A 57,671-nucleotide genomic window follows, 5' to 3' on the forward strand; every position below is an offset into this window, starting at 1 on the left:
GGTGCAAGAGGATCCAGATACTCTGTTAGAAACCCTAGTTTCGCCGGAAAACGTCACTCCGGTGAGTCAACGTTACTCGCTTCTTTCCGACCTTCTTTTTTAGCCTTCTTTTTGCCAATCCACCCCTTCGGAAGGACGTGGCCTACGAAGGAAGTGTACCCGCAAGGCAAGGAATTGCCAATAGCTAACCTCAATAAAGTTTGCTTTTGATTCTTTTTGTGCCGATTTGCATGGCGTTAACGTCGCGATCCAGCTTGGCGACTTGCCATTGCTGGCGTCTGCCACGCCGGACCAACCTTGTAGACTCGCTCATAGAACATGGCAAGAGATCTCAGAGCATGTCCTTTGGGACCAATCTCCCAGTCGTGATCTCGTTCGTTCCACATCGCCGATAGCAGAAAGCGAACGCCGTTGACGAGACGAGGATCTTGCAGTTCGGAATCAGGCGTATGCGTCAACAACCATTCGATGATATGGCCTGTGGTTTGGATCTTACGATCCAAATCACCATTGTCTTGACGGCCTGCAAACCAGTTCGTGCTCATCGAGCCATCGCGGTTCTGCAGCGTGTAGGCATACTTCACAAAGTCATCCGTGAAAGCTGCTGCTCGTGACCATTGGCCGGTGATCGGTTTACCCTCGATGCGTCGTTTTCGTAACGCATGATCGTAGGCCATCAAGCGGTGCGTTCCCCCGCAGGTTTGACCAACGATGGGTTGCGACAACTCTTCGCGAATCAATCGCTCGAAATCCCATTCGCGTCGGTCGGCCCCGATCCAAGTTTGATCGGTGTCCAAGTAGTGTGCCAGACCGATGAGATTGAAAGTAAGCTCATCCCCACTTTCGCAATCTGCCATTTCGGCTTTGACCACATCGAGAACACTAAATCGCGTTCGCCCGACATAAAGCGGGTAGTCGATCGGCACTTTCGCCAATGCACAAACGGTCAAGAACTGAGCTTGATGGCCTTGCAGCCCAATCCCACTCTTGACTTCGATGCCACCTTGAGGGTTGAGCCCTAGCAATTTTTGACCGCGGCACGCATTGTTCCCGGCGATCCAAGCAATCGCACTGTAGTCGCGACGATTGGCGATAATCTTTGTATCGATCCCCCACACCATCATGGCGTGCATCATGCCCCAATTGCTTCGCCCGTTGGCAACTTCGGTTTGCTTGTAGTAGTACTGCAAACAATTCTGAATGGAGCCCTGCATACGCTGGACCGTCGGCGTCAAGCGGATCGCTTCCGCTGGACGTCCCGTGTAATCCAACCGGATAACCGGTGCCGGTTTGGCGTCCGCCCGTGGGCTAGCCGATTGCGGGCCGTTCGGCTCGATTATGACCTCTTCGAACTGGTCGCCAACGCGAAATTGGTCACCGACCGATTGGCGTGGCACGGATCGAGCAGCACTCTCGCTCGGCTTCGTAACTTTTTTTCGTGGAACCGCTCGCACCTCTTTGGACTCAACACTCACTTCACGATCGGCGCGGCTCAGACTTCGAATTTCAATTGCGTCCTCTGCGAGTCCGTCTTCAATACGCTGCAAGGACGGCGACGGGCTACGGTTGCCATTGAGAGAACGTGGCGTTCCGTCACGATCAATGCGAAGTCGGCGAATCGCAACAGGCGACTCCTCTACCGATGGCTCATCCGACAAGGACTCCTCCGTCTCAGGCGTTACCTGCGGTTCCTCACCGACCGCCACATCCCTCATTCGCTCCGCTTGCGTGGGCCTAGCAGGAACCGATACCACGGGTTCGAACAACTCGAGTTGTTCGCTCGATTCTCGCCGAGGTGGATTGATCTTGGTGTTGGCTTTTTGTTCAGGCAACGCTTGCTCTTCGGGACGAACCGCTTGCCGCTCCCTAGCAACGGGCTGAGCGAGCTGAATCGGCCGTGGATCGCTTAGCGGTTGCTTACTGCCGATCGCATCACGAGCAACCCAGCCGTCATTGATAGCATTCGCGGTCGTTCGCGAAGAACCAATCGGGGCTGCCTGTGAGGGAGGAAGTTGCGGCAGGACCTGTTGCATCCGAGGTGGTAGCGACGGCGGGTCAGCTGGCTTCGGTCGACGTTCAAAACCTCGTGCCTTGTCGACCGCCTCAACAGACGACGCTTCGGGCGTTTTAGCCAAGCGATTTAGCTCTTCTGGAGATTTGATCAAAATATCGACCAGCTTGGGTCGGCGAGCAACCCGCACCTCTTCCACGGCATCTTCCGAAGCGGGCGTCAGCTTTAGCTCGAGCGCGGAACTTACCGTCGACGCCTCCTCTGCCCACCCGGATGGTACAGCGGTAAATGAAGAACACGAAAGGGCTAGCAGTAAGGTCAGGTAAGATCGCTTGCCGAAGCGATTAGTATTGTAGATCACGTTTGACTCCGAGAGACGAAGGGGCATACGTGAAGCTATCGGACAATTCAGTCTTCGAATTAACTCGGAAATTCGCTTCAATCGCGGTACCAAGACTTTCGTGACAAAACGGCACAACTGCACTCAATTTGTGACAATTTAGAAAAACTTGGTAGGGCTCGATACGAATAATTAAAGTGACGGGGCGCCAATTTCTTGACGACACGCGTTGGCCGAATGCCGCCAAAACACGGGGGGAAAGCGCCGTATCACCCAGGCTGGACTGCAACCACACCGCGTTTTGGATGATGTAGAATGGCCGCTATGAACGCACCCTGTTTCACCGAGCTGCCGAACCTACCACGCAAGTGGTTCTTCCTATTGGCCGTCGCCTTAGCGATGCCAGGAATCCAATTAGCGGGATACCGAACAAACGACTGCTGGGCCGAATTCCCCGCCCTGTTCAATACTGAAAAGCAAGCCGACAAACCAGTCATGTCCGCAACGGTCGCGGCGGCGTCCATCGAACTTCCGGAGCGGTTTCACGCGTCGGCCTTTGCGGCGGAACCCGAGGTGATGAATCCAATCGCAATGGCATGGGATGGACGCGGACGACTTTGGGTTGCCGAGAACTTCACCTATGCCGAGCGCAGCCAACGATTTCAATTGGATCTGCGCGATCGTGTTCTCATCTTCGATAATACATCGGCTGACCACTTTGCAACTCGCCGCGTCTTCACCGATGACATTCAAATGCTGACGGGATTGGAAATCGGTTATGGTGGCGTTTGGCTAATGTGTCCTCCGAGGTTGTTGTTCCTAGCCGACAAAGATCAAGACGATACGCCGGATGGGCCCGCCACCGTCGTTTTGGATGGGTTTACCGTGGCCCAACAAAACTATCACAACTTTGCCAATGGACTACGATTCGGTCCCGATGGCTGGCTGTACGGTCGATGTGGTGGATCATGCCCAGGCAAAATCGGCACCCCTGAGACCCCGGACTCGAATCGACCTGCGCTGACCGGCGGCGTATGGCGATACCACCCGCTAAGCAAAGCGGTGGAGGTTTTGAACGCAGGAACGACGAACCCTTGGGGGCATGACTGGAACGATGTCGGCGAGATGTTCTTTTGCAATACCGTCAACGGACACCTTTGGCACACGATCGCGGGTGCTCATCATCCACGCCCCTTCACACTCGATCCCAATCGGCGTACTTACGAACCAATCGATTTCCATGCCGATCATTGGCACTTTGATACAGGAAAAAAGTGGATGGAATCACGCGATGGATCCGCTAACGATTACGGCGGCGGCCACGCCCATTCGGGAACACTCGTCTATCAAGGTGGACGATGGCCCAAACAATATGATGGCGCATTGTTCACATTGAACTTTCATGGAAGACGTGCAAATCGTGAACGGATCGAAGCGGACGGCAGCGGGTACACGATTAAACATGGCAGCGACTTTTTTTTAGCGGCTGACCCTTGGTTTCGTGGTATCGACTTGTCTACGGGTCCAGACGGAAATGTGTTTGTCTTGGATTGGTCCGATACAGGAGAATGCCATGAACACACCGGCGTTCACCGTGAAAGTGGTCGGATCTACAAAATCAGCTATGATCCACAGCAAAGTGAATCCAATGTGCCGAGTCGCAAAATCGCGGAGGTCGATTTCGCAGCAGGCAAAAGCAATGATTTGCATGATTGGCCGGCGAGCGAATTGGTGCTGGCTCATCGTGCCAGCAATCGCTGGTATCTGCGTCAAGCACGACTCGAACTCATCCGTCGGACACGACTCAACGTCGAACATGACGATCCACAAACGATGGACGCAGCGATCGCAGAACTGCGGAAAAACCTACTGGTGGACAAAAGCAATTCGCCAGCCGTTACCGTTCAATCCCTGTTGACACTTCACGCTTGCAGCAAGTTGGATCAAGATGAAGTTGTCCGCCTGATGACGACCCATCCGTACCCATCCGTCAGACGTACAGCGGTTCGGATTGCCACCGAGGCGTGGCCGATCGATGACGTGATGGGACCTTCTTGGAAAGCAAACTTTTCGGCAACGGTAAACCAAGACAATTCGCTCGACAAGCTTGTGGAGACCTTCGCTAACATGGCAAGGAACGAGTCGAACGCCAGTGTTCGTTTGGCCCTAGCATCGACGCTGCAAAGATTGCCGATCGACCGCCGAAAAACGTTGGCGATTGAGTTGGTCGCTCATGCCGAAGATGCTGGCGACCATAATATTCCGCTAATGATTTGGTATGGATTGATACCGCTAGGCAGCCGGGATGCAGGCGAGCTAGTCGAGATTGCTGGTAGGTGCCGGATTCCCACAACTCTAAAATGGATCGCGCGTTGTGTTGCCGAAGAGATGCGTCGACAACCGCAAGCGTTCGACGCATTACTGGTCGAGATTTGCAATCGGTCATCCATCGGGGAACAGGAGACAATGATGAGTGGAATCTGTGACGGGCTGCGTGGATGGAAGCGAGCCGACCGACCCGAAGCATGGAATCAAATTGCGGCGCTCCGTGCAAAGCCGCTGGAACGCTATGTTCGAGAACTTGGCGTGTTGTTTGGTGATGGCCGAGCTTTGCAAGAACTAAAACAAACAGCCCTTGGGAAGAATAGCGAGTCCGTGTCCTACGAATCGCGTCTATCCGCTTTGGAAACATTGATCCAAGTTGGCGACGATGATTTGCGAGCCATTTGCGAAAGCTTGCTTCCAGATGCTCGGATGAATGTTCTTGCGGCGGAGGGCTTGGCGAAATTCGACGATCCGTCGATCGCCCGCCAGTTGATTCGCCGCTACTTCGCGTTTCGTAGCCCCGATCGACCAAAAATTATCTCCTTGTTGGTTAGCCGGAAATCGTTTGCGAATGAATTATTGAAGGCAATCCAAGAGGAAAAAATCCATCGATCCGATTTATCTGCGTTTCAAGCGAGACAAATCCAAAGTCATCACGATCAATCGCTCAACCGTACCCTTGCCAACGTGTGGGGCCAAGTTCACGACACCCCTGCGGCAAGACTAGAACAAATCGACAAGCTCAAGCAAGCATTGTCGACGGAAACCATCGCAGCGTCAGATAAATCAAACGGGCGAACTTTGTTTAACAAACACTGCAGCACATGTCACCGCCTTTATGGCGAAGGGGCAACGTTTGGCCCCGACCTTTCTGGTGCAAACCGGAGTGATCTCGATTATTTACTCTCGAACATCGTCGACCCTAGCGGCGTGGTCGACAAGGACTACCAAATGACGGTCGTGCTGCTCGACGACGGACGCATTGTCAATGGATTGGTTGTCGACCAATCGGACGAAACAATGACCCTGAAAACGAGCACGGAGACGATCGTTATTCGCACCGAAGAGATCGAAGATCAAAAACGGACGAACCAATCGTCGATGCCCGAAGGTCTGCTCGAGACTCTATCGGATCAAGAAACCCAAGATTTAATCGGCTACCTGATGCACCCCAGTCAGGTGGATTAGGCTGTTGCACGTAATTCACGCTCCTGCGAAGTCAGGGAGGTACACCAAGCACCCATCGGAAATCCGCTAGCGGCGACGGCGGAAAAACCATACTGCCGTTCCACCTAGACTCAGGATTGCAAAGCTCGATGGCTCGGGGACCGCTTGGATCGTCAAATTGTCGATCGCAAAATAACTGGGCGTGTTCATCCCCCAGTTGCCATTGTCGTTCGAAGCAAGGTTGAAATGCAAACTCGATGCGCCCGCGAGGGGTGTTAAATCCAACAGGGTCCATGCATCGATGATGTAGTCATCTTCAGAGCGGTAATCGGCTAAATGGAATTCAATTTCGTTCGACAAAACTTCATCATTCGCATCGATGCCGTATACGGAAAGCTTGAAGAAGTCCGTATCGCCAAATGCCCTTGCTCCTTCGCCACCGTTTGCCATCGTCAATGCGGCATACGTCGTATTGGTGACAAACGCAGAAATCGCTTCTGTGTCTTGTGGCAAGTAGATGCTGGGCAAACCGCGAAGGTGCGCCAAATTGTTGCGATCAAAAGCCTCGTTGCCGGTGAAGTTGCCAACCAGGTCATGGTAGCCAGAAGCCACGCCGTAATTAGACGATTCGTTTGCGCCCGAACCGGGGAACGCGCTGAATTGATTGTTGAAATCTCCGGTCGTCGTATCGGTTCGATTGGAAACCGCGAATCCTCCCCAACTATTGTAGAAATTCTCATAGCTGTTTGAGAAACCGACTCCTTGAATGTCAAGGTTGCCTGTGAACCTTGTACCTCCATACGGCCCGGGACTTTCATCGGCGCCCGGAACCGGCCCCTGAAAGAAGTCCTCAACTCCAAGGGGATGGCTTTCGAAATCGATGACCGTCGCGGCGTTAACAGTTGACAGTCGTGTCGACAACATGGTTGAGACGACAACGAGGCAGCACAAGATGCGAATCATGGTTGGTCTTTCTTTGTGGTAAGGTGAAACGATTTTAAAGTTAAAAGTCGGCAACAATTTCGCCGCCGCGCCGCGACAACAATGCCGCGAAGGTTTTGAGATCAATGTCATCCGTGACCGTGCGGACCGATCCATCGACCATCAAGAACAGCGAACCACCAACGTGATAGCTATGGAATTCTTGCCCAAGGTCACAAAAGTTCCCTTCGCGACTGTTGAGACCTGGCGAACACGAAACCCAATCGGTTCCTGGAAGGACGTGAGCACTGATGGGAGCACTTTGGTCGAACAGGTTTTTGTGACCGATCCAGATGGAATGTAGCCCCTCGGGTGCTTCGCCGACGATGATCGTGTGGGACGTACCGTCAAGGATGGCATTGATTCCAAGTTGGCCATCCTTCCCAAACAACAAAACACCTCGACCAACGCCATCGGTAATGCCGATATCGGAATAGTTGTTCGGGCAATTTTTCAGCGGAGCACAGCGTAGCCCCCGCTCGCCATAGTTGCCGCCGTAATCGGTTCGCCCAAAAAGAACCGTCGAACTGAGGTTGTCACCGTTGGGGCGAAGTAACGTCGACTTTGGTGCCGAGGGGCAAAGGTAAGTGGGGACAATTTCGGCCCCTGCATCGTGGTTGGCGGGGTCGAGATAAGACACATCCATATCGAGCTTTTCATAGATCCCTGGTTGCTCGATGAAAGGCAATAAAGACGTTCCCCAGCTTGGCCTCCAAAGTTTTTTAATGAAGGCGTTCGTGGCACTCGCCGCGCCCGCACCGCCAACCGGGAATTTCCGATAGGCTGCATGGTAGTTGTGAAACCCAAGCCCCATCTGCTTCAAATTATTAGAGCACTGGATTCGACGTGCCGCTTCACGTGCCGCTTGGACCGCTGGTAGCAGCAGTCCCACCAAAACGCCAATGATCGCAATCACGACGAGCAACTCAACAAGCGTGAATGCCTGCTTCCGTCTGAGATTTTTGTGGTCGGAGTTCTGAGATAGGTTCATCATCGTTCCGGCTCGTGAAAAGCCGCGACCATTCAGCCACAACTTGCGGTGGTATCCGTGAAGAAACATGCGCCGAAAACACAACGGTTTTCGCAATATCCGCCCCAATCCGAGAGGGCACAAAGACATCTGTTTCGTGGTAGGTCTTCTGACTTACTGCCAATCTACGCTCACAGCCTTCTCGCTCGGTTGCCCAAGCAATGGCTCTTCATTTAAGAAGGAAAGTAGACCTGATTGTTTTGGAGGCTTTCCAAACAAACACGGCAGTTCACAGCGGCTGGACCGTCCCGGAATTTCACCGGATGTTCCCTGTTCACTCGCTTCGAAGCATCGAAACGGGTCACCACGAACACGTCCAAGTCTATCCGCAGGATGATGGCCGTCAAGGGCCGGGATTCCCTAAAATTCGACCCTCTCCCCCCGTTGGTCGATCGCGAAGCGGCTACATTGCCAAAAGCAAACCGATCAGCGAACATAACCCGAATGCAATCGCAACGATCACATCGCCACTCGCATCCCCCGTTCGAATTCGACGATCGCCGCTCCTGCATGGAAGCAAGACTTGTCCTCGAATCGGCCGGGATCGGCTCGCACGCTTACCAACAACACCACCGTTGGTGGCTGGCGGTCGCGGACGAAAACGAATCGGCCGCGGCGGCGGAACTCAATGCTTATGAGCTCGAGAAAGCTGAATCGCCGGCGGTAAATAAGCCGAAACGAACCGAGTTGTTCGGCGGCGCGATGGCGGGCGTCTTTGCCTACGCTGTGATCCTCATTTCGTTTTTCCTGCTCGCAGACGTTTCTGCCTATCAGATCAATTGGTCTCTTCTCGGACAAATGCAAGCAGACAAGGTGACCGGCGGCCAATGGTGGCGATGCGTGACCGCTTTGACGCTGCATGTCGATGGCTCTCACCTGATATCGAACTTGGGGTTCGGAGCCGTGTTCGGACTGTTGGCAGGGCGAATTCTCGGCGGTGGTGTCGCTTGGCTGACGATCGTGTTGGCGGGTACGCTCGGCAATGCGATCAACGCGTTTGTGCGAGACCCCGAGCATGTCTCGATCGGAGCCTCCACCGCCGTCTTTGCCGCATTGGGAATCATGGTCGCCCATGCGCTTCGGCCCCCGGCGTTGGATGCATCCTCAGCAGCTGCCGAGAAGTGGCAAAAGCGCTGGAGCCCGTTGATCGGAGGTGTTCTCTTGTTGGCGATGCTAGGAATCGGTGGCGAGCGAACCGACGTGGTCGCTCATGTGACCGGGTTCCTATCAGGCGTTTTGATCGGATGGTTCGGTTGCCGATTGCCGACCCGAGTTCTGGCGAGTTCAACCATCCAGTGCTGTGCTGCAATGGCGGCAATGGCGTTGATTGCTTTTGCATGGAGCCTGAGTATCACTTCGCCAGTGGATCGGTAGACTCTAGCCCGGATCGATCGAACGTCAGACTTTTCGCGATCCGATGGATGAGATCGCTTGCCGTAGGTCCGCTTGACGAGTTCGCTGCCAATCAACGATCAAACTGACGACTGGCTCGCCTTCTTCAATATTGGATCCTTGTGCAGGAATGTCACGAATTCGCATCGCGGCCGTCAGGTACTGACGGGTTCGGTTTGTGCAAAACGCCACTCGGCGCGATGCATAGACGATCTTCTTGAGCCTGGGCCGAAAACGGGATTTGGACTTCGTTGCTTCCGCGATTCGTTGCTGCATCGCTCCAAAGCCAGGGGATGCCGTCACCCAGCCCAACGAAGTGTGAAGTGCTGTAGCGAACAGCGATTCACCTGTCCGCAGAATCCCTTGGTCGATCATCGCGGCTTCAACCAATTCACTCGAAGCCGTCCAACGCAGATTGATTTCGAGGAGCCATACTCCGTTATCGCGATCCACGATGACATCGGCGTTAAACAGACCTGCATACGCGCTCTGCTGCACGAACGCTTGCCCCAAGTCGTTGGCAATTTGAAGCTGGGATGGCAAAAGGTCGATGGGCCCGAATGAACCGCCATAGACAAACGGTAATCCTGCTTTGCGAGTGTGCAGCGACCGGCATACCCCAAGGCAGACCGCAGCGACTCCATCAGATAGATAGGTAATCCCCCAACGGCGTCCGGCAATCCAACGTTGCCGTATTGTTTTGCTTGCGTTTGGTTTCGAGCTTGGCGAGGCTGAAGGACCTGACGTTTGCCGATCGAACCATCGAACCCCCAGTCCTCCGGTACGGATGAGCGATTTTTCCAGCCATCGTCCATTCGAAACAAGAGCTGTTGAGGACGTTGTTTCAGGAAACCGGATATTGGCCTTGTCAGCGACGAGACGAAGCACTTCGGGTTGGCGACAATCAACGTGGCGGCCGCTGCCCAATACTTGTGAGAGAAAATTGTCGTCTTGAAAGCCACCCACCAAAATGAAGGGGCTATTGGGAAACCGGCGGCTAAGTGTTGCAATGAGTTCTTGTCGGGAAACGCCTGATTTAGGCAGTGCATGAAATTCTTCGGCTGCGCTACGGCAATCGACATCTCCGAATGAATCGACGCCGATGACTCGTAGGCCGCCACGAATCGCCGACTCGGCTGCCGAGCGGACACTCGCACCGATGAGAATTATGGGTTGCTGCAATGCGTTTTCTTCGAAGTGCAAGGGTGAGATTCACTTACAACCGTGGAATGGTCATTCCGCCGTCGACCATGACGACCTGTCCGGTCGAGTAACCAAAATCGCCGCAGGCCATTGCCGCGACGATCTTTCCTGTATCTTCGGGTTGTCCCCACCGTGATTGTGGAATCAATCCTTCCGCGATCAGTCGATCATACTTTTCTTTGACGGCCGAGGTCATATCGGTTGCCGTGATTCCAGGTCGCACTTCGAATACAGGAATCCCGTATTCGGCTAAGCGGACGGCCCATAAACGGGTCGCCATACTGACGCCTGCTTTCGAGATGCAGTACTCCCCGCGGCTTGGCGAAGCCACCGTCGCCGAGATCGACGAAACGTTGATGATCGTTCGCGTCTGCGAGGGAACGCCGTTATCCGACTCGGATTTGCCTTGCCTGACAAACCAATTGGAAACTTGCTGAGTCAGGAAATAGGGTCCTTGCAAATTTGTTTTGAGAACCCATTCAAAATCCTCTTCGGTCGCTTCCATCATATCAAGTCGCCTCTTCGGGGCGACACCCGCGTTATTGACGAGAACGTCAAGACGGCCGAAGTGAGATTCGATTTGATCAAGCATCGCCTGGCGGGCTTCGGTTACTGCGACATCACATCGGCAATAGAGAACATCGACACCAAGCTTTTTGATTGCTTCAATACTCTCGCCGACTTGATCGGCTTCGCGAACACCGCAGACCACCAAGTCGAACGATTCGCGGTTCGATGCGGGGTCGCCCGCTAGGCATTTGGCGATTCCAAGTCCGATACCTCGTGTGCCGCCGGTCACCAAGGCCACTCGTCGCTTTTTCATGATCAACAACTCTGTTAGTGAAATGGGGCGTGCCTAAGTTTCCAGGTTACGGTTTTCTCTTTGACGGCAAGCTACAAGCTTACCCCCTTCTTTGCCACCCTTACGACAGATAAAACTTGTAGTATGGCTTCCCCGTCGCCATGCGTAGAACATACAAAGCAACTTCACGGGCATGGTAATCGCCCCACATCGAACTTTCACCACAAGGCACACTTTGTCCTTCGGGAATATGATCCCATCCATTAGGACGATGGTAGACCGAATGCAAAATCAGACCTTGATGAGAAGGGCTCGTGCTCAGATAGGGCTCGTGCAATAGCGTCCTCAAGACGGTCAAACCAGCTTGGCGATAGCGAGTGGCTGCATCCGAGTCCCCTTTCGCCTCCAAATAATGTCCAAGCCGAATCAGGCCTTGCGAAGCGATCGCAGCAGCAGAGCTATCAACGGGCTCAAATTGGTTGAAGGGATCCGCAGGACGACTTAGATAGTCGTCTCCGAGTTTGTACAACTCGGGTGCCCCGGTATCCCAATAGGGGATGCCATCGGCAGCCGAGTTCTCGATGTAGAATTCACAACTCGCACGAGCGGCCTTGAGCATAAACGTCTCTACCGATTCACGACCTCCAAATACTTCGAACTCCTCATCGGGTCGGGTAGCAAGGAATTCCAATTGTTCAGGATAGCCTGCGATAATCCAGGCCAATCCCCGAGTCCAAGTGGTAAACGGCGAAAAGCCTTGTTGTGAATTGGGACAGCGATAATTTCCATCGTTAAGATTGAAGAGACTCTCATGGGCCGTTCGTCCGCGAACGTCGTAGGCATCGCGTCCTTCACCGTAATACACCGCATAGTCGGCTGTCGTTTTCGCGTGCTCGACCAATCGCCCTAGCAGACTTATGGATCGATCGTTTTCATCCATCAAAGCGTGCCCGAGTTGGTGCGATACTGCCAAAGCCCGAAGCGAGCGAATGGTATCGGCAAACAATGAATGCGGACCATTAAATGAGTAGATGTATCCGCCGACTGGTAACGATGTCCAACGCTTCGCCTGGACTGCCCCCGATGCCATTAAAGCGAGTTCGTAATAGTTTTTCTCCCAATGGTTGGCTTCGATCACGCCTTCTTGCATTAACCGCAGCAGGTTTCCATAGGTACTGACGTTATTAAACCCGTGGTCATGAACCCCAAAGTGGGTGATGTGGGGAGCCATTCTTGCAAGTGTGTTTTGGCGGCCCAGTTCTAACATTGAGCCGTCACCAGAGGCATCAAACTGCAGGATTTCGCTACCGTACTGAAAGCCTTGCGTCCACTCGGTCCAACCTCGCGTCGTGTAGAGTCCGCCGATGGTGAAGACCGGCGACCCTTGGCTGGAGTCATAGTCACGGTTTATCGAGGTAATCTTCTGCCCCGAAATCTCCCAGAATACTTGCAGGCTTGGAAGCAAACTTTCAGGAGTGATTGACGTATCAATTATCATGTTAGGTTTTTGTTAGTATCCTTCGGTGGTGTCAGCACCGCTAAGCCTACCCGTTGGGCGTTTGTTTGTTGAGACGGGGCCCACGCAGCGGCGTCTCTCGGAACAAGCAATCATGGGTGGCACAGGCTTCTAGCCTGTGGTCGGGCCATCACAGGTTGGAAGCCTGTGGCCAGGCCATCACAGGCTAGAAGCCTGTGCCACTTGGTTGGGCGATCACAGGTTGGAAGCCTGCGGTCGGGCCATCACAAGCTAGAAGCCTGTGCCACTTGGTCGGGCCATCACAGGCTAGAAGCCTGTGCCACTTGGTTGGGCGATCACAGGTTGGAAGCCTGTGGTCGGGCCATCACAGGCTAGAAGCCTGTGCCACTTGGTTGGGCGATCACAGGCTGGAAGCCTGCGGTCGGGCCATCACAGGCTAGAAGCCTGTGCCACTTGGTTGGGATGCGGCCCAATTCGTTGCCTTGGCTCAGCTGCTGTCTGACGGGTTGGGACAATTTTTGCGGGCCGTTGCTTGAAAATCGGGGAGTCCCCGTCCCCCACCAATTGGCTGGCGTTATCGCCAGCGTTTTGGGTTTGCTGGTGACGGGGCGATCGCGGGTGCAGTCGGCCATCGTCCCGATTGGCATTCGGCTGAGGAGCCAAGTGAATGGGTTCCGGCGGTGGCGATTGCTAACGAACCTGCGATTATGCCATGACCGCGCCCCTGACGTGAGTCGGTTTGGGCCTTAGGATAGGTGTTAGCTGCACTACTACTTAGAGCCCAAAAGGATCAATTTGTGAGTCAAAAGAACGCCAAACTGTTATGGATTGCCGTTCATACAGCTCCCGTGATGTTCTGGCTTGCGCTAATCTTTCTGGTTTGCCAAGCCGTCTTGATCGTGATCTGGGTTGACGTTCCAAATTTGCGAGAGAATCTTTCCGCAAACGTTAGTGAGCCGGTGATCTCGAGCGGTGCGGGCATGGTGACAATCGAGTCATTCGCGATTCGCTTGATGCAATTGATTTGGCCAATCGTGATCGCCGAATCGATTTTCCACTGGCTCACCCGGCCTTGGAACCGCCAAACGCGGTCGTTCCATTTCTTCAGTCTTCTGATTGCGATTTGCCCCTCGCTGCGAATGTGCGCAAAAAGTCTGCAGATGGGCGAACGCATTTGGCTTCCGAGCTTGGGATGGCGAAAAGCAGACGCGAGAATGCGCCGCCGCTTGGAACGGCGATTTAGTATGCCAATGATTGGCATTGCCTTGCTAATCATGCCAGTACTGATCGTCGAATGGTTCATGAAAACGCAGGTTGCGGATTACCGCTGGCTACGTTTCGCGTTGCATTTTTCCACCGGAATGATCTGGTTCTGTTTTGCGGCCGAGTTCATTTTGATGGTGTCGTTAGCAGAAAAGAAATTTCAGTATTGCCGAAAGCACTGGATCGATTTGGCAATCATCATCTTGCCGCTATTTTCTTTTTTGCGGTCGTTGAGGCTATTGCGGGCAACGGGTATCACCAAATTGGTTCGCCTCTCGCAACTGAATCAAGTCGCACGTATGTATCGACTGCGAGGCACGGCGATGCGAGTTGCCCGGGCGATGGTTCTGCTCGATCTGATCGAACGAATGCTCCATACATCACCAGAAAAGTCTCTGATTAAACTGCGGAGACAACATGATGAGCTAGAGAATCAAGTGAAATTGATTCGACGCAAGATCCGTCGTCTCGAACGGGAAATTGAATTGAGCCAGTTGACAGCGAGCGAAGAAGCGGAGAACGCCTGAAGACGTTACCAGGTACGTTTCATTTGTTGCCCGCAACGAAAAGGGCTGATTGCAGCATTCGCGGCCAGCGATCATACTTTTGGCATCGGAGGTTCGCGAACGGTCCCGGATCGATACCATTTCTATAGTCGGAACATCAAGCAATGTGTGGGATTACCGGAGCGGTTTGGACGGAGCCTCGCCAAGCGATCTCACCTTCGGTCTTGATGCAAATGACCGATGCGGTCGCTCACCGCGGCCCAGATGACTCGCAAACCTGGATCGACCATGATCATCACGATGCGTACGGAAACCGCTTGGGGATAGGTTTAGGTTTTCGCCGGCTTAGCATCATCGACGTCGAGGGGGCCCGCCAACCGATGGCGAATGAAGACGGTAAGATCCGCATGGTCTTTAATGGTGAAATCTACAATTTTAAAACGCTACGCCGAAGACTTGAAGCATCCGGCCACTCGTTTGCAACCGCTGGCGATGGCGAAGCGATTTTGCATCTCTACGAAGACTTGGGCACCGATTGTTTTTCACAACTCAACGGCATGTTCGCCATCGCTATCTGGGACGCAAACCGAAACCGCCTCGTACTCGCTCGCGATCGAATCGGCCAAAAGCCACTCTACTACGCTGTCAAAGATAACCGCTTGGTATTCGGTAGCGAACTGAAATGCTTAGCAGTCGTTGAAGGCGTTTGTGAAGAGGTCGACCCGGCGGCAATCGATGAGTTCCTGACATACCAATACATCCCGCCACCGGGAACAATCTGGAAAGGTGTCCACAAGTTAGCTCCAGGCCATTTTGCCATTTTTGAAAATGGCAAAATACGAGTCGAAAGGTATTGGGATTATGACCCTAGTGTCGAGATTCCAATGCGGCGAGAGGACGCCGTGGAGAAACTTCGCGAATTGCTTACCGATTCGGTACGACTGAGGATGCAATCCGATGTTCCGCTTGGAACTTTCTTGTCCGGTGGAATCGATTCGTCATTGATCACTGCCATCGCGCAATCATTGTCGACCGATCCGGTGCAAACATTTAGCATCGGTTTTCCAATATCCGATTTCGACGAAACCGTTTATGCCGCTCAAGTCGCCGAGCATTTGGGGACGCAGCACCAACGCTTTGAGGTCTCACCAAGCGGCGTCGAGATTATCGACAAGTTGGTATGGCACTACGATGAACCGTTCGGCGATTCCTCGGCAGTGCCGACTTGGTACTTATCCGAACTAACGCGCCGCCAGGTCACCGTTGCACTCTCGGGCGATGGCGGTGACGAATTGTTCGCGGGCTATGAACGCTACCGAGCTTTATGGCTAAGCAATAAACTACAAAAATTGTTTCCCATTCACCGCATCCCAGGAATCGGATTGATCCAGCGCTTGCCGGATTCGCAAAAACAGCGATCGTTGCTGCGGAGAATCAAGCGGTTTACCGAAGCGCTCGGGCGTCCTGCCGCTCGGCGCTACCTGGAATGGCTACAGATTTTCCCTGAGTCGATGCGAGCGAGTTTGTACACGGACGACTTCGTCGCCCAGTTACCTGGTGACGATCCCTTCGAGTTTTTGGCGTCTGCCTGGAATCGGTCGAAGGGACGGGATGTCGTTAGCTGTGCATCGGCCGCTGATGTGCTGACCTATTTGCCTTGCGATTTGTGTACGAAAGTTGACATCGCTTCGATGGGTAACAGCCTGGAGGTGCGACAACCGCTACTCGATTATCGCTTGGTCGAGTTTGCAGCATCGCTGAAAGTCGATCTAAAATTTCGAGGTCGACGAGGTAAGCTAATTTTGCAAGACGCATTTGGATCGATGATCCCGCCACAGATTTTCACTCGCAAGAAGATGGGGTTTGGCATCCCGATCGCCAATTGGTTCCGAGACGAACTGAAGCCAATGGTCCACGACACGTTGCTGGCAAGCGATTCGAAATTGTCTACCATGATGCGACCACAAGCGATTGCCGAACTGGTCCGATCGCACGAACAGAATGAGCACAACCACGGTTACCGGCTATGGAATTTGCTCATCTTAGAAAAATGGCTCCGGCGCTGGACTTGATTCCGTTGTCGGACACGCTTTTTTGCTGGGAAGCCGGGGATCCGGGGTGTCGCGTCTGGCGTCAAGCCAACGAGCCCATCGATTTGAACGAGCCCATCGATTGAAACGTAGCCGATCTCGCCAAATCAAATCTGGTTGAAGCACTCGAAGCTCCGGAACTTTTTCGATACACAAAATCAACAACCGCTAGCCCGGCTAATACGCAGACTGTTTTTCGAGCAATGAACGTAAACGCTTTAAGGCGTAGACGTTAGCAAAACAATTTGCAAGCCCATGAATCATCCGGGCTAGCGATGGGCATACGAAGAGGGTTCGAAGAAAGCGAATTTTTCACCTTTTGGAGAATCCTCCGCTTTCAGACACAAATGATAACCTAGGTTTACGATAGTTCCCTGTCCGAACCTTCGTAAACTATTTGTTCTCTCTATGGAAACCCTCGCCCCAGCGACGCAGAACCTCCCCCTGGTATTGCCTGCTGTCGAATCGGATCGGCCGCACGCTACCGAAAAACCGGCACATTCCGAAAAACCGGCTTATCGCGCTCGCTGGATTTCTGAAACAAGCGAACTTGAATCGCTCAGCGAAGCGTGGGACGACTTGGTGAACAACTCGCTGCAGACCAACTTGTTCTTTGACCACCGCTTCTTGGTTCCGCTACTGAACCACATCGTGCCCGAGAAGGTCGATATTTTAGTCGTCGAATCGGATTGTGTTCGAACCAACGGCCCCCCCACGCTGTATGCCATTTTGCCGCTCGTTCGAAAACGATTGCTGGGAATACCGATGGATATCGCGTCCATCCTACAAAGTGACTATCTGCCTGATAGCACTCCGCTAGTACGAAACAGCTTTGCCGCCGAAACATTCGATTTTCTGTTTCAAGCTTTGTCAGAACAACGAATTGCGTTTTTGAATCTTAATACAATTACTTCGAACACCAAGTTTGAAGAAGTGCTTAACGATGCGATCACTCGCGGTGGCTTTGCAAGGTTCCGAAAAGATCACTTTGAGCGTGCAGCTCTAACAACAGAGGCCTCATTCGAAGTTTATCAAGGCAACCATTTCTCGAAGAACCTGAGAAAACGACTTCGTCGCTGCAAACGACAATTGGCCGAAAAGGATGGCGAAACCAACATCACCACATCCAATGCATCAAGTGACTTCAGGCAGTTAGCAGAAGACTTCCTGAGACTCGAAGCATGTGGTTGGAAAGGCCGCAGCGGAACCGCCATGAAGTGCAATTCAAACACCCGTGAATTCTTCTGTGAGATGATTCGACGTCAATCGAGCGGCGAACCAAGAGTGGTCTTCTCTGAATTGAAGCTCGGCGGCAAACCGATCGCCATGCTTTGTGATATTTTTGGTGATGACTACGCAGTTGCCTACAAAACGGCATTCGATGAAGATTATGCAAAACAATCACCTGGACTGTTGCTTGAGGTCCACAACATCGAAAATGCACATCAGAGAAACGTTCGAAGCATTGATTCGTGTACCGCTCCAGGAAGCTCGGCGGTCAGTCGGATTTGGAACGACAAGGTTCAACTGCAAAGCACGGTAATTGGTTTAGGAGGCCTGCCGACGAGGATGATCATTCGGTCATTGCCGCTGCTGCAAACACTCTATCGGACCCTCCGTAAACGGAACGTGGCGTAGTTGCAGTAGGCTCGGTCAAGTCGCTTTCTTTACAAACGACACAATCCCAGCCTGCTTTGCCACCAAGCGTTATTCGGTTCGTAGCGAAAACGTGGCGATCACAGGGCGATGGTCGCCACCGAGATTCGGCCCCACCTCGCATGTCAGAATCTGCCAATGTTGATCAGCCAATAGGTGGTCGATGCGAATCCCGTGAAAGCGAGTGAACTTGGTGTGGCCAAATCCAGAACCAACGCTGGAAAACGCGTTCTGGTAGCTACCCCAAAACCTCTGGAAATGATCGCTTTCGACAGGCATGTTGAAATCGCCTGCCACGATCACCGACTCTTCCGATTCCGCAATCGATCGGTGCACTTGTCCGACGACTTCACGATAAGCTTCCCCCATTTGATCGAGAGCAATGGGGCCGTTCCCAAAGTCGAAGCGTTGCAGCTTTTCAAGGGCAGGACGGAATGTCGGAAAATGGGCCGAAACAAGCCGAATGCGGACATTCCCACGATCATGACTCTCTAACGTGTCATGGGGCCAATGCTCGTCTGGCAACCGAATCGTGCAAGTGACCGCAGCAGCCGAATTGGCATGGGATTCCGGTTTCCGAGCCAACAACACCGCATCACTTAGTTGCATCGGACTAGCAATCGCGATCTCATCCTCTTGCCGGGTATTCCAGTCAAGCTTTTTGAACACGGTCTCGGCGAGACGATGCTTGCACTCTTGAAAGAGGACAACGTCGATTTGTTCGTCTTCGATCAACTGAATCAATCGATCGAAATCAATATCACCGCCTCCCAAATTGCTGGTCAAGACGCGAAGCACTGGGGTGTTCGGTGGAACACTTGCCGATTTCGAAAACGGTAAACCACCAACATGGAAATCCAGAATCGGAAATAGCAAAATCCAACCATGAACCAGATAAATCAGGGCCAGTTTTTTGCGGTACCCTAACGTCAGCGGCACGAGGACCAAAAGCGGTAGCGCCAACACCCAACGTGGCGAAAACAATAACAATGTGATCGTCCAATGAGAGTTCATGCCCGTCCACATCAATGCCCAAACGAGAATCAGCAGGACAAGATAAGCGATCGCCAAGATCAAAAGCGTTCGTTTCATTCTGTCATCCCAGAACCTGCTTGACCCGATCGATTAGCTTGTCGCTATTGTCGTGATCGTATGCAACCGTCTCGCTTTGCTTGGTCGATAGCTGCTTCAACTGAACCTCTCCGTTTGACCATTCATTGCCGCCAGCGATGATAGCCAGGGTGAAACCGTGCGAATCAGCGTACTTTAATTGTGCTCCTAATCTTCTAGCGTCGGGATAGACCTCGACGCCCAATCCAGCACTTCGCAGCCGATTGGCCATTCTTAGGTAATCATCGCGGTGGTCTTCGTCAAAGTAGGCGATGAAGACAGGAGCGGGTGTGGACGCGGTCGGCAAGAGTTTCAGGTGCTCCATCGCAGCGATCAATCGATCGAGTCCCAGCGAAGCACCGATGCCCGGTAAATGCTGTTTGGTGTAGAGTCCAGCTAAGTTATCATAGCGGCCACCGCTACAAACACTGCCGATCGATGGCAAGTCGTCCAAAGTGGTTTCAAAGATCACACCGGTGTAATAATCCAATCCACGAGCGATCGCAACGTCGAGCTTGATTCGCCGCATCGGGACACCTGAGGCTAAGGCGCCTTGGTAAATTTGCCTTAAACGCTCGATCCCTGAGGCCGCCTTGTCGTTCCCGCCCGTAATCGATTGTAGATTCGCAAACACCGAATCGGAGTCGCCACTACAATCAGCCAATCGCAGCACCGCGTCGGCTTGATCGGGCTTGATATCGGCCGCGGTACACATTTCGGCTGCCGTCTTCTCGCGGCCAATCTTTCCGAGTTTGTCGAGACTTCGTAGGACCGCAACCGTCTTGTCCGCCAAGCCGAGGTGTTCTAAAAGTCCTGTCAAAATTGCCCGATTGTTGATGCTGATCGTAAAACGGTCGAAACCAATTGCCTCCAGTAGCCGATGGATGACAGCCACCGCTTCGATATCGGCCAAAACCGATTCGGTTCCAATCGTATCGAAATCACACTGGACAAACTCACGGTAACGACCATCTTGCGGTTTCTCACCGCGCCATACCGGAGCGATTTGATAGCGTTTAAATGGCGTGCCTAGCGTGCCGATATGCTGGGCCGCAAAACGCGCAAGCGGTACCGTCAAATCAAAACGCATCCCGACGTCTCGACCACCGTTGTCGGCAAAACGATAGATTTGGCGATCGGTTTCCTCGCTCCCTTTTCCCGTCAGAATCTCGAGGTGTTCGAGAGTTGGCGTGTCGATCGGTGCAAAACCGTACGAGCGAAATACCTCGCGCGCGGTCTGCATCAATTGTTCGCGTGGTATCATCACCGCTGGTAAATAGTCGCGGAAACCTTTAAGCGTTCGAGGCTGGATGAGTGTCATGGGTCAGTAATGTGCTTGATGGAAAGAGGAATGCTGGAATTGAAGCGTTCGCCAACTTGCTCGCGGCGGAAAAACGTCAAGAATTGCGATCCGCATCGGAAATCACCGAAAGTCTTGGCGACTTTCGCTACAAGCCGAATGAGGCAATGGGTAGCGATGTTGGACGTTGACTTCGCAGCGATTGCCGCTCGGACACGTTCGGGTCAACAAATTGGCGACCAAACAACGCATCGGCATACTCGTCAAGTTGCTCGGGGGTCTCGAAGTATTTTTCATAGCACCAATCGTCTTCGAATTCGCAGTCATCGGTCGTGTATTCGCGGCATATTTGTGGCCGCGTCTCATAGATTCCGCAGCGATAATCACTCTGTAAATGTTTACACGTCGTATGAACTAACAAATACCAACTCTGATCTTCCACGAAAACGGTTGCGTGTTCGTGTAGCAAATACCAGCGGATATAATCGAAGTCACGGCGATTAACAGGTTCATCAATTTGTAACGCAAAATAGTGACAACATTTCGCCGTGCAATGATCGCAAAGGTTCGTTCCTTCGGGATAATCGCTGCGGCGACGAATCGAAGTGGGCAAGCTAGGACGGGACACGGGAATCGTTTCCTCGGCGGTTCAGGTGGTTCAATCTTTGTCTCGAATCGAGTAGAAACTTGTCGAAAGCTAGTTAATTTAGTGTGTTGCGGCAATGAGAATCGCCGTTCGGTACGAAGAGTAACATTATTCGGAGTCGGGTATCAGTGGAAGTCGTAATTACAGCACTTGGGCCAGATAATTCGGGATTGGCTGACCCGATTATTCACCATGTGACCGGCCAGGGCGCTCGGATATCCGAGATCCAGATGTATGACCATGACGAAGAGCAATTATTTGCCATGTTATGCCGAATCGATGTTCCCGCTTCGGAATTTGAGAAATTGGTCGAGGCAATGCGGCAAATCGGTGAAGTCACGAAATTGGCTATCCGCGTGTGGAGCAGTGAGTATCGACGGACGAAGCCCCGATTGGCGGTCTGCTGTACCTATCTAGAACCGACTCCGCGAGCCATTTTGGAAGCCGTTCGCGATGGCGTGATCAACGCGGAAGTCCCCGTTTTGATCTCAAATCGCAAGAAACTGAAATATTTGGCCGACGAATTTGACGTTCCATTCGAGATGATCGGCGACTCCGCTGGAGCCGTCGACGATGCGACGATGATCCAATCGCTTGATCGCTACGATGTCGACTATGTTATCTTGGCCCGCTACATGCGAATTTTACCGCCGTCGATTTGTTGGCAATTCGCAGGCGGACGAATCATCAACTTGCACCATGGTCTGCTGCCAGGGTTTCCTGGATTTCGGCCGTACCACGACGCCTACGCCGCTCGGATGCTGACGTTTGGTGCAACATGTCACTTCATTATTCCTGAACTCGATGCTGGCAATCAAACGATTAACCAGCGTACGTTTTCCGTCGCTCCCGGAACCAAGCTCGAGGAAATTATCGATCGAGGTGAATCGCAAAACGAGCCCGCCTGCTTAGTCGAAGGGGTCCGTCGCGTGGTCGACCGTGAAGTTTACCTGCATTTTCACCGCGTCGCCGCCCGAGTGAGCTGATGTCGCGTCCAATCACACGCCCCCCCGCGAGCGCGGGATAGGCAAGCGAACCCTTCATCCGCAGCTGCCCTTCATCCGCGGCTGCGCATCATCCGCGGCTGCGCTGGCACCTCCCGTGACATCTCCTGCTTTTACAATTTCGGTACAGGGCGTTTCTCTTTGCGGTCAAGCATTCTCAATTGGTCATCTCTGGGCACGTTGTTGTTATTGTTGCCGCCCATGTTTTGCCGCGGTGGGTCGAGTTCGGTAAACTCCTCTTTCCACTTCCACCCAATCGGCACTTTCAATTCTTCGCCAGCCAATAACGCCCACGGGGTGCCGACATGTTTTTCGGTCACACCTTGAAGCAGCTCTCGAGCGGTTTGGGCTTCGCGTTGCCATTTGCTACCGACCGATACCTCATCACTGGCGACCAAAACCCAGGTGTTATTTTTGGGATCCTCAAACGGCATTCCCTGTTTCGCTCGGGCCAGCATCGCGTTGTAGGTTTCGGTGCGTACTTTTTGAGCCAAGACGCGGCCCATCGCCAAGTCGAAACCTGCCTGCCACCGTAAACTCGCTTCGTCTTTCCTTCCCCTCATGCCTGGTTCTAGAAGAGCCGCCATTTGAACCAAGGTCGGTTCCAAGCGGGCAGCGTCTTGTTGTGCCCGGGTCAAATCGCCGACCAATTGTGCGTCACTGAGTTTGACAAACCGCGTTTTTGGACGAGCCAAACCGGTCGCTGGACGCATTTGGGCAGCGTTAATCAATGCTTGGCGTAGCGGACTTTGCCTGACTTTGGAAACGTAGTCGCTTGGTGACAGGTAATCGGGGCGATAGGGGCTCATCGCGATGGGATCAAAAAAGTACTCGATATCCGAGGCATACGGATCAATCTCGCGACGATAAACCCGACGATCGGTTTTGCGATTTGGATGCACGGAAAAATAGATACCGCCCGTCTCGTAGCATAGCCGCGTCAGCGCATAGGGTCCGAACCCGCTGTCAATCGTTGGCTCTTCCTGGAAATCACCCGTAAATCCAACTTGAACACGCTCTGGGAAAAGCGTCTCCGGCCCTTGATCGACTTGAGCCCATTGAGCCGATTGGTCGTACTGCGGATCGGGATCGACGTACTTCACCAGCGTCGTTTCGCGTCCAAATGGCGCCGGCACACCGATCACGTACACTGGAATTCCGAATTTCCGACACTCGTCAATCGAGGTTTCGAGCAAATGGAAGTCATCGCCCCGTTCATCGCTTACGACAACGAACAAAACGTTTCTCTGAGGGCCTAAACTACCACGCGACCGGCGAAGCGACTTGTACTCGTCAACGGCCGAATGAATGGCCGCAAACACTCTCTCCGATCCTGTCTGATCAACAGGAAGTTCGTCGACGATTCTTTTGATCTCCCCTAAGTCGCTTGTCGGCTGCTCCGTGAACAGCGTCACTTCACTGCCGAAACCGACGACCGACGTCAGCAGGGGGGACTCATTTTGGTTCGCATTGAATCCCTTCGTTCCGCTTTGTTTCAAGATCCCCAGCTCTTCGTAGATACGATCAAAGCGTGCGCGGATCTCTTGTCTTTGACGCAGCAGCGATCCGCTTTGGTCGAACAGCCATACCACCAAGGTGGGGCGATCCTCCATGGCATGCATGATTTCGAAGGTTATTCGGTCCACGGCGCCCGTCGCTCCTTCGGCGCCTTGCCCGACGCTGCCCTTTTGCATTTTCAATTTGTCGAGCGGAGCGACAGCAGGCGAAAAAATCTTGTTCACCATGATTTGGCCTACCGGCGACGGCTCGATCTCGACCGGACTCGGAATCTCGGCCACTTCCGCAAACGACTCGGCGGACGCTTCAGCCATCTCCGTTTCGTCACTGGTGCTGGCACCTATTTCATCCTGCAGCAAGTCACTGTAGTTTATCTCCTCGATCAACTTGACCTCGTCGATCGGCTCTTCCCGTTTTGGAGAAACGAGAACGACGGCGTCTTGTTCGACCGACATTGCCAAAGGAACCAACGCCAGCGACAAAATGACGATCAAATGGATCAACATGCTGCCAATAAATGCGGTCGTTTCCGTTGAGGCGAAGAACGAATCGTCCTCGAACTCAACGTCCTCATTGCCCTGGTGGTTCATGGTTCCCAATTTTGTCATTCCTTCTGGTCAAGTTGCCACTCGCTCAAAAAGTCCCCGTGTCGTATTATACCAGAAAAACACTGCGTCTTTTTGCCGCACTCGATTCCCGATGGCATTAACAAGAGATTTCTGTACGGTGAAGAGATAAAAAAGCTCACCAGACCGACTAAGCATAAGGAAAATGTAAAATTGTCAGGACGTTTGATCGCCATTGGAGACATTCATGGATGCCGAGTCGCACTGGAAAAATTGATTGAAATGATTGCCCCAACGGCAGAAGATATTTTGGTCACATTGGGCGATTACGTCGACCGAGGCCCCGATTCACGTGGCGTCGTCGACGTATTGATCGAACTTCGCAAACAGACCCAGTTCGTTGGCTTGCTCGGCAATCACGAAGAAATGATGCTAGAGGTCGTGCGTGATCGCATGCCGCCCCATAGCTGGCTCAAATATGGCGGCGTCGAAACGCTCGAAAGCTATGGCTTTGACGGTAACCTGAACTTTTTGCCCGCATCACATAGCGAATTTTACGACTCGCTTGGCGACTATTTCGAATACGAAGATTATTTTTTTACGCACGCCGCCTACGACCCCGATATCCCACTCACGCATCAACCGCCACAACTACTAAGATGGCATTCACTAAACGATGGTGTCCCAGCACCCCATATGAGTGGGAAAACCGCTGTTGTCGGCCATACCGCGATGCATGACGGAGAAATCTTGAATCTCAATCATCTGTTGTGTATCGATACCTACTGCTACGGAGGCAAATGGTTGTCGGCGATCGATATGTACAGCCGCCGAGTTTGGCAAGTCACCGCAGAAGGACAGGTCCGATAGAGGATTTTTCTCGATACCTGACATTGCGAGGCCTCCAGAATTTGCTAAAATCCGCCCCAGTGCTGACAGGATGGTTCGCAACCATCCTCACAGCCAATTTGTCGGGTACCACCGACGCACCGCCCCTATAGCTCAGTTGGTAGAGCAACGGACTCTTAATCCGTGTGTCCAAGGTTCGAGCCCTTGTGGGGGTACTGCTCTTTTGCCTGTTTCCGACGATTCGACGGAAATGGGCTCTTTTTTGGCCGGGAGAATCGGGGCCGACATTTATCCGAAGTGCTTCGAAGCGTTCAATCGCGATCTTCTTGGTGACTTACACCGCCTAACCCCTTGGCCCATCTGCCCGGAAACTCTGATGCTCTCCCGTGGTGGAGAAAGCGTCTGTTAGGGTTGTGTCTCCGCGATCCGGGTAGGGAATGACAATCGTGGTGCGCAAGTACCGTTATTGGCTACAAATATTTTTCTTGCATTCTCGACCCGTAAGCCTTAGGATTACGCCCGCACTCTCCGGTGGGGGGGGTCTACTTTCGTTTATTTTAAACTTGCTAAACAAAACCAGAACACTTTTCTCGGAGAGATCCATGGGCATGCTGGACGATTTTTATGCGTTGTGTCGTCGTGGAGAAACGGTCGACAGTTACAAAAAAACGAAATGGACATTGGAACAATCACAAAAACTGCTGAAGAAGGCCAGGGACTATGGGTTGGCCATGAATCCTGAGGCTGAAAAGGTCTTTCGCGACCAAACGAAAGGTTTGGATGCGAAATTAACCAAGATCACCAATAGCATCTCGAAGGGGGAGAAAATTTATATGGCTTATCGAGATGCCGATAAAATCTACAGAGCATTGCGAGTGCTCAACGCAAAAGAAAATAACGTCATGCGATACGATCCCGAATCAGCAGTGACGGCCTTTGGCGTCCTCTTTCACGGACTGGGCGGTTTCGTCAAGCATTTCCCAGCTCCCGCAAACGCATACGGCACTGTTTTACAAGCGGTCGGAACAAAACTTGTCGGCGTCTACAAAATGATGGACCCGACCTTGCGTAAAGGATGGGGTGGTCCACAACTGAAACAATTGGAAGAGGAAGGGTTGAAAATCGGAGTATAAAAATGGAATCCGGTGGTATTGGGAACCTGGTCACAGCGGAAGTTTTCAAGACTATCCGCGTTCCACCTGGTTTCCAAAACGGATCCTCTCGCCCGTTGTTCGACGATATCTAAGCTATCGGCAAACCGCTTGGTCACCGACTCGGACTCGGCGGATCGCTTCGGCGTCGATTACTTTTGCCGTCGCCGCTTTTTGACCAACGTGCTCGAGGACCAAATCCGCAATTTTCTCGACGCCCGTGCTTGAGCGGCGGAAGATGCAAACGCGAGTTCCTTCCGAGACGCTCGAGAAATCCTCGCTCTTTAGCATCAACTTCCCTGAGGCCGGATGAACGAACGCGACTTCCGAGATCACGAGATTGGCGGGCGTTTCGGTTGGTTGCACTCGGCTTTCGCTTGGCTCCGCAACCACAACCGGAACCGACTCCACTTCGGCTACTTCCGTCTTTTCAGAAATCGATTCAAATTGGTAGCTCGATGGTTGAATTTCCTGTGCCAACAAGATCGGCTCGGCATCGACTTCAATCAAACCGGAGAGGGAGTCCGAGGTGGAGCCAGCGTTCAAATGAAGCTCTCGTTGGCGAGGATTTTCAGATCGGTTTTGGTGTTGATACAAACTTTGGGTGCCACCGAATGAATCCTTGAAGGGATTTGGCAACTCCTCTCGGCTGGCTTCATGCGCTTCACCCATGATGTGTCTTTCGTCTTCATCATCGCTCCGCCCATCCGATTCGCCTTGGATTGCCTCATCATCCTCGGATTCACCTTGCACAGGATCATCCACTTCTACCTCAGGCTGAACGTTTTCAGGTGCTGGCGCGGGAACGAGAGCAGGCATCTCCTCTTCAATGGGTCCGGTCGGTGGCCCACCAGGGCAGCACTTACAGAGCACACGCTTGGCAGCACGGCGAATCTTCTCTACCGGTTCAACGCAGCATCCATCGTTGTCACGCTCGTAAGCCATCTCGCTCAAACGTTTCGTAATCTTTTCGTTGCAGCATGAATTGCATCCGCACTTGCCGCAACAGCCTTCGTTCACGGCGTCTTCAATCGCTTCGATTGTGGCGAGCCGAACGTCAGGCGTACAATCATCGGTAGCGGCCAGAAGGGCGTCGGTGATCTGTCCATCTTTGTCATAGCAACCGCAGCCGATCGTAGCCAAGTATTTGATTGCCTTGATCTTTTGAGCCTTCATATCCTCGGCTTGTTTGATCTCCGCAGCCGTTTTGATCGCCGGATTTGGCGACTCTAAGTTGGCGGGGTCCGCAATCGATTTGAGCGGCGGTTTCCGTTCGAGCCCCGGATGGTTACCCCGTCGATTGATGATGCGATCACGGAAGTTTTGAAACCCTTCGGGAATACCGAGAAATCGCCACAGCGTTGTTTCGGGCGCTGCCACGGCTGCCACGGCAGAGGGTGCGGATGCAGGAACCGCCGCTGGCTGCTGGCTCTTCGCTTCGTTTGCATGCATGGTTACAAGCAATGTGATTGAAGCGACAGCTAGAAGTTTTGATCGAAACATATCAAACCAGTCCATTACAATAGCATCGGTGTAAAATGGCGACCCTTGGGGGGTGGCGGTTGTCCTAATGGTACTGGATCGACGGGTTTTAGCGAAAACTCCGATCATTTAGTTGCAACCCCTACATTTTAACATCGGGGGGGTGCAACCCAAAAGAGAACATCTTGGCGACTTTCGCTACCGTTTTCGCTGGTTTATGCTGTGGTGCGAGCATCCCCCTACCTCGTCCCGAAAGTACAAAATCGCGTGAGTGGATTACAAATTGGACTTCTTATTGCCGTTGCACTTTTCATCTTGATCGTGCTCACCGCGATATTCTCGCCACGGCGTTTTATTCGCGGCGTTTTTCAACTGATTCTGCACCCGCTTTATCGAAAACGCATCGTTGGACTCGAAAATCTGCCTGCCGAGGGTGGTTATGTAGTCGCCAGCAACCATGTCTCGTGGATTGATGGCATTTTGATCTTATGGATGCTGCCCAAAAACGTCCGTTTTGTTGTCGAAGGCGAAAACTTTGAGAATCCGATTACCAAGTATCTCGGTGCTGGATTTGATACCATTATGATGAAGGTCACCAATCCGAAATCGATCGGACGAGCCTTCAAAACCGCGCGAGAAGGCCTACTCAAGGGTGATACGATTGGAATTTTCCCGGAGGGCACGATTTCACGCAATGGACAATTGCAGGCCTTTCGAGGGGGTGTCCAGAAAATCCTCAAGGGCACCGATGCACCGATTGTCCCCGTTTGGCTCGATGGCATGTGGGGCAGCCTTTTCAGCTATTCCGGGGGTAAGCTCTTTTGGAAATGGCCCACCCAAATTCGCCGGAGCTTGACACTTTACATCGGGAAACCGCTTCCCAACGACACTTCTTTAGAACTCGTGCGCTCACAGGTCCAGCAACTCGGAGCCAAGGCGACCTTCGATCATCGGCACGAGTTCCCCATTTTGGCTCGGCGTATCATCCGCGTTTGGCGAAAAACGGGCAGCCGGCTGCAATGTGCCGATTCCCTCGGCACCGAAGTGAACGCTCGCGACATGCTTGTGCGCGTCTTCGTGCTCAGACGATTGCTGCGCCGCGAAGTCTTTTCGGCTGGTGAGACGCACGTCGGCATCCTCTTGCCACCGAGCGTCGCAGGCGTTGCAGTAAACGTTGCGATCGCACTCGATCGGCGTATCTCGGCAAACCTGAATTATACCGTCAGTAGTAAAGTGATGAATCACTGTATTGCCGAGACCGGTATCCAACATGTCTTGTCGAGCAAGAAATTCCTCAGCAAACTCGACTTGCAACTCGATGCCAATGTGATCGCATTGGACGATCTTCGCGAGAAGATTACGACGATGGATAAACTGGTCGGTTTCGTCCAAGGTCGATTGCTGCCCGCATCTCTACTCGACCGACTATTAGGTCTGCACCGCATCGACAAAGACGATTTGTTGACAATCATTTTCACCAGCGGTTCGACGGGTATGCCCAAAGGCGTCATGCTAAGTCAAGCCAACATCAGCCATAATGTCGATGCGATTGAACGAACCATCCGACTCGACCGGCAAGATGTGGTGCTGGGGATATTGCCCTTCTTTCATTCGTTCGGATATAGCGTGACGTTGTGGGCTGCCAATGTGCTCGGACCTGCCTGCGTTTATCACTTCAACCCTCTCGATGCTCGCCAAGTTGGAAAGTTAGCTCAGCGTTATCGGGCAACCGTACTACTCGGTACGCCGACCTTCCTAAGAAGTTATCTGCGAAGGATCCAACCGGAACAGTTCGCGACGTTAGACGTGGTCGTCGCAGGAGCCGAAAAGATGCCGCTCGATCTGTTCGATCTGTTCGAACAACGCTTTGGAGTTCGGCCCGTGGAAGGTTACGGAACGACCGAACTCAGTCCTCTCGTCTCGGTCAATATCCCTCCCTCACGCTCCTCGGCTAAGTACCAAGCCGATCGCTGTGAAGGCAGCGTTGGGCGGCCTTTCCCAGGCGTTTGCGCAAAGGTCATCCCGCTCGAAGGCGACGGCGAATTGAACGCTGACGAGGATGGTATGCTTCTAATTGGTGGCGCGAACGTTATGCAAGGTTACGCCAACCAAGCGGAACTAACGAGCAAGGCCATTCAAGACGGATGGTACAACACAGGCGACATCGCCCATGTCGATAAAGAAGGATTCCTTCACATCACTGGGCGGATTAGCCGTTTTTCAAAAATCGGTGGCGAAATGGTGCCGCACGGACGGATCGAAGAAGAATTGGCAAAACTGTTCAGCCACTCGGGTGAGGATTCCAGCGAGGAGAAAGAGGAAACCGATTGCCTACGAATCTGCGTGACCGCAATCCCCGATGAGAAGAAGGGAGAACGGTTGGTGGTTTTGTATAAGTCTCCGTCGGTCGAATACGACCAAGTCCGGACAGCACTCTGTGAAGCCGGACTGCCCAACCTGTTCATTCCCTCCGCCGATAGCTTTATCGAAGTCGACCAAATCCCATTACTGGGAACAGGCAAACTGGACATCAAAGGGGCCAAAACCGTAGCGATGCAGCGATTCGGCAAAGCCTAGAGGAGCCGTTTGTAGGTTGAAGAAACAGACTCTTCAGAAGAATTTGTGGGTAAAAAGTAAGTTGCGGACGTTTTTTTGAGGCATGGCTGTGAAGGTAGGCCACTTTCCCCAAAACAACAAAGCGGTACGGAGGATCACACGGGCTTTCTCCTCGAACGGTTGCCATTGAAACATTCTTTTCAAGCTTTAGGTCAACCGGTCTGGGTTCGGCCTTCTCGTGGTCGCACTGAGAACGCCGTCGGGTTCCCATCATCGGCAAAACGCTTGGGAAGACATGCTAAGAAGGCCAGTACGAACATGACGGCAGGCGAGAACGCCAGCCATGAGCGATTGTGATCGACGATCCAGTGCGAGCCTTCAATGGCAAATGAAAGGAGCCCAATGAGAGAGAGAACGACGCCCAAAAGGCCCACGACCGGGTGCCTACTCTTCAATGCGACCAAGAACCCAACAACACCTAGGGTGTATGCAAGAAGGTAGGTCACGATCTCAGCAGCACTGTAGTCTGATACATACTTGACGCCCCAACCGTTACTTGAGGCGTATTTGACGTAGCACCAATGCAGTGACGCGTTGCCAAGAAATGCAGTGACAATCGTAAAACCTGTCGAAGCAAGTAGCAGCAGGGTCGCGTGCAACGCAAGCAGAATACGCATGTCAAAATCCTCAATCGAACGAAAAAATATCAGGGGCGAGACCGGAACAGCATCCATTTGTTCGCCGGAACGACTCCGATCTTGGATTCAAGATCAGTCGATTCAAGATTTTGGACCGTTTCGTAGCGACGAACTGCCTATTTTAGCGTAATTTCTCGGCACCAGCCCTGCTAACGATTACCCCACTCACGATCGAAGAACTGACAAAGTTCTTCCTAATCGCTCTGAGCGTTGAGTACGAGGCGTCCCCGAAATCCAATCGGGTTGAAAGATTCGATTTCGATATTATCGATCGGTTTATTGAAGTCGCGCTGCTCGAGCCCGAAAGTCTTGGCGACATTCGCGACGTGGATTGAGGAGAAGGAATCGACAGAATTACTGGCGGCATAATGTCGCGGATTTGGAAGAAATAGGTAGTACGAAACGACGCATCCCCTCAGCGATTGTAGTCGTCAAAACGTCGGAATTGTTCGGGTCTGACTTTCGTTTCGTCCGCTATCTACGTGCTTTTCCGATAGGTTCTCCATACCGACATGCTTGATATTGTCGTCGGCGGTCGCTCTCCACGTTTGAGCATTCCTACCTCTAGTTGGCGGTTCCCGTTTTTCAATCGATCCTTCGCGACACTTTTGTCCAATTGATTGAGATGGAAAGATACGCCACGATACGTGCTGGTAGAGAGGATCGTGTTCGAAACGTGCTGTCCCGCATCCGTTGGAAGCATCCGAGGCGATTCGAACGCGATACGGATAGACCTGAGGTGATCATGCTAATTATCAATGCGATTGCGACGATAGGCGGGCTGACGTTTGTCTTAGCCTCGTTACTCGTCGTGGCGAATCGCTATTTGCACGTGACCGAAGACGTTCGCATCGAACAGGTCGAGGACATGTTGCCGCACACAAATTGTGGTGCCTGTGGGTACCCCGGATGCCGTGCGTTCGCTGAAGCTTTGGTCCGTGGTGAAGCTCCGCCGGCAAAGTGTTCGGTCAGCGGCCCCGCGGACCATGCTCGCATTGCAGCGTTCTTGGGTGTCGATGTTGGCTCGCAAGAGAAGCGGGTCGCTCGTTTGGCTTGCGCGGGCGGCAACAACGTCGCTCGCAATCGCGCGATCTACCAAGGGCAAGCATCGTGTGCTGCCGCCGCATTGGTCGCGGGTGGTGGGAAAGCTTGTTTCTGGGGCTGCCTCGGCATCGGTGACTGCGAGGTCGCGTGCGACTTCGATGCGATCACAATGAACCCCAATGAATTGCCTGTCGTCAATGAAGACCTCTGTACCGCTTGCGGCGATTGCGTCGAGGCATGCCCCAAGGATCTGTTTTCGATCCACCCGGTCAGCCATCGACTGTGGGTTGCTTGCTCTTCCTTGGAGGCAGGCGACGGAGTGCTTGAGGAATGTGAAGTCGCATGTACCGCTTGCACTCGATGTGCCATGGATGCTCCCGAACAAATCACGATGATCAACAACTTACCGGTTGTCGATTACCGCAAAGGGCCGCAAAATCGCGAGCCGACGCAGCGTTGTCCGACCGGAGCCATTGTTTGGCTCGACGAAAAGCTTGGCGTCGTCAAAGGCGAAGCGGCTCGAAAAGTCATCCGCAAGGGTGAAATTCACAATACAACGACTTAAACGTTGAACTCCATCGATACCTTTTAACCATAACTCTATTTGACTCGAATCATGGCAAAACCAGTACCTTCATTCAAATTCCCTGGAACTCGTGGCGCAGTCGATGGTAACACGGCGGTCATTTTATGTGAACGTGAAGGAACCGACGCTGCCGGTGCCTATCCAATCACCCCGTCGACGCAGATGGGCGAATACTGGGCCGACGCAGCGGCTCAGGGTTACGTCAACACGTCGGGCCGTCCGCTGATTTTTATCGAGCCGGAAGGCGAACATGCTGCTGCCGCTGTGACCGCTGGTTTGTCGATGACGGGCCTACGAGCGAGTAATTTTTCATCGGGTCAAGGGATCGCCTACATGCACGAATCGTTGTATGCCGCGGTCGGCAAACGATTGACTTACGTGCTAAATGTCGGTGCCCGCGCGATGACCAAATCGACGTTGAACGTGCATGCCGGTCATGATGATTATCACTGCATGGACGACACCGGCTTCTTCCAAATGTTCGCCAAAGACGCCCAGGCCGCAGCGGATCTGAACATCATCTCCCACCGTATTGCTGAGCTGGCTTTGACTCCGGGTGCGATCGCTCAAGACGGTTTCTTGACCACGCACTTGATCGAGTCGATTCAAATTCCTGAACGGGAATTGATCCAGCAATTTCTTGGTCGGCCTGACGATATTATCGACACCCCGACGCCTGCCCAGCAGATTCTTTACGGTGACACGCGTCGCCGCATCCCAGAGATTTGGACGGTCGACGATCCGATCATGACGGGTACAGTCCAGAACCAAGATTCTTACATGCAAAGCGTCGCGGCGCAGCGTCCCTACTTCTTTGACCACATTGAGGAATTAGCGGACAAATCGTATGAAGAGTTCTATCAACTGACTGGCCGCCGTTACGATCGTGTGATGACGTACAAAGCCGACGATGCCGATTACTTGATTTTCGGTCAAGGCAGCATGGTTCCGACGGCAGAAGTCGTAGCCGACTATCTGCGAGAATCTCGCGGTATCAAAGTTGGCGTGGTCAACTTGGTGATGTTCCGCCCCTTCCCCGCCGATTTAGTTGGCAAGATCTTGCAAGGTAAAAAGGGCGTGGCCGTCCTCGAACGGCTCGACCAACCCTTGGCCGTCGACTTGCCACTGATGCGTGAAGTCCGGGCGACGATGAGTCGTTGTCTGGAAAACGGACGCGACAAGAAAGAACAACCGTTCAAGCATCTGCCCGCCTACACCTCGCTGACCGATGCACCGTCTCTCTATTCCGGGTCGTTCGGGATGGGCAGCCGTGACCTGCAACCGGAAGGTATCATCGCGGCGATCGAAAACATGTTGCCCGAAGGTGGACGACGCAAATTCTTCTATTTGTCGATCGACTTTTTACGCGAAAATCCGGTCAGCCCCAAACAGCGAATCCATCAAGAAAACATTTCGGATAAGTATCCGAATATCCGCGACCTAGCGATTCGTGGCAGCGAAAATCCGAACTTGATGCCCGACAGCAGTATTACCGTGCGAATGCACTCGGTCGGCGGTTGGGGAGCGATCACGACGGGCAAAAACTTGGCGATGACGCTCTACGATTTGCTCGACTATCACATCAAGGCAAACCCGAAATACGGCAGTGAAAAGAAGGGGCAACCGACGACCTATTACTTGTCGGCATCGCCGGAACCGATCCGCGTCAACAGCGAATACTTTTACGTCGACGTCGTTTTGTCACCCGACCCCAACGTCTTCAATCACACCAACGCGTTGGCGGGATTGAAGGAAGGCGGTTGTTTCATCATTCAAAGCGACCTCCAATCACCCGAAGAGGTTTGGCGAAGCATCCCTGAACCGTATCGGCGCATCATTTCCGACAAAAAGATCAAACTGTTCTACCTCGATGCTTTCCAAATCGCTCGCGAAGTCGCCAGTGATTCGGATCTACAATTGCGAATGCAAGGAATCGCATTCCAAGGAGCGTTCTTTGCCGCTTCACCGGTCGCTGAGAAAGCAGGATTGTCCGAGCAACGATTACTCGAAGCAATTCACGATCAACTGAAAGCAAAATTCGGCGGCAAAGGTGCTCGTATCGTCGATGAAAACATGCAGGTGGTCAAACGTGGCTACGACGAAATCAAACCGGTGCCACATGGAGATGTGACACAGGAAGAAGCGAGCAACAATGGTGCTTCGAAGGAACCCGCATTGCCGGTCCTGTTGAACAGACAACCGAAGAGCCAATCGGCATTGACCGACATTCATCGGTTCTGGGAGCAAACCGGTTCATTTTATGCTCGCGGCATGGGCACCGATACAATCACCGACCCCTTTATCGGTTTGGGAACCATTCCCGCCGTCACGACATTGTTCCGCGACATGAGCGGCATTCGCTTCGAGCATCCCCAATGGATCGCAGAGAATTGCACCGCTTGTGGCAAGTGCTACACGGTATGTCCCGACACAGCGATCCCTGGTTTGGTAAGTGAGGTTGGTGAGATCTTCGATACGATGATCGAGCGGGTTCGCAAACAGAAACCTGACTTAAAACACCTACCACGTCAATCGCGAAAAGTGGCCCAGCGTTTACGGGACATCTTCAACGATGCAAAAGAAACCGACAACGTTGCTGGCATGATCGACGGTGCGATCGCGCAAACGATTCGCGAATGTAAAGACGCACCAGAGACGGTGGAAGAGATCAAATCGGAACTAAAATTGTTCCGCGATGAAATTGGCGACTTCCAATTCGCCCTGTCGCGGCCCTACTACACCAACAAGGAAAAAGAAGCCGCAGGCGAAGGTGGATTGCTGAGCATCACCGTCAATCCCTACACCTGTAAAGGATGTATGGAATGCGTCGAGGTTTGTGATGACGATGCCCTGCGGGTTGTTAAACAAACCGAGGAATCCGTTAAGTCACTACAACGAAATTGGTCGGTTTGGCAGGACTTGCCAACCACACCGCAAAAGTACATCCGTGTCCAGGATATGGAACAAGGCATCGGTGCTCTCGAAACGATGCTGCTCGACAAACGAAACTACTCGGCAATGGCTAGTGGTGATGGGGCTTGTCTCGGTTGTGGTGAAAAGAGCATCGTGCATATCTTTACGGCAACGGTCGAAGCTCTGATGCAACCTCGTGTCAGCAAGCATATCGATTATCTGACGGGACTCATCGAAAAGATGGAAAGTCATATCCATCGCAAGCTGATCCAAGACATTGACGTCAGTGATCCGGCCGCGTTGTCAAAAACCATCGAAGAGATCGGGTCGGGCGATGTTACCCTAGGCAGTATCGCGAAGTTGATCGAGGAAAAAACGGGCGGCCAACCCATCGACCAAGAATGGCTCAATCGAATCACTCGTCTGTTGGAAAAACTGAAAAAGCTGAAGTGGAATTACACCGCTGGGACCAGCGGTCGTGGGCGTGCAAATGCCGGCATGATCAACTCGACCGGATGCTCCTCGGTTTGGGGAAGCACGTTCCCGTTCAACCCGTATCCGTTCCCATGGGCGAACCACTTGTTCCAAGATTCGACATCGGTTGCACTCGGTCTCTTCGAGGGGCACATGAGCAAGATGGCTGATGGTTTCCGTGTCATTCGCATGGTCGAAAGCGAATTAAACGACCAACGTCCAATCGACGAAAAATCGATGACCCATTTCAATTGGGAGCATTTCACGGATGAAGAATGGGAACTCTGCCCACCCGTGATTGCCATGGGTGGCGACGGAGCGATGTACGACATCGGTTTCCAAAACTTGTCTCGCGCGATGATGTCGGGCAAACCGATCAAGGTCGTCGTGCTCGATACACAGGTCTATTCGAACACGGGCGGACAAGCGTGCACCTCGGGCTTCTTTGGCCAGATCTCCGACATGGCCCAATATGGCAAAGCGACCAAGGGCAAACCCGAGGTTCGTAAGGAAATCGGCTTGATTGGAATGGCACACCGCACGACTTACGTCATGCAAAGTGCGATTTCGAATCCGAATCACTTGATCGAAGGGTTCATTGAGGGGCTCAAAACGCGGCGGCCTGCCCTGTTCAATCTCTACACCTCATGCCAGCCCGAGCACGGTATCGGTGACAACATGAGTGCGAACCAAGCGAAATTGGCCGTCGAGTCACGGGCTTACCCGTTGTTCCGCTACAACCCGGATCATGGCCATCTGCCCGAAGATTGCTTCGACCTCGACGGCAACCCGTCGATCGATGAAACGTGGCCGACTTATGAGCTGAATTATATCGACAGCGGGCGCAAAAAATCGATGGAGATCCCGATGACGTTCGCTGACTTTGCGGCGACGGAACATCGTTTCCGCAAACATTTCCGCGTCGCGCCGATTGAGACTTGGAACGACAAGATGGTCCCAGTGGCCGAATTTCTGGAGATGTCCGACGAAGATCGCGAGGGCATGTTCCCTTACATTTGGAGCGTCAACCGCGACTCGGAATTGATGCGGTTGTTGGTCGCCGAGCCGATCATTCGTTCCTGTGAAGATCGTCGTGATTTCTGGGGCATGCTACGTTCGATCGCTCGCGTCGGAGAAAAAACGATCGACCGAAGTGAAGTCGAAAACGAAGTTCGTCAAGAGATGACTCAGCGAATTGCGATGGGCCTTGCCAACATGATGTCAGGCGGCGGTGTCGCAGCGATGGTGTCAGGATCAAACGGCAGCTCGTCAGCAATCATCGATGCGGTTCCGAAAACCGATGCTCCCTCATCCGGCGACAATTACCTGGCTCCTTGGATCGATACACCCGAGTGCACATCGTGCGACGAGTGTGTGAATTTGAACAAGAAGATTTTCGCCTACAACGACAAGAAGAAAGCGGTCATCAAGGATCCCAATGGCGGTCCGTATTCGGACCTCGTCAAAGCGGCCGAAAAGTGTACTGCTGGGATCATTCATCCAGGGTTGCCGAAGGACCGCAGCGGCAAGGATATCGAAAAATGGATCGCACGAGGTGAGAAGTTTAACTAATGTTTGACGCTGTAAAACATCTCTTTGGCGTCAAAACGTTCGCCCATGGGATCCACCCGCCCGACTCGAAAAACGACACGAAAGAATTGGCGATTCACCAATTCCCGTTTGCCGAGTTGTTGATCGTACCATTTTCGCAGCATATCGGTAAACCGGCGATCCCAATCGTCGGTGAAGGCGCAGAGGTGACGCGTGGGCAAATGATCGCCAAGCCCGATGGTTTTATGTCGGTCGCAATTCATGCACCCGCAACGGGTGTGATTCGAAGCATCAGCTTGACACCTGCGATCAACGGCAAGATGACGCCAGGGTTCTTTTTGGAACCCTACACGGCATCGACCCAAGAGGTCATGGAAGGTCCGCCGGTGATGCCGGATACGGCAAGCAGCGAAGAGATTTTGTCCGCGATTCAGAACGCTGGTGTGGTTGGTCTCGGAGGCGCCGGGTTTCCAACCCATGCCAAATTGAAGGTTCCTGAAGGCAAATCGGTCGACGCTTTGATTATCAACGGAGCGGAATGTGAACCTTATTTGACGACCGATCATCGCGTCATGCTCGAACATGCCGAAGACGTGATGAAAGGAATCCCCTATCTGCTTCGCGCGACCGGGGCAAAGACCGTCGTGATTGCGGTCGAGTCAAACAAACCGGATGCCGCCGCAGCCCTTCGAAAAGCGCTGCCCGCAGACTTGCCGATCACGGTCGAAGTCTTGCCAGTGAAATACCCGCAAGGGGCTGAGAAGATGTTGGTCTCGGCACTACTCGGACGCGAAATCCCGTCGGGCGGCTTGCCGCTTGATGTCGGCGTCATCTGTACCAATGTCGGAACCACTGCTGAAATCGGGCACCTCTTGCCTCGCGGCATGGGGCTTTACGAACGTGTCATCACGGTCGGAGGGCCTGCGGTCAAAAAGAAGGGGAACTACCGAATCCCGATCGGCACACCGCTTCGCTATATCCTCGATACCGTTGGCACCGAAGACGACATCACCACCGTTGTCATGGGTGGGCCGATGATGGGGGCGGCGGCATCGAGTTTGGACATCTCGATTACCAAGGGGTCGACCGGCGTGATTGCGTTCACGCACCGAGAAACCGGCCGAGTCAACGAGATTCACGAATACCCGTGCATCAAGTGCGGAGCTTGTGTCGATGCCTGTCCGATTTTCTTAAACCCATCACAACTTGGGATATTGGCGTCAAAGGAACAGTACGAAACGATGGTTGACGAGTTTCATTTGCGAGATTGTTTTGAGTGCGGTTGTTGTACGTTCGTCTGTCCATCGCACATTCCGCTTGTGCAAAAGTTCCGCGTCGCCAAAGCCGCGTCGCGTAAAGCACAAGCGAAGGCCGCAGCGGAGGCAGCGAAATGACTCGGTTAGCAAAAACACTTACCATTCGAAGTTCACCTCATATCCGGGCGACGTCGGGTGTCGATTCGATCATGTTCAATGTCGTCTTGGCGATGTTGCCGGTCTGCTTCTACGCCGTTTACATCTTTGGGATGGCAGCGTTCCTCGTGCTCGCCACGTCCGTCGTCACCTGCGTCTTGACCGAACACCTGCTGTGCCGCATCAATGGCAAAGCAACGACAATTGGCGATTGGTCCGTCGTGATTACAGGTGTCCTATACGGATTGACTTTGCCACCTTCGTTGCCTCTTTGGATGGTCGTCGCGGGAGGTGTGATCGCGGTCGGTGTCGGAAAATACCTGTTCGGCGGCTTGGGATACAACACGTTCAACGTCGCCTTGGTTGGGCGAGCGATCCTGCAGGCTGCATTTCCTGCGGCAATGACGACTTGGCCGGACGCGCCAGTGAACCGATTCGGATCACTGCCGTCATCGACGTTGGCCTTGCCGTTGACCAAACCGATATACGACGGAGTTTCATCGGCGACACCGCTTGCCGATTGGAAATTCAATCAAGTCGCTGCCGAAACCGGCGATTTGTTTATGGGCACGATCAGCGGCTCAACGGGCGAAACATGTGCCCTACTGATTCTGATCGGGGGCATTTATTTGGTGGCGCGGCGGATGATGAATTGGCGGATTCCGGTCGTCATCTTGGCGACGGTCGCCATTGCGACTGGGATTTTGCATTTGGTCGATCCTGAGCGTTACGCCAGCCCCACGTTTATGTTGTTTTCAGGTGGATTGATGCTTGGCGCCGTCTTCATGGCCAGCGACATGGTCGGTTCTCCGATCACGCATTGGGGGACCGTGATCTATTCGGTCCTGATTGGGCTGCTCGTTGTGCTGATTCGCGTTTGGGGTGGTATGCCCGAGGGAGTGATGTACGCGATCCTTATCGGTAACGCGGCCACACCGCAAATTGATAGTTGGATCCAACCGAAGGTTTACGGGACGTCGACGCGGAGGGCAGCAACATGAGCGAGACCGGACTAAAAGAGGGGACACCCGAGACAAAGAATCCACCGGCACCCCAAACCGCATCAGCGGCCAAAATTTACAGCGTCGTGCTCGGCGTCGGTGTTGTATGCAGCTTGCTAATCGTCACGACCTACGAAGTGACGCGGCCGATCATCAAAGCAAACAAATTGGCGATGCGAGAACAAGCAATCCTGGACGTGATCCCCGGCGCCGTGACAAGTAAATCGTACCAGTTCGATGAGACGGATGCCCATTTCCACCCGGCCACCGCGGATGCCGAGGAATCTGAACTGATCTTTGCTGGCTACGATGAAAAAGACAACTTGGTTGGATTGGCTATCGAAGCAAACGCGATGGGTTACCAGGATACGATTCGGTTGTTGTATGGCTATTCACCGGAAAAACAAGCGATCGTAGGGATGAGTGTATTGGAAAGCCGAGAAACGCCCGGTTTAGGTGACCGCATCCAAACCGATCCCAATTTCCGTGCAAATTTTGAAGCGTTGGATGTCTCGGTCAACCCCAGCGGCGATGAGTTGGCTCACCCGATCGAGTTTGTAAAGGAAGGTGAAAAGCAAGAGCCTTGGCAGATCGACGGAATCACCGGAGCGACCATTTCTTCAAAGGCGACGGCGGACATGTTGAGGGCGAGCACGAGTGAGAAAATACCCTTGGTAAAAGCAAAAAGCGATGATTTTCGATCGGTTCCCAAACCTGAACTTGTCCCCGACACCGAGGGAGAGGAATAAACGATGGCCATTGGTTTAGAAAAAGAGACGATGAACGACACGAACGACTTCCTCGATGGCATCTTTAAACGCAATCCCGTTTTCGTACAAGTTCTTGGCATGTGCCCCACGTTGGCGGTGACCAATACCGGAGTCAATGCCTTGGCGATGGGGTTGGCAACAGCGTTTGTGTTGCTGATGTCAAACATTGCCGTATCACTGCTGAGAAAGATTGTGCCCGCGCAGGTTCGCATCGTCACCTTCATTTTGGTGATTGCAACCTTTGTGACGATCGTCGACTATTTGATCCAAGCGATTAGTTTGGATTTGCATCGAGCATTGGGGGCATTCATTTCGCTGATCGTGGTCAACTGTTTGATTCTCGGCCGAGCGGAATCGTTTGCGTCCAAGCATGGGGTGATCCGTTCGATCAAGGATGGGCTTGGCATGGGGCTTGGGTTTCTGATCGGGTTACTTTGCTTAGGAATTGTCCGCGAAGTGATGGGCAATGGAACATTGTTCGGACTCCATTTGTTCGGCGAATCGTTCCAACCATGGACGGTGATGATGTTACCGCCCGGCGGCTTTTTCACGTTGGCAGCATGGCTATTGTTTTTCAATTGGCTCTCAAAGCGTCGAGCCGACAAGGCAATGCAACAAGAGGTGGTAAAATGAATGATGCATCGCTGTGGTCGATTTTCATCAACGCGTGTTTGGTCAACAATTTTGTCCTGGCGTACTTCCTCGGAATTTGCCCGTTCTTGGGCGTTTCGAATAAGCGAGACACCTCGCTGCGAATGGGGATGGCGGTAACGTTCGTGATGCTGGTCAGCTCGATGGCCGCGTACGGGATCCACTTATTGCTTTTGTGGGTTGACGCTCCCTACTTGGAGCTAATTTCCTTCATTGCCGTGATCGCTTCCACCGTCCAATTGGTCGAGATGTTCATCAAGAAGATGAGCCCAACTTTGTTCAAGGCATTAGGCATTTTCTTGCCGTTGATCACTACCAATTGCGCGATTTTGGCAGTTGCGCTTTTTCAAACCAATCGCAGTTATAGCTTCTTGCAATCGATCGTCTTCGCCCTGGGAGCCGGAGCCGGCTTCACCTTGGCGCTTGTGTTGATGGCAGGATTGAGAGAAAAATTAGAGTTGGCAAATTTACCCGAAATCGTGAAAGGGACTGCAATCACCTTGACGCTCGCCGGATTGTTATCGGTATGCTTCATGGGTTTCGCAGGCTTGTTCAATTAGAAAAGCGTAGCCTAGGCTTCTAGCCTGGGATTACACTGGCCACCCCAGGCTAGAAGCCTAGGCCACATACATATTGACCCCAGGCTAAGAAGCCTGGGCTACGTAACATTGATCCAAGGCTAGAAGCCTGGGCTACGTAATATTGATCCCAGGCTAGAAGCCTGGGCCACGTAACATTGATCCCAGGCTAGAAGCCTGGGCCACGTACATATTGATCCCAGGCTAAGAAGCCTGGGCCACGTGAGCGACTTGAGCACTAAACCGAAAATGAGTCACCATGTTTGAGCAAATTCTAAAAGCCGCTATCGGAATGATCTGCGTGATGGGCGTTTGGTTATTGGTTCAATCACTGTGGCGACTCTTGTCGGGTGCCATGCCGAATCAAGACGCACTCGGCGGACGAGTCGGCTGCCATAGCTGTGATTGCAAAACGCCATGCGAGAACTCAAAAACAAACGCCCAATAGCAACATAGGCCTAACCGACTCCATCAGAATTTTGTTACACTATGCTTCGTCCGAAAAGGGGTCTGACCGACCTCTTGAAAGGGTCAGACCCCTTTTCGGACAAAGCCCTACAGGGCTTCCCCTGAAGTCATAAAACGGACTCACCAACTAGCACTCAGCCGAATGGGACGAATCGATGCGATTATTAGATTTTGACGTAAAGACACGCTATAAAGCAGTCGTTCTCCGTAGCGAACGACTGACTCCGGAGGATTCGAAGGAGGACGTTCGCGACATATCGATTGAGGTCGAGAGCCACGAATTCGATGCAGTCGTGGGCCAGAACATTGGCGTGTTAGCGCCGGGGCAAGCCGAACTTGGGCAAGAGTTTCATCTGCGTTTGTACGGTATCGCCGATCTACCGAAGACTTCGTCGGATGGCCGCAAACAGATTACGATTTGCGTTCGCCGCTGTAGCTACATTGATCAATATAGCGGCGAAGAGTATCCAGGCGTGGCTTCGAATTACCTTTGCGATCTTCGCCCTGGCGATTCGCTAACCATCACGGGTCCCTATGGGCAACCGTTCAAGGTTCCCGAAGAACTCGATGCCAACTTGATCCTTATTTGTGCCGGTACTGGCATCGCTCCGTTCCGAGCGTTTGTCAAGTATTTGTACAAAGAACGACCTGATTTCCGAGGCCGCATCAAACTGTTCCATGGCGGACAAACCGGTCTCGATCTGTTGTACCGCAACGACGAGAAAGATGATTTCGTGTTGTATTATGACCGCGATACCTTTGAAGCCATTGACGCATTGAGCAAGCGACCTGGTTGGACAGGCGCAAGCGGATGGGGAACAGCGATGCAAGAGCGTGCGGGCCAAATTGCCGACATGTTGTCCGACCCGAAAACGTACGTTTATGTCGCGGGCGTCGAGCGAATCCGCCACGAGTTAGACGAGGTCTTTTGGGCCGTCACCGGCCTGACCGAGGATTGGAGCCGAAAGAAAGAAAAACTCGTAGAAGAAGGACGCTGGGTCGAACTGCTCTATTAGTGGTCGATCCATGATTCTTTTCAGGCCATGATTCTTTTCAGGCCATGATTCATTTCCGGCCACGATTCTTTTCCGGATAGCGAAAAAGCCGGATAGCGAAAAATCGTCAAGGGTTTCGTCCACCCTGGAAAACGAAAGTCTTGACGACTTCCCCTACGACGAGAGGCGTCAGTAGGTAAATCGACGCCCCACAACCTGCCTTCAGGAAATCTTCACCAACGTGGTCGCTTTACAGTCAATCTTCTGGAGATGATTTTGTGGCCTTCGCGATGCGATGTCACCGAGCTTGACAGAATGTGGGACCATTCCATCCCTCACGATCGCAATCGATATATCAACTTGGGTTACTGGATGGACGCTGAGGATTTGGATCAAGCATCCAGTGCACTATTACCAACAGGCACCTTTGGGCCAATCGTGAGTCAATTTGGTCAAACCTCTTTGTGAAGTCCTGATAAGGAATGCGATGGATCCGAAAATAATATCGGCTCCGGCACCTTTCCTGCACATCACCCTCACATTAGGGTATGACCAGACTCCCCGTAACTTGTACTATAGCATTCATATTGATCCTGGCCAGGTATGCAAGAGACGCGCAATCTATCGAAGCGATATTTGCATTGCTGGAAAAACGCACGAAAACCAGATTTGTTTGCTTTTCTACACGAGAACCGCATCAGCGATCCGGCTGTCTTTTGGCGGCTAGTTCGGATTGATTTGAGTTGTCGCTGGCGACTGCCAACCACCAAGCCCAGCTTCGAAATTCCTGCTAGACCGACAATCGAAGACTATCAAAACCGGGTTTCACAAGCTCCTGCGGACTTGCGTGGCAACATGCCACTCCGTTTCAAGCCCGCCTTGTTGCCGAAGAAAAGAACCCACGTTTGATTCTTGGTAACTACGTCATCGAAGACATACTTGGTGAAGGTGGGATGGGGCAAGTGTATCGAGCGGTCCATCGCAAAATGAAACGCGAGGTCGCTTTGAAAGTCATCTCGCCCGCCCTGCTCAAAGACGCTCATGCGATCGATCGGTTCAACCGCGAAGTCGAAGCGGCAGCGAAACTCTCACACCCCAACATTGTCACTGCGTTTGACGCTGGCGAAGTCGACGGAGTTCATTTCTTGGTGATGGAGTACATCGCCGGTACCGATTTGAGCACCTACGTCCGTCGACACGGCATGCGATCGCTGCCTCAAGCAATCGAGTTGACGCTGCAAGCCGCGCAGGGATTGGCGTATGCACACTCTCAAAGCATTATTCATCGTGATATCAAGCCATCAAACCTGTTGCTGGGTCACGACGACTCGGTTCGCGTTTTGGATTTGGGATTAGCCCGAATCGTTCCCACCGATGACCGCTCCATTACCGACGGTTTGACCAGCACGGGGGTCGTGATGGGGACGGTTGACTTTATGGCGCCCGAGCAGGCCTTGGACTCGAAAGCAGCGGACGCCCGCAGCGATATTTATTCTCTGGGATGTACCATGTATTACTTGATTTGCGGACAGAGTGTGTACGACGGCGACACCGTGATGAAGCGGATTCTAGCCCATCGCGAACAGCCGATTCCTGATTTGTCTGAGATCAGCCCGAACGCTACACCTCGCCTACAATCCGTATTCGCAAAGATGTTGGCAAAAGAACCTGTGAACCGTTTCGAATCGATGAACGATGTGATTCAGGAATTGGAAGCGGTTTTGCCAGAGCTAAGCCGCGAAACGGATAACAGACCGAGAGGACACGGGGCAGTCTCGCTCGCTCCGACGACCCCAGCAACCTTCGATCCGATCGACGAGAGTGCTAAAGTGACGATGGCATCGGCAACCTTTGACGATACCGTTCGGCCTGCGGAGCCGGGGCCGCAAGTGTCGTTGCCGCACATCACCGCCGCGATGAAGCCCAAACGGCGCACCAGCGCCGGTCGGGGGCGAATTGGCAGTAAAGCACTCGCGTTGGCCAGCGGCGGTTTCTTTGCGATGTTTCTGTTGGGGGCGATCGTGTTCAATTTCACCAGTCCAGACGGCACGGTGATGGTCGAACTTGACGGTCCCATCGAAGTGGCGTCGGTGAAGGTCGACGGCAATGAAGTCATCTGCTGGTGCAGAGGATCGGCTGAAACCGGAATACCGACGAAACGACTCGACAGAGACGATTGCGTCCGCGTTTCCACGGCCCAAGTATGACCCGTCGCCGTTGCCAGAATTAGGCACATGGCGGCCGGCCCATGCGGCGGATGTGAAGTTGTTTGATGCCGGGATGAAGGAAGCTCCGCTACTGCCCGGCTTGGCTCTACGTCCAGCCAAGCTTGCCGGAATCAAACGCTGGAACGTCGAGACCGTGCTACCACGAGGAACAATGAATGTAGCCAAGTACAGTCCGGACGGTCGTTGGTTGGCGATTGGAAGTGCCGATGGATTTGTGCGAGTTCTTGATGGAACCATTTTCGTTGGATCGTTTTCGTCTGCTTTCCTCGCTAAGCCCATTCTGAATGCGAAAAGCGAAGCAAACCCTACGACTGATGTCATGCCGCAATCTGTATTCCCTGCGATGAGTGCGAAATGGTCACCTGATCTACTACATCGAAACCGACGATGGTGGTTTGGAAATCCTCAAACCGAGCGAGTTCCTACAACGCATCAAACTGTAAAGAGCGTCGATGGCCAACTGCCTATTTCATCGTAGCCTGAGGCAACGCCCCAGGACATTGTGCGATAAAATGAACACTTTGGCCAAAGCCATATTCAACCTCCGACTGATGGTCCAACCACCGGAGAACAAACCATGCCGCAATCTCTTTCGAAACTCGATGCCCATTCGATCTTAAGCACCAAAAAAACACCTCCCATTCCATCGTGGCGGAGCGAACCTTGCGCAACCTCGTCGCTGAACCAAAACCCACGGTATACAATGCTCGCTCGCGCCATGCGGTTGGTGCAAAGCGAGTTCGATCCAAAGACGTGCAAGCATTTTGGATGTCCAAAATCAACATCACCGGAAAATGAATATTCGGGTCTTGCATGCTGCGGAGTTTTTCAAGCTTGCTGGCAATGTCCTGCTTCGGACGTGCGACCGGCTCGGCTCCCATGCCAACCTTGACCATCGTCTCGGCATCCAAAATTGCGTTTCGGTCGTCCTTGCCCAACTGTTTCGTGCATCGCTTTACCGACGCCGCATCGCTAGAGTGTCAAAATGATTTACCTTTTGAAGGATCGCACGCCCGGCCTATGGAGTGGAATGAATAGCCGCTAGGTTTCGAAGCGTCGCTCCCCCAGTAAGGTTTTCGACTTGAAAACCATTTTGCCTCAGTATGCAACATGCGACGTGCCCTCGAACTCCGACGCCACAGGCGACAACGGTTTCCTTCGCCAAATCCAATTCAGAAATTCGAATACGCAATTCATCGACAGGAATCGAAATTGGATTTTCAACCCCTGCGAGTGGAGCTTTCGAAATTTCGTCGCAGGTGCGAACGTCGACCACTTGCTTGCTCGACAGATCGGCATCGAACTCACTAAAATCGCCGACCCCGTCCATTTGGTTGCACGCCGCAAACGCGGCCATGTGAACGGGGTCTTTGGCCGACCCGAATGGCGGTGCATAGCACAAATCGACTCCCGTCAATTGACGAACGGTGCCGCCAAACTGCATCGCCGTGGCGATCACATCGATCCGCTTATCCACGCCCTCGCCACCTACGGCTTGAGCGCCCAAGATTTTTTCTGTCTGCGGATCATAAACCAACTTGAGCGTCATCGTTTCCGCGCCGGGATAGTACCCTGCGTGGCTCTTCGCGATTACCGTCACACTCTTCGCATTGATATCGAACCGTTTTGCAAAGCTACGTGTCATCCCCGTACTGGCGGCACTGCACCCAAACACGCGTACCACCGAGGTACCTTGAACGGCCGGCATCGGATCGGATTTACCGGTAGCAGCATGTTGACCGGCCAGTCGACCGGCTCGATTTGCGGGGCCAGCCAACGCGATTCGCATTCTCTTTCCTGTCGGCCCGTAGACGTACTCTGCGGCATCGCCGACGGCATAGATATCAGGATCAGCGGTTTGCATGTAGTCGTTCGTCAAAATACCTCCCGTCGCTCCAAGTTCTAAGCCTGCGTCGACAGCTAACGACACGTTCGGTCGAACACCGATCCCCAGAACCACCAAGTCGGTTTCGATTTGCGTCCCATCGCCAAGAATCACCGCGGTTGCTCGGTTGTCATCGTCCGTAATGATTTCGGTAATCCCGCGACCGAGAAACAGTGACACTCCTTTACTCAACGCTTCGCTTGCGATCGGTGCAGCCATCTCAGCATCAAGCAATGGCAAAACCTGCGGTTGCAATTCAACAAGCGATGTTTCGATGCTCCGATGAATCAATTGTTCGACCATTTCAAGGCCGATGTAACCAGCACCGACGACGACTGCTTTCCTAGTCGCTTGGGCATCGACGATCGCCTTGATGCGGTCCATATCGTCCAGATTCCGCAGCGTTAAGACATTCGATGCATCGGCACCAGTGATGGGTGGATGAATAGGCGAGGCACCTGGAGCCAGGATCAACTTATCATAATCGATCCAAATCCTTTCCCCGGAATCACGGCGGAGCACTTCAACACGCTTCTTTTGACGATCGATCGAGACCGCTTCATGACGTGTGCGAACATCGATCCGAAATCGTTTGGCCAGAAATTCGGCGGATGCGACCACAAGTTCGGAGCGATCTTCGATCTCGCCACCGATATGATAGGGCAGGCCACAATTGGCAAACGAAACATCGCTGTCTTTTTCCAAAAGAATGATATCAGCGTGCTCGTTCATTCGCCGTGCTCGCGTTGCCGCAGAGGCTCCGCCTGCAACGCCACCAACGATCACAATTTTGCAGCCATCGTTCTTTGTCATCTGAATGTTCCCTATTCTTCTTTTAAGTTTTTCGTAATCGCGATTGTCGCTCGGCTCTCCGTGCGGAAAGCGGCGTCGCCTGGGGAGCGAAAATTGGACCGGAAACCACCGGTAAACGCCGCCAGCCCACCGAGCCGAACGACATTGTGGCGTTCGCCGCCTTGCGAATCACCGATTGGGTTTTCCCAAGAGATCGCATCGCTGTCAATATATCGTCACCTGGTGACATGTTGATATAATTGTTTTTTGTTTTTTTGTTCCGCCACATGAACCAATAAAGTTCGGAGAGGCCGCGTCATGCGTCTCGTCACTAGGCTGGCGTCTTGCCATGGAATGCTGGCAGGCAACCGCCTTTTCACGCTGCAAGAGACGGGGGGGCAAGCTCTCTTCCAAGCGGACGATCAGCTAGCCGTTTTTCATTTGGGCCGCTAAATTGGAAGGATGGACGTCCCCTCCCATACATGCCGATCAGAAAGACCGACGGAAAGACCGGTAGCCCAGTGCTTGGTTAGCTTTGGCAGCAACCTGGGTCACCGGAAAACCGTCATCGCCGAAGCAGCCCGTCAGATCGCCGATTCACCATTTGCACAGTCCTTTGCGGCGAGTCGGTTGTTTGAAACGCCACCCATCGGTGGCCCCGATGGGCAGGAGCCGTTTCTGAATGCGGCAGCCGCTTTTGAAACGACCGCCAGTGCTCGAGAAATATTGACGCTGCTACAATCGGTGGAAGAGCAACTAGGTCGCCAGAGGCTCCAGCGGTGGAGTGCTCGATCGATCGACCTCGACGTGATTTTACATGGACAATTGATCGGCTTTCAATCGGCTTTGATTGTTCCGCACCCTCGCTACACCGCTCGCCAATTTGTTTTGCAACCCGCCTGCGATGTGGCAGAGCATTACTGCGATCCTCGGTTTGGTTGGACCATCGGCCAACTGGCGCGGCACTTGTCGGCAGGTCACCCTTCCATTTCGCTCGTCGGATCCGACCACGCAACGCGTCGACTGTTGTGCAAACGACTTGCCGTGGAGCACGGGATTCCCACATTCGGAGTTTCCGACAAAATCGACGGACCTAGAACCCCCCCAAGTGGGTCGTGGGTCAGCGAGAGCCCTCCCCCGCTACCCGAAAACCGAACGATCGAGTCCACATCGGACGGCAGCTTACCGCGTCTGATTGCTCGGGTGAGCCGGACAACCGCCAAAACCCGCTGGCCCGCCCCCCATTTGATTTGGCCATCCACCACTCGCTGGCCAGAATACCGGTTGGAGATTGATGACCTCGACTGGGCCGTGAAGGAGCTTTCGTCGGCAATTGATTCAATGCGTTGTCCGGTCCGCCCGGTCTCGTCCGACGGGCTCTGGTATTAAGTAGCGTAAGCTTCCAGCTTGCGATTTGCGGTTAGGGAACGCAAGCTGGAAGTTTACGCCACGAACCCCTCCTCCCCAGTGATATGCGACAGAATGTCCCCCTCCTCCCCAACGACATGCGACAGAATGTCGCACTTCACTTTTCAAGGCTGGCAATTGTGCTCCATACCGCACAATGATATCCTGGGCCAAAAATGGTGCCTGCCTGCGACAATTTTATCCAGTCTGGTTGCAACAGAGACCGTTTTTCGGTGAAATTCTTGTCCGGTTTCTGCTCGACGTGCTTACAAACGTGGCTTTCATAGATGATGCAACGGTTCCTCTTCCCACGCTGGGTCAATCGCTTTCTTCTCGTCCTGCTTGCTGCTGCCGTCGGTGGTGGTTTATTCGCTGGTGCGATGGGCGGTTTGGCGACTGATCCCGAAACCCTGAACATTGGTTACAAACCGACTCAGCCGGTGCCGTTTAGCCATGCGATGCACGCGGGCCAGTTAAAGATGGATTGTCGCTATTGCCACAACACGGTTTTCGAGGCCGCTCATGCCGCCGTGCCGCCAACGGCAACCTGTATCAATTGTCACAGTCCTGCGGACATCCAAGGCGTTACCGCGTTGTCAGCGGTGCGTGCCGACAGCGAAAAGCTCGACCCGATTCACGAGAGCTGGGAAACGGGCAAAAGCGTTGCTTGGAAACGGATCCACAACCTGCCTGAGTTCGTCTATTTCAACCATGCCGCCCATGTTAACTCGGGTGTCAGTTGCAAGAGTTGTCACGGACGCGTCGATCAAATGGAAGTGGTGTACCAGCACGAGCCATTGTCGATGGCATGGTGCATTGAATGTCACCGCAACCCCGATCCTCATTTGCGTCCGATCGAGGAGGTTACCAACCTCGGTTGGCAACCGCCGGAGGGTTGGGATCAAGAAGCGTTTGCGAAAGAACAGCGGGAAACGTTGAATATCAACCCGCAAGTCCATTGTGCTGTTTGTCATCGTTAGAAAACAAAGCTAGTCCGTCACCGCCTCCACACGTATTCTTCTTAATGAATTTATATTCGATATCAGGCCTCAAGAAATCTGGCTCTAACAAGGACCTGGTCTCTGGCCCCGCCGTTTCAGCATCCGCGGTCTCCGATTCCTCGAGCGAATCGTCCGCAGTCGCCAGGGCATCTGAGAAAGTGGTTGCTCCTAAGTCTCGCTATTGGCGAAGCTTGTCGGAATTACAGGACCGCGAGGATTTTCAGCAATATATCGACCGAGAGTTTCCTGTTGCTGCCTCGGAGTTCCCCGAGGGTGTTTCGCGTCGCCGATGGATGCAGCTCATGGGCGCTTCGCTGGCGGTCGCCGGTGCAACCGGTTGTCGCTACCCCGAAGAAACAATCGCTCCTTTTGTGATTCGTCCCGACGGTCGCGTGCCCGGAGAGTCCTATAGCCGAGCAACCAACTTCGAATTGGCTGGTCGCGTCTACAACTTGCTAATCAGTTGTGTGGATGGTCGTCCGGTCAAGGTCGAGCCCAACACCGAGCATCCGACGGGCAGCGGCACCGATACTTACGCCCAAGCATGCATGCTTGGCTTGTACGATCCCGATCGCGCTCGTGGCGACGAGGGTTTCCTGATTCGCATGGGCGAGAAACGTCGCGAACAAGCGACCTGGGACGACTTCATCCCTTATGGCAAGGCATTGATTCGCACCGCTGCGCAATCGGACGAAGGTTCGAAATTAGCGGTTTTAATGACACCGACGGCATCGCCATCCGTGGTTCGGATGTTGGCGGCATTGAAAGAGAAATGTCCTTCGGCAACGATCGCCGCGTTCGACGGCGTGCATGGCGATGCGATGCGGGCGGCAACGAAACAAGTGTTCGGCAAACCAGCGACCCAAGTACTCGACCTGGCCAAGGCGAAAGTGATCTTGACGCTACAGTCCGATATTCTCGGCAGTGATCCCGGAATGCTGAACAACTCGCGTACATTCGCCGAGGCACGCAACCCGCTCGATGAAGAGAAGGGGATGAGTCGTTTGTATGTCGTCGAGGGCGGCTACACGACGACCGGAACGATGGCCGATTCGCGATTGGCCCTACGTCCAAGCCAAATGCCTGCTTTCCTAAGCGAACTCGCTCGGCGAATCGACAAGCTGGCCGCCGAAAACGCGAACGAAGAAGAATCGGTTGCCGAAGAACGTGTTTCGTTTGACGAACTGAAAACGCATACCGAGCGGATGGAGCGGTACCTTGAGGTCTTGGCCAAAGATATCGCTGCGGCTGGTTCGGATGCCGTCGTGGTCGTCGGTGAGCACCTTGGCGCCGAAGCGATTGCTGCTGGGATCGCGTTGAATAAGAAGCTTGGTTCCTACGGCACGCTCCAAAACTTCACGCCGACCGTTGATGGCGACCTTGGTGATTACGCCACGCTTGAGGAACTTGTTGAAAAGATCGACAACGGCGAAGTCGATTCGTTGATTGTGCTTGGCGGCAATCCGGTGGCAACCGCACCGGGCAATGTTGATATCGCTTCGGCGATCGGCAAGCTCGATCATTCGATCTACCTGGGCGAATACGATGATGAAACCGGATACATTTGCGATTGGTCGCTGCCGTTAGCTCACCCACTTGAATCATGGGGTGACGTGGTCAACGACCATGGTACCTACGGTGTTTGCCAACCGCAAATCTTGCCATTGCTTGGTGGCCGGCCCGTTATTGAAGTCTTGGCGACGATTTTGGGTGAAAAGGAAACCGAGGGCAGTGCAATCGTTCGACGAACCGCGGAGGCGATTGGTGGTGCATCGCTGAGCGAGCGGCAATGGCGAAAACTTCTGCACGATGGTTATTCCGACGAGATAGCGTTCGGTGGCGATGAGTTGACTCCCAATGTCGAGTTCAAACCGTTGACGGACGAGACGCCGGTTGCTGTCGAGGTGGATGCGATCGACAAGAACGATTTCGAGGTCCTCTTTGTCCCAGCCGATGGGATTTATGATGGTCGCTTCGCCAACAACGGTTGGCTGCAAGAACTGCCGCAAACATTGACAAAACTGACATGGGACAACGCGGCTCTACTGAGTCCGTCGTCCGCTAAGTTGCTCGGCGTTCGCCATGGGCAAATGATTGCACTTCGTCAAGACGGGGATCCACTTGAATTGCCAGTGTACGAATTGCCTGGCTGTGCGCCCGGCGTTGTAACGATCGCCATTGGCTACGGGCGAGAACGCGCCGGAATGGTTGGCGGCTATACCGAAGAAGATGTGCCGGTCGCCGGGACGGATATCAATCCACTCCGCAATAGCCGTTCCATGCTATTGATGACCGAGGTCGAAGCTCGCCCGCGATTCCGCGATTATGAATTGGCGACGACTCAGAACCATTGGGCGATCGACGAACGTGGCCGCGATGAAACCGAGAAGCGTAGTTTTTCACTCGTTCGCGAAGGCACCGTAGCGTTGCTGAAGAAAGTGCCGCAGTTCGCGGAGGTCAAAGGCCCGCACGTTCCTGCCGTCGGACGCAACGATTCCGGTTCACTGTGGCGTGAACCGATCAATGAAATCGAAGAAGAACATCCCAAAGTGCCTCAGTGGGGCATGTCGATCGACCTGACCAAATGCACTGGGTGTAATGCGTGCGTGGTCGCTTGCCAAAGTGAAAACAACATACCGATCGTTGGCAAAGAGCAAATTCTCAACAGCCGCGAAATGCATTGGATCCGGATTGACCGCTATTTCCAAGGCGACGAAGAAAACGCAGATGTGGTGCAGCAACCGGTTGCCTGTATGCACTGTGAAACCGCGCCATGCGAGCAGGTTTGCCCCGTCGCGGCAACGGTGCACACCGACGACGGCATCAACGCGATGACGTACAACCGTTGTATTGGAACTCGCTATTGTGCCAACAACTGTCCCTTCAAGGTGCGGCGGTTTAACTACTTCGACTACAACAAAGACGTCGGCGTTGGCTACGGGATCGACGCCTACCCGAGTTCGATCGAAGCAGCCAATCGCCATCTGCAGGCGTTGGTAATGAACCCCGAAGTGACGGTTCGTGGTCGTGGGGTCATGGAAAAATGCACGTACTGTATCCAACGGGTTGAGAAGGCCAAAATCCAAGCGCGCAAAGATGGCGGACGTCCGATTGCCGATGGTGACATCGTGACCGCTTGCCAAGCATCGTGCCCAACCACGGCGATCGAGTTTGGCAATGTAGCCGATCCCAACTCGAAGGTTTCAAAACTTCATGCCGACCCACGCAATTACGGTCTGCTGTCGCAGTTGAACCTCAAGCCGAGAACCCAGTATTTGGCTCGAGTCCGCAATCCGCATCCCTCGCTTATGACGCGTGCTCAGATCGAAGATTTGGCACAGATCCAAGAGCCGCATACTGAGCATGAGCATTCGGGGCATGAGCATACTGAGCATGAGCACAAAGATGACCTCGAAGCGGGTGAGCACATCACGGATACGGAAACGGAAAGCTAACCGCTAAGCTGGCAGAATCATTTTTTCAAATTTCCTCCTTCAAACTTCAAACTTCAAATATGTCCCTAGCCATCCCAAACGGATTGGACAATACCAAGGAACGTCCTGGCCAACGTGCTCCGTTGGTCCTTGGCGATACGACTTATCACGATATAACCGAAACGGTATGTCGTGTGGCCGAGCGTCCACCGGGTGCAAATTGGTTCGCCGGTTTCTTGGTCGCATTCGCACTGATGAATTTGCTCGGCGTTTGCATCGCTTATCTGATTTACACCGGGGTGGGTGTTTGGGGTAATGCGGCCCCCGTTTTCTGGGGTTGGCCGATTGTCAACTTCGTTTTCTGGGTTGGTATTGGTCACGCGGGCACGTTGATTAGTGCGATTTTGTTCCTGTTCCGCCAAGAGTGGCGAACGAGTATCAATCGGGCGGCGGAGGCGATGACGATTTTTGCCGTCGCTTGTGCGGGAACGTTTCCGGGCATCCACGTTGGTCGAGCGTGGTTGGCTTTCTGGTTGGCCCCCTATCCCAGTTTGAATCTTTGGATGTGGCCACAATTCCGCAGCCCGCTTCTGTGGGACGTGTTTGCGGTCAGTACGTATGGGACGGTCTCGCTGCTGTTTTGGTACATGGGAATGGTGCCCGACTTGGCAACGTTCCGCGATCGATCAAAGAACAAATGGCGACGAATGGCATATGGTATTCTGGCGCTTGGTTGGAGCGGTTCGTCACGGCATTGGATGCGTTACGAGAAGGCGTATGCATTGTTAGCAGCATTCGCGGCTCCGCTGGTTTTGTCCGTTCACACGATCGTTTCCTTTGACTTTGCGGTTTCGCAGGTCCCCGGTTGGCACACGACGATCTTCCCACCTTACTTCGTTGCCGGAGCGATCTTTAGCGGCTTTGCGATGGTGTTGACTTTGATGGTTCCCGCTCGATCGATGCTGGGGCTAGAGAAATTGATCACGATTCGTCACCTCGAGAACATGTGCAAGATCATCTTGGCGACGGGTTCGATCGTCGGCTTGGCGTACGGAACCGAGTTCTTTATCGCCTGGTATGGACAAGTTCCTGAAGAGCAATTCGCGTTTTTGAACCGAGCACTTGGGCCTTATTGGTGGGCCTATTTGACGATGGTCTCTTGTAATGTTTTAAGTCCACAATTGTTCTGGTTCAAGAAATTCCGCACCACACCTGTTTTGATTGTGATCGTTTGTATTTTTGTCAACATCGGCATGTGGTTCGAACGATTCGTGATTGTGGTCACTAGTTTGTCGCGTGATTATCTTCCGAGTGCTTGGTCCTACTTCTCGCCGACCTGGGTCGACTGGGCGATGTTGATCGGTTCCTTTGGGTTGTTTTTCACGCTCTTCCTGTTGTTCTGCAAGTTGATGCCAGTGATCAACATGGCAGAAACGAAAGCGACATTGGCGAAACAATATCACATGGCACATGAGCAAGAATAACGAAAATAGTATGTCTGACGATAACAACACGAAGAAAGTCCACGGGACCGTTGCCGAGTACACTTCGGTCGACACGCTGCTCGATGCGTGCCGGCGGATCCGTGATGCTGGCTATACGAAAACGGATGCGTTCACGCCATTTCCTGTGCATGGGATTGATGCGGCACTCGGTATCAAACCGACCAAGTTACCTTGGATCGCTCTTGCTGGGGGACTAACCGGATTGACGATCGCCCTGATGATGCAGATCTGGATGAATGGGATCAACTACCCGTACATCATCTCGGGTAAACCCTACATTTCACTTCCCGCATTCATGCCGGTTGCGTTTGAGTTAACGATCTTGCTAGCGTCCTTTGGAACGTTCTTCGGCATGTGGGCTCTCAACGGCTTGCCGAAATTCAGCAACCCGATTTTCACCGATCCGCGATTTGATCGTGCGACCGACGATCGTTTCTTCTTGTACATCGATGCAAAAGATCAAAGCTACGATCAAGCGGGCGCCGAAAAATTGCTGGCTGATACGGGTACCGAATACATCAACACAGTCGTCGAAGATGATTCACCGACCCAGATCCCCAAGTTTTTAATCACGACGTTGATCACGGTCATCGCATTGTCATTCATCCCGGCATTGATTTTGGCCCGGATGCGAGTAACGACCAGCAGCAAGCCACGTTTCCACATTTTCCCAGACATGGACTTTTCGCCGGCCCGTGATGCCCAGCAAACGACGACACTGTTTGCCGACAATCGCGCGATGCGACCGGATGTTCCTGGAACGATTGCCCGAGGCGACATGGAAGACGATCTTGATTTCCTAACCGGAATCAAGATGGAATCATTGGCGTTGCAGCAAATCAACAAGGAACGTCAACTTGTCGCCTTGTATCCGCAAGGGGAGGATGAAGAGAAACCGAGTGAAGCTGCAGCAGAGCAGGGGGATGGACCGGAGAAAAGTGTGATGGACACAACGCCCTGGGTCGAGACGAATCCAGTCGAGCTAACTTCACAATTTGTCCGACAGGGCCAGGCGCAGTTCAATATCTACTGTTCGACCTGTCATGGCAGAGACGGTCGTGGTAATGGGTTGGTTCATCAACGAGCTCAACAAATCATGGCGTCGTCATGGATCCCGCCTGCATCGATGCACCAAGACACATTGTATTCGGATCAGTATCCCGATGGGAAGTTGTTCAATACGATCAGTAACGGCATTCGAAAGATGCCTGGTTATGCCGGGCAGATTAAGGTTCGAGATCGCTGGGCGATCGTGGCTTATGTGCGAGCACTTCAACAAAGCCAAAACGCATCGCTTGATTTCGTTCCCGATTCGCAGCAAGAGACGATCAAGACTCGCAAGGCGGAGGTAGAAAAGATGCTCAAGGAGCAGGCCGAAGCCGAGAAGAAGAAGGAACAAGAGCGAGCAACGAAAGCATAGTAGCCCAGGCTTCCAGCCTGGGACACAACCCGTAGCCCAGGCTTCCAGCCTGGGACACAACCCCGTAGCCCAGGCTTCCAGCCTGGGACACAACCCGTAGCCCAGGCTTCCAGCCTGGGACACAACCGTAGCCCAGGCTTCCAGCCTGGGAAGAAAACCAAACCCAGGCTAGAAGCCTAGGCTACGATTAACTGAAATTTTCACCTTATAAAACTGTTCATCGAGATGTCCAAGCACGCACCGGCCATCAAACCTGCTGACGACCCTGCATTTCAATTGCCCGCAAAATTGTCGGCACTCAGCGTCCCGCTGTGTGCTGGTGGATTGTTGGTGCTGATTGGCGGATGGGCTCTAGGTACGTTTGGCGTTAGCAATGAATTCGGCATGAGCGCCTATTTGACGGCATTCATCTATTGCCTCACGATCGCTTTGG

Annotated in this window: 41 protein-coding genes, 1 tRNA gene and 1 riboswitch (1 of these 43 running past the window's edge); of the genes, 27 read left to right on the forward strand and 15 right to left on the reverse strand. The window is 53.1% G+C overall.

The features are described 5' to 3' along the window. Positions 1-236: 236 nt before the first annotated feature. Positions 237-2,372: a hypothetical protein gene (locus tag Q31b_RS11675; RefSeq protein ID WP_146599838.1), complete on the reverse strand. Its 2,136-nt coding sequence runs from the start codon at positions 2,370-2,372 to the stop codon at positions 237-239. Positions 2,373-2,675: 303 nt separating this feature from the next. Here Q31b_RS11675 and Q31b_RS11680 point away from each other — a divergent pair, with 303 nt between their 5' ends. Continuing rightward, positions 2,676-5,864 (forward strand): PVC-type heme-binding CxxCH protein, encoded by a 3,189-nt coding sequence (locus Q31b_RS11680; protein WP_231617492.1) that lies wholly within the window; start codon positions 2,676-2,678, stop codon positions 5,862-5,864. A gap of 66 nt (positions 5,865-5,930) precedes the next feature. Here the strand turns inward: Q31b_RS11680 and Q31b_RS11685 are convergent, their stop codons facing one another. Together Q31b_RS11685 and Q31b_RS11690 are read right to left on the reverse strand one after the other, a co-directional pair. Then, a complete protein-coding gene (locus Q31b_RS11685) occupies positions 5,931-6,806 on the reverse strand; it encodes a DUF4465 domain-containing protein (protein WP_231617493.1) in 876 nt (291 codons plus the stop codon). 40 nt (positions 6,807-6,846) lie between these two features. Continuing rightward, positions 6,847-7,818, reverse strand: coding sequence for a DUF1559 family PulG-like putative transporter (locus tag Q31b_RS11690; protein WP_146599840.1), 972 nt, complete (start codon positions 7,816-7,818; stop codon positions 6,847-6,849). A 118-nt stretch (positions 7,819-7,936) separates the two neighbouring features. Continuing rightward, a riboswitch (cobalamin riboswitch) is annotated at positions 7,937-8,178 on the reverse strand. Between the two features lie 120 nt (positions 8,179-8,298). On the opposite strand from Q31b_RS11690, the gene Q31b_RS11695 reads away from it, so the two are divergent. Then, positions 8,299-9,228: a rhomboid family intramembrane serine protease gene (locus Q31b_RS11695; RefSeq protein WP_197171379.1), complete on the forward strand. Its 930-nt coding sequence runs from the start codon at positions 8,299-8,301 to the stop codon at positions 9,226-9,228. Positions 9,229-9,252: 24 nt separating this feature from the next. Here Q31b_RS11695 and Q31b_RS11700 read toward each other — a convergent pair whose 3' ends face one another. From Q31b_RS11700 to Q31b_RS11710, 3 genes are all read right to left on the reverse strand, one after another. Beyond that, the gene (locus tag Q31b_RS11700; protein WP_197171381.1) at positions 9,253-10,428 is read right to left on the reverse strand and encodes an ATP-grasp domain-containing protein; all 1,176 of its coding nucleotides are present in this window, start codon (positions 10,426-10,428) and stop codon (positions 9,253-9,255) included. Between the two features lie 34 nt (positions 10,429-10,462). Beyond that, complete coding sequence (locus tag Q31b_RS11705) at positions 10,463-11,272, reverse strand: 3-ketoacyl-ACP reductase (RefSeq protein WP_197171383.1); 810 nt, start codon at positions 11,270-11,272, stop codon at positions 10,463-10,465. A gap of 100 nt (positions 11,273-11,372) precedes the next feature. After that, on the reverse strand, positions 11,373-12,749 hold the full coding sequence (locus tag Q31b_RS11710; protein ID WP_146599844.1) for a glycosyl hydrolase: 1,377 nt from the start codon (positions 12,747-12,749) through the stop codon (positions 11,373-11,375). 776 nt (positions 12,750-13,525) lie between these two features. On the opposite strand from Q31b_RS11710, the gene Q31b_RS11715 reads away from it, so the two are divergent. The 3 genes from Q31b_RS11715 to Q31b_RS11725 all read left to right on the forward strand — a co-directional run bounded on the left by Q31b_RS11715 (position 13,526) and on the right by Q31b_RS11725 (position 18,225). Beyond that, the gene (locus Q31b_RS11715; protein WP_146599845.1) at positions 13,526-14,518 is read left to right on the forward strand and encodes a potassium channel protein; all 993 of its coding nucleotides are present in this window, start codon (positions 13,526-13,528) and stop codon (positions 14,516-14,518) included. Between the two features lie 143 nt (positions 14,519-14,661). Beyond that, on the forward strand, positions 14,662-16,569 hold the full coding sequence (gene asnB, locus Q31b_RS11720; RefSeq protein ID WP_146599846.1) for an asparagine synthase (glutamine-hydrolyzing): 1,908 nt from the start codon (positions 14,662-14,664) through the stop codon (positions 16,567-16,569). 426 nt (positions 16,570-16,995) lie between these two features. Then, positions 16,996-18,225: a GNAT family N-acetyltransferase gene (locus Q31b_RS11725; RefSeq protein WP_146599847.1), complete on the forward strand. Its 1,230-nt coding sequence runs from the start codon at positions 16,996-16,998 to the stop codon at positions 18,223-18,225. 69 nt (positions 18,226-18,294) lie between these two features. Here the strand turns inward: Q31b_RS11725 and Q31b_RS11730 are convergent, their stop codons facing one another. From Q31b_RS11730 to Q31b_RS11740, 3 genes are all read right to left on the reverse strand, one after another. Continuing rightward, positions 18,295-19,335, reverse strand: a complete 1,041-nt coding sequence (locus tag Q31b_RS11730; protein WP_146599848.1) for an endonuclease/exonuclease/phosphatase family protein — start codon at positions 19,333-19,335, stop codon at positions 18,295-18,297. 4 nt (positions 19,336-19,339) lie between these two features. Continuing rightward, complete coding sequence (gene hisS, locus Q31b_RS11735) at positions 19,340-20,674, reverse strand: histidine--tRNA ligase (RefSeq protein WP_146599849.1); 1,335 nt, start codon at positions 20,672-20,674, stop codon at positions 19,340-19,342. A gap of 127 nt (positions 20,675-20,801) precedes the next feature. Next, positions 20,802-21,287, reverse strand: a complete 486-nt coding sequence (locus Q31b_RS11740; RefSeq protein WP_146599850.1) for a YkgJ family cysteine cluster protein — start codon at positions 21,285-21,287, stop codon at positions 20,802-20,804. 140 nt (positions 21,288-21,427) lie between these two features. On the opposite strand from Q31b_RS11740, the gene Q31b_RS11745 reads away from it, so the two are divergent. Then, positions 21,428-22,285 carry a formyltransferase family protein gene (locus tag Q31b_RS11745; protein WP_146599851.1) on the forward strand — a complete coding sequence of 286 codons (858 nt, stop codon included), beginning with the start codon at positions 21,428-21,430 and terminating at the stop codon, positions 22,283-22,285. Between the two features lie 131 nt (positions 22,286-22,416). On the opposite strand, the gene Q31b_RS11750 is transcribed toward Q31b_RS11745, so the two are convergent. Further along, a complete protein-coding gene (locus Q31b_RS11750; RefSeq protein ID WP_231617525.1) occupies positions 22,417-24,411 on the reverse strand; it encodes a vWA domain-containing protein in 1,995 nt (664 codons plus the stop codon). Positions 24,412-24,600: 189 nt separating this feature from the next. Here Q31b_RS11750 and Q31b_RS11755 point away from each other — a divergent pair, with 189 nt between their 5' ends. The 3 genes from Q31b_RS11755 (at position 24,601) to Q31b_RS11765 (ending at position 26,369) form a co-directional block, all read left to right on the forward strand. Next, complete coding sequence (locus Q31b_RS11755; protein ID WP_146599853.1) at positions 24,601-25,257, forward strand: metallophosphoesterase family protein; 657 nt, start codon at positions 24,601-24,603, stop codon at positions 25,255-25,257. A gap of 121 nt (positions 25,258-25,378) precedes the next feature. After that, positions 25,379-25,451: transfer RNA gene (locus Q31b_RS11760), tRNA-Lys, on the forward strand. 231 nt (positions 25,452-25,682) lie between these two features. Beyond that, the gene (locus Q31b_RS11765) at positions 25,683-26,369 is read left to right on the forward strand and encodes a hypothetical protein (RefSeq protein ID WP_146599854.1); all 687 of its coding nucleotides are present in this window, start codon (positions 25,683-25,685) and stop codon (positions 26,367-26,369) included. Positions 26,370-26,483: 114 nt separating this feature from the next. On the opposite strand, the gene Q31b_RS11770 is transcribed toward Q31b_RS11765, so the two are convergent. Continuing rightward, entirely contained in the window at positions 26,484-27,839 is a 1,356-nt protein-coding gene (locus Q31b_RS11770; protein WP_146599855.1) for a hypothetical protein, read from the reverse strand. A gap of 297 nt (positions 27,840-28,136) precedes the next feature. Here Q31b_RS11770 and Q31b_RS11775 point away from each other — a divergent pair, with 297 nt between their 5' ends. Further along, positions 28,137-30,446 (forward strand): AMP-binding protein, encoded by a 2,310-nt coding sequence (locus Q31b_RS11775; protein WP_146599856.1) that lies wholly within the window; start codon positions 28,137-28,139, stop codon positions 30,444-30,446. A 191-nt stretch (positions 30,447-30,637) separates the two neighbouring features. On the opposite strand, the gene Q31b_RS11780 is transcribed toward Q31b_RS11775, so the two are convergent. After that, the gene (locus tag Q31b_RS11780; protein WP_146599857.1) at positions 30,638-31,102 is read right to left on the reverse strand and encodes a hypothetical protein; all 465 of its coding nucleotides are present in this window, start codon (positions 31,100-31,102) and stop codon (positions 30,638-30,640) included. A 766-nt stretch (positions 31,103-31,868) separates the two neighbouring features. Here Q31b_RS11780 and Q31b_RS11785 point away from each other — a divergent pair. From Q31b_RS11785 to Q31b_RS11835, 11 genes are all read left to right on the forward strand, one after another. Beyond that, a complete protein-coding gene (locus Q31b_RS11785) occupies positions 31,869-32,732 on the forward strand; it encodes an RnfABCDGE type electron transport complex subunit B (protein WP_146599858.1) in 864 nt (287 codons plus the stop codon). Positions 32,733-32,783: 51 nt separating this feature from the next. After that, entirely contained in the window at positions 32,784-37,712 is a 4,929-nt protein-coding gene (locus tag Q31b_RS11790; RefSeq protein WP_146599859.1) for a 2-oxoacid:acceptor oxidoreductase family protein, read from the forward strand. Beyond that, positions 37,712-39,085: an electron transport complex subunit RsxC gene (gene rsxC, locus Q31b_RS11795; protein ID WP_146599860.1), complete on the forward strand. Its 1,374-nt coding sequence runs from the start codon at positions 37,712-37,714 to the stop codon at positions 39,083-39,085. Before Q31b_RS11790 ends, rsxC begins: the two co-directional genes overlap by 1 nt. After that, positions 39,082-40,104 carry an RnfABCDGE type electron transport complex subunit D gene (locus Q31b_RS11800; protein WP_146599861.1) on the forward strand — a complete coding sequence of 341 codons (1,023 nt, stop codon included), beginning with the start codon at positions 39,082-39,084 and terminating at the stop codon, positions 40,102-40,104. The genes rsxC and Q31b_RS11800 overlap by 4 nt, the downstream gene beginning before the upstream one ends. Beyond that, positions 40,101-40,853 carry an FMN-binding protein gene (locus tag Q31b_RS11805; protein ID WP_146599862.1) on the forward strand — a complete coding sequence of 251 codons (753 nt, stop codon included), beginning with the start codon at positions 40,101-40,103 and terminating at the stop codon, positions 40,851-40,853. The genes Q31b_RS11800 and Q31b_RS11805 overlap by 4 nt, the downstream gene beginning before the upstream one ends. A gap of 3 nt (positions 40,854-40,856) precedes the next feature. Beyond that, complete coding sequence (gene rsxE / locus Q31b_RS11810; RefSeq protein ID WP_146599863.1) at positions 40,857-41,507, forward strand: electron transport complex subunit RsxE; 651 nt, start codon at positions 40,857-40,859, stop codon at positions 41,505-41,507. Beyond that, positions 41,504-42,085 (forward strand): electron transport complex protein RnfA, encoded by a 582-nt coding sequence (locus Q31b_RS11815; RefSeq protein WP_146599864.1) that lies wholly within the window; start codon positions 41,504-41,506, stop codon positions 42,083-42,085. Before rsxE ends, Q31b_RS11815 begins: the two co-directional genes overlap by 4 nt. A 277-nt stretch (positions 42,086-42,362) precedes the next feature. Continuing rightward, a complete protein-coding gene (locus Q31b_RS11820; RefSeq protein ID WP_146599865.1) occupies positions 42,363-42,551 on the forward strand; it encodes a hypothetical protein in 189 nt (62 codons plus the stop codon). Between the two features lie 175 nt (positions 42,552-42,726). Next, a complete protein-coding gene (locus Q31b_RS11825; protein ID WP_146599866.1) occupies positions 42,727-43,587 on the forward strand; it encodes a ferredoxin-NADP reductase in 861 nt (286 codons plus the stop codon). 884 nt (positions 43,588-44,471) lie between these two features. Beyond that, the gene (locus tag Q31b_RS11830) at positions 44,472-45,773 is read left to right on the forward strand and encodes a serine/threonine protein kinase (protein ID WP_146599867.1); all 1,302 of its coding nucleotides are present in this window, start codon (positions 44,472-44,474) and stop codon (positions 45,771-45,773) included. Between the two features lie 10 nt (positions 45,774-45,783). Continuing rightward, positions 45,784-46,272, forward strand: coding sequence for a hypothetical protein (locus Q31b_RS11835; RefSeq protein WP_146599868.1), 489 nt, complete (start codon positions 45,784-45,786; stop codon positions 46,270-46,272). Here the strand turns inward: Q31b_RS11835 and Q31b_RS11840 are convergent. The 3 genes from Q31b_RS11840 to Q31b_RS11850 all read right to left on the reverse strand — a co-directional run bounded on the left by Q31b_RS11840 (position 46,259) and on the right by Q31b_RS11850 (position 48,721). Beyond that, positions 46,259-46,732: a hypothetical protein gene (locus Q31b_RS11840; RefSeq protein ID WP_146599869.1), complete on the reverse strand. Its 474-nt coding sequence runs from the start codon at positions 46,730-46,732 to the stop codon at positions 46,259-46,261. The two genes, Q31b_RS11835 and Q31b_RS11840, sit on opposite strands and share 14 nt — an antisense overlap. An 80-nt stretch (positions 46,733-46,812) precedes the next feature. Next, on the reverse strand, positions 46,813-48,492 hold the full coding sequence (locus tag Q31b_RS11845; protein ID WP_146599870.1) for an FAD-dependent oxidoreductase: 1,680 nt from the start codon (positions 48,490-48,492) through the stop codon (positions 46,813-46,815). 22 nt (positions 48,493-48,514) lie between these two features. Next, positions 48,515-48,721 (reverse strand): hypothetical protein, encoded by a 207-nt coding sequence (locus tag Q31b_RS11850; RefSeq protein WP_146599871.1) that lies wholly within the window; start codon positions 48,719-48,721, stop codon positions 48,515-48,517. A gap of 212 nt (positions 48,722-48,933) precedes the next feature. On the opposite strand from Q31b_RS11850, the gene folK reads away from it, so the two are divergent. From folK to Q31b_RS11880, 6 genes are all read left to right on the forward strand, one after another. Continuing rightward, positions 48,934-49,860: a 2-amino-4-hydroxy-6-hydroxymethyldihydropteridine diphosphokinase gene (gene folK, locus Q31b_RS11855; protein ID WP_146599872.1), complete on the forward strand. Its 927-nt coding sequence runs from the start codon at positions 48,934-48,936 to the stop codon at positions 49,858-49,860. A 308-nt stretch (positions 49,861-50,168) separates the two neighbouring features. Further along, entirely contained in the window at positions 50,169-50,858 is a 690-nt protein-coding gene (locus Q31b_RS11860) for a cytochrome c3 family protein (RefSeq protein ID WP_146600009.1), read from the forward strand. 44 nt (positions 50,859-50,902) lie between these two features. Further along, entirely contained in the window at positions 50,903-54,334 is a 3,432-nt protein-coding gene (locus Q31b_RS11865) for a TAT-variant-translocated molybdopterin oxidoreductase (RefSeq protein WP_146599873.1), read from the forward strand. A gap of 59 nt (positions 54,335-54,393) precedes the next feature. Next, complete coding sequence (nrfD, locus tag Q31b_RS11870) at positions 54,394-55,797, forward strand: NrfD/PsrC family molybdoenzyme membrane anchor subunit (RefSeq protein ID WP_146599874.1); 1,404 nt, start codon at positions 54,394-54,396, stop codon at positions 55,795-55,797. A gap of 10 nt (positions 55,798-55,807) precedes the next feature. Next, the gene (locus Q31b_RS11875; RefSeq protein WP_146599875.1) at positions 55,808-57,238 is read left to right on the forward strand and encodes a quinol:electron acceptor oxidoreductase subunit ActD; all 1,431 of its coding nucleotides are present in this window, start codon (positions 55,808-55,810) and stop codon (positions 57,236-57,238) included. A gap of 225 nt (positions 57,239-57,463) precedes the next feature. Further along, a protein-coding gene (locus Q31b_RS11880; protein WP_146599876.1) for a hypothetical protein crosses the window boundary here: on the forward strand, positions 57,464-57,671 show its beginning. 1,061 nt of this gene lie beyond the right edge of the window; 208 of the gene's 1,269 nt are visible here — the first part of the coding sequence; the start codon lies at positions 57,464-57,466; the stop codon falls past the right edge of the window.

The sequence above is a fragment of the Novipirellula aureliae genome, assembly GCF_007860185.1.
Classification (GTDB): Bacteria; Planctomycetota; Planctomycetia; order Pirellulales; family Pirellulaceae; genus Novipirellula_A; species Novipirellula_A aureliae.

Coding starts and splice junctions, on each gene's coding strand:
- nrfD (WP_146599874.1), top strand. CDS start 54,394: ATGTCCCTAGCCATCCCAAACGGATTGGACAATACCAAGGAACGTCCT.
- rsxC (WP_146599860.1), top strand. CDS start 37,712: ATGTTTGACGCTGTAAAACATCTCTTTGGCGTCAAAACGTTCGCCCAT.
- hisS (WP_146599849.1), bottom strand. CDS start 20,674: ATGACACTCATCCAGCCTCGAACGCTTAAAGGTTTCCGCGACTATTTA.
- Q31b_RS11825 (WP_146599866.1), top strand. CDS start 42,727: ATGCGATTATTAGATTTTGACGTAAAGACACGCTATAAAGCAGTCGTT.
- Q31b_RS11820 (WP_146599865.1), top strand. CDS start 42,363: ATGTTTGAGCAAATTCTAAAAGCCGCTATCGGAATGATCTGCGTGATG.
- Q31b_RS11730 (WP_146599848.1), bottom strand. CDS start 19,335: ATGAAACGAACGCTTTTGATCTTGGCGATCGCTTATCTTGTCCTGCTG.
- Q31b_RS11680 (WP_231617492.1), top strand. CDS start 2,676: ATGAACGCACCCTGTTTCACCGAGCTGCCGAACCTACCACGCAAGTGG.
- Q31b_RS11710 (WP_146599844.1), bottom strand. CDS start 12,749: ATGATAATTGATACGTCAATCACTCCTGAAAGTTTGCTTCCAAGCCTG.
- Q31b_RS11705 (WP_197171383.1), bottom strand. CDS start 11,272: ATGAAAAAGCGACGAGTGGCCTTGGTGACCGGCGGCACACGAGGTATC.
- folK (WP_146599872.1), top strand. CDS start 48,934: ATGGACGTCCCCTCCCATACATGCCGATCAGAAAGACCGACGGAAAGA.
- Q31b_RS11805 (WP_146599862.1), top strand. CDS start 40,101: ATGAGCGAGACCGGACTAAAAGAGGGGACACCCGAGACAAAGAATCCA.
- Q31b_RS11790 (WP_146599859.1), top strand. CDS start 32,784: ATGGCAAAACCAGTACCTTCATTCAAATTCCCTGGAACTCGTGGCGCA.
- Q31b_RS11815 (WP_146599864.1), top strand. CDS start 41,504: ATGAATGATGCATCGCTGTGGTCGATTTTCATCAACGCGTGTTTGGTC.
- asnB (WP_146599846.1), top strand. CDS start 14,662: ATGTGTGGGATTACCGGAGCGGTTTGGACGGAGCCTCGCCAAGCGATC.
- Q31b_RS11865 (WP_146599873.1), top strand. CDS start 50,903: ATGAATTTATATTCGATATCAGGCCTCAAGAAATCTGGCTCTAACAAG.
- Q31b_RS11750 (WP_231617525.1), bottom strand. CDS start 24,411: ATGAACCACCAGGGCAATGAGGACGTTGAGTTCGAGGACGATTCGTTC.
- Q31b_RS11785 (WP_146599858.1), top strand. CDS start 31,869: ATGCTAATTATCAATGCGATTGCGACGATAGGCGGGCTGACGTTTGTC.
- Q31b_RS11860 (WP_146600009.1), top strand. CDS start 50,169: ATGCAACGGTTCCTCTTCCCACGCTGGGTCAATCGCTTTCTTCTCGTC.
- Q31b_RS11845 (WP_146599870.1), bottom strand. CDS start 48,492: ATGACAAAGAACGATGGCTGCAAAATTGTGATCGTTGGTGGCGTTGCA.
- Q31b_RS11850 (WP_146599871.1), bottom strand. CDS start 48,721: ATGTCACCAGGTGACGATATATTGACAGCGATGCGATCTCTTGGGAAA.
- Q31b_RS11875 (WP_146599875.1), top strand. CDS start 55,808: ATGTCTGACGATAACAACACGAAGAAAGTCCACGGGACCGTTGCCGAG.
- Q31b_RS11800 (WP_146599861.1), top strand. CDS start 39,082: ATGACTCGGTTAGCAAAAACACTTACCATTCGAAGTTCACCTCATATC.
- Q31b_RS11690 (WP_146599840.1), bottom strand. CDS start 7,818: ATGATGAACCTATCTCAGAACTCCGACCACAAAAATCTCAGACGGAAG.
- Q31b_RS11695 (WP_197171379.1), top strand. CDS start 8,299: ATGCAATCGCAACGATCACATCGCCACTCGCATCCCCCGTTCGAATTC.
- Q31b_RS11685 (WP_231617493.1), bottom strand. CDS start 6,806: ATGATTCGCATCTTGTGCTGCCTCGTTGTCGTCTCAACCATGTTGTCG.
- Q31b_RS11780 (WP_146599857.1), bottom strand. CDS start 31,102: ATGCGTATTCTGCTTGCGTTGCACGCGACCCTGCTGCTACTTGCTTCG.
- Q31b_RS11725 (WP_146599847.1), top strand. CDS start 16,996: ATGGAAACCCTCGCCCCAGCGACGCAGAACCTCCCCCTGGTATTGCCT.
- rsxE (WP_146599863.1), top strand. CDS start 40,857: ATGGCCATTGGTTTAGAAAAAGAGACGATGAACGACACGAACGACTTC.
- Q31b_RS11770 (WP_146599855.1), bottom strand. CDS start 27,839: ATGCATGCAAACGAAGCGAAGAGCCAGCAGCCAGCGGCGGTTCCTGCA.